The sequence below is a fragment of the Yoonia sp. genome, assembly GCF_036770585.1.
In the GTDB taxonomy this organism is placed as follows: Bacteria; Pseudomonadota; Alphaproteobacteria; order Rhodobacterales; family Rhodobacteraceae; genus Yoonia.
This window is the reverse complement of the sequence record NZ_DAIPIW010000007.1, coordinates 1-47,089: the sequence shown is the minus strand read 5'-3', so window position 1 is coordinate 47,089 and position 47,089 is coordinate 1. Positions and strand designations below refer to the sequence as shown.

The window sequence follows — 47,089 nt, the reverse complement described above, 5'->3', positions numbered from 1 at the left end:
TCCCTCGAGGCGACTCACGCCTGGTTCGATTCCAGGGTCGCCCACCATTTTTCCAAGTCGTTGGATTTTTTTTACCGTGCAGGCAGGCCAGGGGCTTGCGGCGACGGGCGGTCGGTTCGCTTTCGACACTCGCCCACCCTGCAATGTCACGCGCCGCCTTGCGCCCCGCGGCGGCCCAGCGACTTTCGCAGGCGGATGTCGGTGGGCAGCTTGACGCTGTCCGGCGGGGGGACGTCTTGTTGCAGCATCCCCAGCAGCATCGCCGCCGCGCGTCGGCCCATTTCGCGGTGCGGGACATGCACCGTGGTCAGGGAGGGCTCGGCCAGCATGGCAATCTCGATATCGTCGAAACCGGTGACCGAGACATCTTCGGGCACCCTCAGACCCATTTCGCGCGCCGCCCTCAAGGCGCCGATCGCCAGAACGTCATTCACGCACATCACAGCTGTCGTCTCCGGTGCGGTGGCCATGATCTGCCGAAAGGCGACCTCGCCGTTCTCGATGCCGTAGGGCGTTTCGATATAGGCCATGCCGTCTCCGTCCAGACCGGCATCGCGCAGGGTCCGGCGTATCCCGTCGACGCGGCGGCGCGCCCTGTCGTTATCGGCCGTCGGGGCCGAGATGCAGGCGATCCTGCGATGGCCATTGGCGATGACCAGCCGGGTCAGTTCCGCCATCGCCGCTGCATTGTCAAATCCGATCGCGACCTGATCCTTGCCCTCTTCATAGGACCACGCCACCAGCGTCGGGATCGCGCGCCGCGACAGGAACGCATAGAGAGCATCGCTTCGGTCATAGCCGATCAGCAGCAAGGCATCGGCACCGCGTGCCACCAAGGTGCGGACCTGCTCATCCTCGAGCCGGGGCTGATAGGCGGACGAGGCGACCAGCAGGGTCTTCCCATGCCGCCCCAATTCTTCCTGAAAGGCCTGGATCCCGCGTGCGAAAACCGCGTTTTCCATCGTCGGAATGATCGCACCGACCGTGTTCGTCTGCTTGGCCGCCAGCGCGCGCGCGCTGAAGTTCGGCGCATAGCCAAGGTCCGCCACAGCTTGCAGGACCCGTTCGCGCGTGATCCCCACAACCTGATCGGGTGAATTGAGACAGCGCGAGACGGTGGCCGTTGATACATGCGCATGGCGCGCAACATCGGCCAAGGTCGGCACACCGCCCGTGCCGCGCGATCTGGTCATGAGAACTTCTCGTCTTGTTTCATGCAGTTGACCAATTTCCCGATGCGGGCCCAGCCACGCAGTTGCGGCACAGGCGCGAGATGCCAAGGACCATACGCTGCGGGTGCAGCCGATGTAAACGCTTGCAAGAAAAAATGTAAGCGCTTACATTTAACACGAATCGTGCCGCCGTCATGCTTCTTGGGAGGGGAGATATGCCGTATCTGATCGCACTCGCACTGGTTTTGGCGTTCACCGCGAATGTGGTGATGGGTGCCATCGGAAGTGGCCGAATGTTCGGCAACGTCACTGAAATGCTGGTCCTTTTCGCTGCTGCGATCGCGTTTTCCGTGGGCATCCTGCGCAGCGAGGCGCGCGCCAAATCCAGAAAAACAGACGTCGAATAAACCGTCCAATGGGAGGAACATTTATGGACACTGACAGACAAGAACTTGCATCGGCCGAGCGCCGGAATTTCCTGAAACTTGCCACGACCGGCAGTTTCACGGCTGCGGTTGTCGCCGGTGCGGGGGGGATGCTCTGGTCGACCGAGGCCGCCGCACAAACCGCCGCCGAAGAGCGCGAGCGGGAAGCAGCCGCTGACCACGTGATGACGCTGGCGACAGCCTACGTGCTTGGTGCCTCACGCAGCTATCCGATCATGCAGCTGGACCTGAAGGAAAACATCCAGAACATGACCAACGGCAAGGTCTATGTCCGTCTTGCCCCTGGTGGCCAGCTGGGCGCTGGCGGCGCCCTTGTGCAGGCAGTTCAGGGCGGTACCATCCAGTGTGCACAGCATTCACTTGCGAACTTCGCACCCTTTGCCTCGGTGGTCGATCTGATCAACCTGCCCTACTTCTGCGGGTCCAACCAGCGCTTCACCAACCTGACCTCCTCTGACACCTGGAAGTCCGAGGTCGATCCCAAGATTGCGGCCAGCGGGTTCAAGGCGCTGTTCTACATCGTGATCGATCCGCGAGTCGTCGCGGTGCGTCAGGGGGGCAACGCCGTCATCACGCCGGGCGATATGGCGGGCATCAAGTTCCGCGTGCCCGGGTCGGCCATGCTGCAGCAGTATTACTCGATGGTCGGTGCCAACCCGACACCCGTGGCCTGGGGCGAAACGCCTTCGGCGATCCGTCAGGGCGTTGCCGATGCGCTGGACCCATCCGTGGGTGCGCTGCATGTCTTCGGCTTCGGCGAGATCCTGAGCCACGTGACCTTCACGCAGGCGGTGCCGGACAGTCAGGTCTATTCGATCAACCTCGAATGGTTCAACAGCCTGCCATCCGACGTGCAAGAGGGAATCGAGTTCGCAGGCGAGGTGACCCAGCACCAGAACCTGTCCAAGGTTCCTTCGGCACGGTCCTATGCGATGTCGCAGCTGATCGCCAACGGGGTCGAGTTCCACTCGCTCACCGACGACCAGCTGGCCGAATGGCAGGCAGCCGGTGGCTACCAGCGCAGCGAATGGGACCAGTTCAAGGTGGACCTCGCGGGCGACATGGACACTTTCGCGCGGCTTGAAGAGGCTGCCGGAACGCGCAGCCGCTACTACGTCCACGACGCATAAAGTCAGACCGGGCCGGCGCCCCGTTGCGCCGGCCCCCTATCCAACCACGACACGATCCAATCCAGGGAACGGATGCCGGCATGGGCAGGCTCCGTACAGGAGGGCTGCATGCGAAAAATCTATGATGCGATAGACCGCAATGGCGAACGCTGGCTGCTGCTGGCCTTCTACGTGATGCTGGTCGGCACCATGTTCATCGAGGTCGTCCGGCGCGAGATCTTCTCGTATTCGTCGATCTGGGGCGAAGAGATCGTCCGCTACTCGTTCATCTATCTGGCATGGATCGGGGCCGCGGCGGCTGTCAAGGAACGCGGGCATATCCGCATCGACGTCATCATGAACTATCTGGGGCGGCGCGCGAAGGCGCTGCTTTACATGTTCGGTGACATCGTGATGTTCATCGTTGCGCTGATCGCGATCTACTGGTCGTGGGAATCGGTGCATGTCTCGTGGAAGTTCGGATCGGTCACGCATGGATTGCGGATCGGCTTCTACTTCTTCCTCTTCGCGGTGCCTTTCGGCTTTACCCTGGTGGTCTTGCGATTGGTCCAGTCTTTCATCCGTGATCTCAACGACTTTCGGAACGGGCGTCCCGTTTACGAAGGCGACAAGCTGTTCGATTAAGGGGGGAACGGTCCGATGATGTGGCAACTCGCACAGGAAACCGACCTGATACTGGGTTGGGATTTCTACGCCCCCGTTATTCTCTTTGTCGTTCTTGTCGCGCTGGCCGTTCCGGTCTGGGCCGCGATCGGGGCTGCAACCATCCTCATGCTGGTCTGGTCGCAGGCGCTGCCTCTCAGCCTTCTGGGCGAGAAGCTGTTCACCGGGATCGACGCCTTCGCGCTGACCGCCGTGCCGCTTTTCATTCTGACCGGAGACGTGCTGGTCCGCACCGGCCTAAGTCGAAAATTCCTCGATGTGGCCGAGGCGCTGACCTGCTGGGCGCGGGGCGGTTTCGGGTCGGCCACGGTGCTGGTCTGCGGGATGTTCGCGGCGATCTCGGGTTCCGACGCGGCGGGTGCTGCTGCCGTCGGCCGCATGACCATCGACCGGCTTGTCGAAAGCGGCTACCCCCGCCCCTATGCCTGCGCGCTTGTGGCGGCGGGTGCCTGTACCGGTATCCTGATCCCGCCATCGATCGCCTATATCATCATCGGTCTGGTGCTGGGGATCGCCGTGTCGACCCTGTTTCTTGCAGCCATCATTCCCGGACTGCTGATCCTGATTTCGATCCTTGTCACCAATATCGTGATGAACCGCCTGAACAAGTGGGAAGGCGGCGGGATCATGACCCGCGCCGAGTGGCAGGCCAATCTCTGGCGCACTGTCAAATCCGGCTGGTATGCCTTCCTTGTGCCCGGCATCATCTTTTACGGCATCTTCTCGGGCCGTCTGACGCCGACCGAAGCGGGCGCTGTCGCCGTGGTCGTCACCATCGTCATCGGCTTCATCATCGGCACGCTGAGGTTCAGCGACTTTCCCGCGATGCTGGTCAGTTCGGCCAAGGTGAACGGTGTGATCCTGCCGATCATCGCCTTCTCGATCCCGCTGGCCGAGGCCCTCGCCATCATCGGCGTGCCACAGGGCTTTGTCGGTGCGCTGACATCGATCAGCGAAGAGCCTTGGGTCCTGATCCTGATGATGGTGCTGATCCTGATCGCGGCGGGCTGCGTGATGGAGACGACACCCAACATCGTGATCCTTGCGCCGATCCTGTTCCCGCTGGCCCAAGAGATCGAGATGAACGACATCCAGTTCTGCATCATGATGATCACCGCACTGGGTGTGGGGTTCATCACTCCGCCGCTGGGTCTGAACCTCTTTGTCGTGTCGGGGATCACGGGCGAATCGATCCTGAAGATCGCCTACCGGGCAATTCCGTTCGTGTTCTTCATGCTGATCGTGACGCTGATGATCGCATACATCCCCGCCTTCTCGACCTCGCTACTTCCAAATGTCTACCGATAGGACCGTTTGCCATGACACGTGAGTATCTCAAAAAAGCCGTTCTGACCTCCAAGTCGGATGCCTCTGAAACCCATGCGACGGTGCAGACCATCCTTGACGACATCGAAGCGGGGGGCGATGCCAAGGCATTGGAATATGCCGCGAAGTTCGACAAATACAGCGGCAACATCGCATTGACCGAGGCGGAAATCGCGGCGGCGGCGGCCAAGGTGCCGCAAAAGCTGAAGGACGACATCCTTTTCGCCCATGACAACGTGCGGCGCTTTGCGGAACTGCAAAAGAGCAGCCTGCATGACGTGCAGATGGACATCCGGCCGGGCTTTGTGGCGGGACAAAAGACGATCCCGGTCGATGCAGCGGGCTGTTATGTGCCCGCGGGCCGCTATCGCCACATCGCCAGCGCCATCATGACCGTGACCACCGCCAAGGTCGCCGGATGCCGCCATATCACCGTCGCCTCGCCGCCGCAGCCAGAGGGGCTCAATCCGGCCATCATCTATGCGGCCAATGCCTGTGGCGCGGACAAGATCATGGCGATCGGCGGGGTGCAGGGCGTGGCGTCCATGGCCTTTGGTCTGTTCGGCCTGCCGCCGGCCAATATCATCGTCGGCCCCGGCAACCAGTTCGTCGCCGAAGCCAAGCGCATCCTTTTCGGGCGCGTGGGCATCGACATGATCGCCGGTCCCACCGACAGCCTGATCCTTGCCGACAAGACCGCCGATCCTTTCATCGTGGCGACCGACCTCGTCAGTCAGGCCGAGCACGGCTACAACTCGCCCGTCTGGCTGGTCACCGATGACCGCGCCTTGGCCGAAGAGGTCATGGCCCTTGTGCCCAAGCTGATCGACGACCTGCCCGGTCTGAACCGCGAGAACGCCACAGCCGCCTGGCGCGACTATGCCGAGGTGATCGTCTGCGCCGACCGCGAGGAAATGGCCGCGACCTCCGACGACTATGCGCCCGAGCATCTGACCGTGATGGCGGAAGACCTCGACTGGTGGCTGGGCCGGCTGACCTGCTATGGCTCGCTGTTTCTGGGCGAGGAAACCACGGTCTCCTACGGCGACAAGGCCGCAGGCACCAACCACGTGCTGCCGACCTCGGGGGCGGCGCGCTATACCGGCGGTCTGAGCGTGCACAAGTTCATGAAGGTCGTCACATGGCAGCGGGCCACGCGCGAAGGCGCGCGGGCCGTGGCCGAGGCGACCGCCCGCATCTCGCGTCTGGAAGGGATGGAGGGCCATGCCCGCGCGGCTGATGCGCGGCTGGCCAAGTTCTTCCCCGGCGAGAACTTCGATCTGACAGCCGCAGACTGAGGTGTCAGGTGGCCGCATCCCCACATATCGACCTGTCGGGCCATGTGGCCTGCGTGACAGGGGCAAGCTCTGGTCTGGGACGCCGCGCGGCGCTGGTGCTGGCCCGTGCCGGTGCCTCGGTTGTTGCCGTCGCACGGCGGACCGAGGCATTGGAATCGCTGCAGGACGAGGCGGATGGGGCGGTGTCGCCCCTGCCCTTCGATCTGGCGGATCGTGACGGGCTGGGGCAGCTTGCGGCCCGCGCGGCAGCGCCCTTCGGCGCACCCGATATCCTTGTCCATGCCGCAGGGATCAACACGCGCGAGGCGGCGGATGACGTCACGCCAGACGGCTGGGACGTGACGATGACCCTGAACCTTGCCGCGCCGTTCTTTCTGTCGCAGCACCTTGTTCCGGCGATGAAGACCAAGGGCTGGGGCCGGATCGTGAATTTCGCCTCGCTGCAATCCTACCGCGCCTTTCCGGGGGGGATCAGCTATGGCGCGTCCAAGGGCGGTATCGCGCAGATGACCCGCGCCATGGCCGAGGCCTGGTCCGGTGACGGGATCAACGTGAACGCCATCGGTCCGGGCTTTTTCCGCACCGAACTGACCGCCGCCGTCTTCGCCGATCCCGAGCGCGCCGCGCGCAATGCCGCGCAGACCTGCATCGGTCGCAATGGCGAGCCCGAGGATATCGACGGGCCGCTGCTGTTCCTCAGCTCGGACCTGTCGGCCTATGTCACCGGACAGGTCCTGATGGTTGACGGGGGGTTCACCGCGAAATGAAGGCCCTGGTCTATACCGCACCCGAAACGCTTGACTACCGTGACGCCCCCGATCCCGATCCGCGCGACGATCACCACCTGATCCGCATCGACAGCGTGGGCATCTGCGGGTCCGACATGCATGCCTATCTGGGTCATGACGACAGACGCCCTGCCCCGCTGATCCTTGGGCACGAGGGGGCCGGAACGATTGTCAGCGGTCCGCTCGACGGTCGCCGCGTGACGATCAACCCGCTGGTGACCGATCCGCAAAGTGCCGCCAGCCTGTCGGGCCGCGAGAACCTCGATCCGGGGCGACAGATCATCTCGATGCCGCCGCGCGAAGGCGCCTTTGCGCAGTATGTGGCGATGCCCGAGCGCAATCTGGTCACGGTGCCCGAGGGGTTCTCGCTTGAAAAGGCGGCCCTTGCAGAACCGCTTGCGGTCAGTTGGCATGCGGCACGGTTGGGGCTTGAAAGACTGCACCCCGCCGACGAGCGCCGCGCCCATGTGATCGGCGGCGGCGCGATCGGTGTGGCGGCGGCACTGGCGCTGAAGGCGATGGGGGTCGGGGCGGTCACGCTGGCGGAACCCAATGCGACACGGGCGGCCTATCTGTCCGATGCCTGCGGCATCGCCATCGACAATGCGCCCGCAACAGGCATCCCGCTGATCATCGACGCGGTCGGCATCGCACCGACGCGCAAGGCCGCATCCGCGCTGGTCGCCCCGGGCGGTGTGATCGCCCATATCGGGCTGGGTGACGCGGACGGCGGTCTCGATATCCGGCGGATCACCCTGCAAGAGATCACATTCCTTGGCACCTATACCTATACCGCGCAGGATTTCCGCGACACCTGCGCGGCCATGTTCGACGGTCGCCTCGGCCCGCTTGACTGGGCCGAGACCCGTTCCCTCGCCGAAGGCGCGCGCGCTTTCGACGACATCCGCAAGGGCCGTGTTCGCGCGCCCAAGATCATTCTCAAACCCTAAGTGACACCGGAGATAGTCATGTCAAATCCCGCACCCAACGAGATCCCGCACCTGCTGGTCCATGAAGAGGCCGACAATGTCGGCGTCGTCGTGGTCGAAGGCCTGACCGCCGGCACGGATATGCTGTGCTGCATCACCCACGACAACTCAACCTTCCGCCTGACCGCCGAAGCCGATGTGCCGATCGGGCACAAGATCGCGTTGAAGGACCTCAAGGCCGGCGATACCGCGATCAAATATGGCGAGGATATCGGCAAGATCATCGCGGATATCCCCAAAGGGCAGCACGTCCACACCCACAACTGCAAGACAAAGCGCTGGTAAGCCGCACCTCAGGAAACATCGCGGACGCGGATCGGAACGCCGCCCGCTCAACATAAGGATTTCGGACATGTCGAAATATTCCAACATCACCTTCAAGGGTTTCCGCCGCGAGAACGGCCGCGTCGGTGTGCGCAATCACGTGCTGATCCTGCCCGTGGATGACATCTCGAACGCGGCCTGCGAAGCGGTCGCCAACAACGTCAAGGGCACCCTTGCGATCCCCCACGCCTATGGCCGCCTGCAATTCGGCGAGGACCTCGAACTGCACTTCCGCACGATGATCGGCACGGGGTCCAACCCCAACGTGCACTCGGTTGTCGTGATCGGCATCGAGCCCGGCTGGACCAAGCGTATCGCCGACGGCATCCGCAAGACCGGCAAGGAAGTGGCCGAGTTCTCGATCGAGCAGAAGGGCGACTTCGAGACGATCCGCGCGGCGTCCTGGGCGGCCAAGGATTTCGTGCACAAGGCGACCGAAGTGCAGCGCGAGGAATGCGCGATCAGCGAGCTTTGGGTGTCGACCAAATGCGGCGAGTCCGACACGACCACCGGTCTTGGGTCCTGCCCGACCGTCGGCAACATGTATGACAAGCTGCTGCCCGAGGGCATCACCGGCTTCTTCGGCGAAACCTCCGAGATCACCGGCGCGGAACACATCTGCCAGAAGCGCGCGATCAACAAGGAAGTGGGCGAGCGCTGGTACAAGATGTGGAAGGCCTATCAGGACGACGTGATCTTCGCGCACCAGACCGACGATCTGTCCGACAGCCAGCCCACCAAGGGCAACATCGAAGGCGGACTGACCACGATCGAGGAAAAGGCGCTGGGCAACCTTGAAAAGATCGGCCGCACCTCGCAGTTCATCGACATTCTGGAACCGGCGGAAATGCCGGGTTCGGGCAATGGTCTCTATTTCATGGACTCGTCCTCGGCTGCTGCCGAATGCGTGACGCTGATGGCGGCGGGCGGTGCGGTGATCCACACCTTCCCCACCGGTCAGGGCAATGTCGTGGGCAACCCGATCGTGCCGGTCATCAAGATCACCGCGAACCCGCGCACCGTGCGCACCATGGGCGAGCATGTGGATGTTGATGTCTCGGGCATCCTGCGCCGCGAGCAGACCATCGACGAGGCGGGTGACGCCCTGATCGAGATGATCCGCCGCACCGCCAACGGACGCAACACTGCCGCCGAGGCACTGGGCCATCGTGAATTCTCGATGACCAAGCTCTACCGCAGCGCCTGATCCACGGGTAAGGGTGCCCTGATTGCAGAACGGGGCACCCCCATTTTCCCGAGGATGACGCGCATGGCCGATACGATTAACCTTTCCATTCCCGAGGCCACGTCGCTGTTGACGCAGGCCTTTTGCGCTGTCGGCGTGCCGGATGCCGCAGCGGCGAGCGTGGCGCGCGCCCTCGTCGCGGCCGAGGCCGAGGGTCAAGTCGGCCACGGCTTTTCGCGGCTGGCCGATTACGCGGCACAGGTGCAAAGCGGCAAGATCGCGGCGAAGGCCGATGTGACCGCCAGCAAGCGCGGGCCTGCGTCGCTTTTCGTGGATGCCGCCGAAGGCTTTGCCTATCCGGCGCTCGATCTGGCCTTCGAGGCCGGTGTCCCGCTGGCCCGTGAAATGGGCATCGCGTTGATTGCCATCGGCAATTCGCATCACTGCGGGGCGCTGTCGCTTCAGGTCGAACGCTATGCCAAGGCCGGACTTCTGGCCATCATGGTCGCCAATGCGCCCAAATCCATCGCCCCATGGGGCGCGCGCGAGCCGGTCTTCGGCACCAATCCCATCGCCTTTGCCACACCCGCCGAGGGTCGCGCGCCGCTGGTGATCGACCTGTCGCTCTCGAAGGTCGCGCGCGGCAAGGTCATGGCCGCAAAGAAGGCCGGACGCCCGATCCCGCCGAACTGGGCGCTGGACGTCGCAGGCAATCCGACCACCGATGCCGAAGCGGCGCTGAAAGGCACGATGATCCCCATCGGCGAGGCCAAGGGAACCGCACTTGCGCTGATGGTCGAGATCCTCTCGGCGGCGCTGACGGGCAGCGCCTTCAGCCGCGAGGCGGGATCCTTCTTCGATGCCGATGGCCCTGCCCCGCGCGTCGGCCAGACCCTGATCGTGATCGACCCCGGCGGCCAGTCGGACTATGGGCGTAAGGTGGCGGACCTGATGGCGGTGATCTCGGGGCTGGAGGGCGCCCGCCTGCCGGGCGACCGCAGGCGCGCGGCGATTGCCCGTTCCCATGCGGAAGGCATAGACGTGCCGGCGGTCTTTGTGGATCAGGCCCGCCGGTTGGCCAAGGTGCCATAGGTGGCGCGGGTCGGGGACATGGGTAGGGACAGGATGTGACAGGCAGCGTCAATTTCACGGGCTGGACCAACCGCACACGGGCCTTGCTGCCCGGGATGACGGTTGCCGTGGTGGTCGCACTGGCCAGCCAGTTCATCTCCGATCACTACGGCGCCCCGGCGATGCTGCTGGCGCTTCTCTTCGGGATCAGCCTGAATTTTCTGGCGGACCATCCTTACTGCGGCGCGGGTATCGCCTTCGGGGCCAAGACCCTGCTGCGCGTCGGCGTTGCCCTTTTGGGGTTGCGGATCAGCTTCGAGATGGTGGGCGCATTGGGCTGGCCGACCGTTGCCTTGGTCATCGCGATGGTGCCGGCCACCATCGCCTTCGGGCTGGCCGCCTCGCGGTTCTTCGGGTTTCGCTACCGCTTTGCCTTCCTGTCGGCAGGGGCCGTGGCGATCTGCGGCGCGTCGGCTGCCCTTGCGATTGCGGCGATCCTGCCGAAGGACGAGCGGTCCGAGGACCGGCTGGTCTTCACGGTAGTCGGCGTCACGATCCTGTCGACCCTCGCGATGATCGTCTATCCGGTCCTGAGCCGCGCGCTTGGGTTCGATGACGTGACCGCAGGCATCTATCTGGGCGCGACCATTCACGATGTCGCACAGGTCGTCGGGGCGGGGTTCTCGATCTCGCCCGAAGCGGGGGAAACCGCCACGCTGGTCAAGCTGCTGCGAGTCGCGATGCTGGCGCCGGTGGTGATCGTTGCGGTGATCGTGCTGCGGTCGACCGTCCGGGCCGAACCGGGGCAGGACAGGCCGCCGCTGATCCCTGTCTTCGTGCTGGGCTTCATCGCGCTGGCCACGCTCAATTCGACGGTCGCACTTCCCTTGGGCCTGCTCGCATTCGCGGCGGACACCTCGGGCTGGTTGCTGCTGACTGCCATCGCTGCGGTCGGTCTCAAGACGCGCCCGGCCGATATTCTGAAGGTCGGCGGCCCGGCTGCGGCGCTGCTTTTGGCCGAGACGCTCTTTCTGGCGGGGACCGTCGCCCTTGCCCTGACCTATCTGCCCATCGTGGCGCCCTGACCCCAAAAAGGAGATCGCAATGCCCAAGTCCATTCTCATCCCCGTCTCGCTGGATCACGAACCGCTTGTGCCCGCCAAGATCGCCATGGCGCGGCAACTACTGGAACCCGGGGGTGTCATCACGCTGTTGACCGTGCTGGAGGCGATCCCCGGCTATGCGGCCGAATTCGTGACCGTGAAATCGGAAAACCACCTGACGGCCAAGGTCACGGCCGGCCTTGAACAGCTTGCCGATGGTGCGCCCGATATCACCTGCAGGGTCACGACCGGACGCGCGGGTGTGCGCATTGTCGAAGTCGCCAGTGAAATCGGCGCGGACCTGATCATCGTCGGGGCGCATCATCCGAAAGCCGTCGATTACTTCATGGGCTCGACCGCCGCGCGGGTGGCAAGGCGTGCGGGCTGCTCGGTCCTGATCCAGCGGGTCTGACGCCGGGCGATGCGGCGAAAGGCAGGACACCCGGCGCAGGCCTTCACAAGCGCCGCGCAATTGCATGCGGATGCCGAAATCTCTAAGCGTGACGGCGTCCGGTCCCTGCAAGGCAAGTTCGATGTCGCACCGCCACCCCAATATCATGATCGTCGGTCAGGCGGGGCGGCTGGCCTATGAGGCCTTGCTCTTTGCGGTCTCGCTGCGGGCATCATCGCCGGATTACCAGGGGCGGCTGATCGTCGTGGAACCGCAACCCGGGCCGCTATGGGACCATGATCCGCGTCTGCCCGCGCCGGTGGCCGAGGCCCTGCTGGCGCAGGGTGCCGAAATCCTGCCGTTCGAGAGCGTGCATTTCGGCCAATCCTACCCGCATGGCAACAAGATCGAGGGCCTGAAGGTCATGCCGGCGGGCGAACCTTTCGTCTTTTTCGACAGCGATACGCTGATCACCGGCGATCTGGGCAAGGTGCGGTTCGACTTTGACCGGCCCGCCGCCTCGATGCGGCGCGGGCCGACCTGGCCCGTGGAAGAGCTTTACTGGCCCGGTTATACCGCGATCTGGGCTTCGCTTTACGCCCGTTTCGGGCTGGATTTCGAAAGCTCGCTCGACCTGTCACAGCCGGACGAATACTGGGAGAGGTATCTCTATTTCAATGCGGGCTGGTTTTTCGGGGCCGATCCTGCGGCTTTCGGCGCCCGTTTCACCGCATATGCGACGTCGATCCGCAACGATCCGCCGCCCGAACTGGTGATCCAGCCGCTTGATCCCTGGCTGGATCAGGTGGCCCTGCCCTTGGTCATCCACAGCTTCGGCGGCGGACGCCCCGGGCCTGCGCTGGCTGGGCTTGATGGCGATGTCTCGTTCCATTACCGCTATCTGCCGCTGCTCTATGTCCATGGCAGCGACGCCACGATCGCCTTTCTCGAGCAGGTCATCGCGCCCAACAAGATCAAGAAGTTGATGAAGCTGCACCCGCCGTTCAAACGCCTTGTCTATCAGGGACGCGGTGCCAAGGTGCGGGCGCTCTTCGATCTGAAAAACCTTCCCCGCAGGGAAGGTGCGATCCGCAACAGGATCAAGTCCGCCGGGCTTTGGGAGCGCTAGCAGAGGGGCGCTGCCCCTCGCGGCCTGCGGCCGCTCACCCCGGAGTGTCCTGGGAGAAAGAAGCAGAAGGGACGGCCTTTCCCGGTTTGGCCGAAATATCGGAACGCGCGCGGGCAAGCGGGCGGCGGGACCGGTGGCTTTGTTCTCTTTTCCAACCAGCCGTTGAGTGGCCCTGCGATTGCGCCTAAACCTTTGTGCGACAGGTTCGAAAAGGGAGATCCAAAATGACCGATGGTCCGAACTACGGCTTCGATACGTTGCAGATTCACGCCGGAGCGCGGCCTGATCCTGCGACCGGCGCACGGCAGGTGCCGATCTACCAGACCACAGCCTATGTGTTCCGCGATGCCGAGCACGCGGCGGCTTTGTTCAATCTGCAGGAAGTGGGCTATATCTATTCCCGCCTGACCAACCCCACGGTTGCAGCCTTGCAGGAACGGATCGCCACGCTTGAGGGCGGTGTCGGCGGGGTCTGCTGTTCTTCGGGCCATGCGGCACAGATCATGGCGCTGTTCCCGCTGATGCAGCCGGGGCGGAATATCGTCGCCTCGAACCGTCTTTATGGCGGCACGGTCACGCAGTTCAGCCAGACGATCAAACGCTTCGGCTGGTCGGCGACCTTCGTCGACATGGATGATCCCGCAGCCGTCAAGGCCGCCATCGATGATGACACCCGTGCCATCTTCTGCGAGGCCATCGCCAACCCCGGCGGGCATATCACCGATCTGCCGGTGATCGCCGCCATCGCCGATGACGCAGGGATTCCGCTGATCGTGGACAATACCTCGGCCACGCCTTATCTGGTCCGCCCGATCGCACACGGCGCGACGCTGGTGGTCCATTCGACCACGAAGTATCTGACCGGCAACGGCACCGTCACCGGCGGCTGCATCGTCGACAGCGGCAAGTTCGACTGGGCGGCGAGTGACAAATTCCCCAGCCTCAGCCAGCCGGAGCCTGCCTATCACGGGTTGAAATTCGCCGAGACCTTCGGCCCGCTGGCATTCACCTTCCACGGGATCGCCATCGGTCTGCGTGATCTTGGCATGACGATGAACCCGCAGGCGGCGCATTACACGCTGATGGGGATCGAGACCCTGTCGCTGCGCATGGAGCGCCATGTCGCGAACGCGATGAAGATCGCCAAGTGGCTGGAGAATGATCCGCGCGTCGATTACGTGACCTATGCGGGTCTCGACAGCTCGCCCTATGCGCATCTGGTGCCCAAGATCTGCCCGCGCGGTGCCGGGGCCCTGTTCACGGTGGCGGTGAAGGGTGGTTATGACGCCTGCGTCAAGCTGGTCGATAGTCTGGAAATCTTCAGCCATGTGGCCAACCTCGGCGACACGCGCAGCCTGATCATCCATTCCGCCTCGACCACCCACCGCCAGTTGACGGCGGACCAGCAAGTGGCAGCGGGGGCCGGGCCGGGTATCGTCCGCCTGTCCATCGGGATCGAGGATGCGGACGATCTGATCGCCGACCTTGATCAGGCCCTTGCAAAAGCGACAGCCTGACGAAAATGATACCCGCCGCGGCCTTGGCCTTGGCGGGTTTCTGCTTTAGCATACCAGATGTGGGGGCAAATGCGTTTTGCCCGAAAATCGAATGTGCTAGACGCATCCAATGGCAGCCGACTTCGCGCTTTCTCTTTCAATCGACGGGATCGACCTTTTGCACCAGTCCGCAAAGGGCTGGCGCAAGCTTGGCCATGTCGATATCGGCAGCGCCTCGCTCGATGCCGATCTGGCAGAGCTGCGCGCCAAAGCCGACGCGCTGGCGCCCGAGGCTTTTGCCACAAGGCTTGTGATCCCGCATGAGCAGATCAAGTTCCTGACGCTTGAGAAAGCCGATGCCACGGTGGCCGATGTCCATGCAGCGCTTGACGGGGCGACCCCATACAGCCTGTTCGATCTTGTGGTCGACCATGTGTCGGCGGGTGGCAAAACCCATATCGCCGCCGTCGCGCGCGAGACTTTGGACGAGGCCGAGAGTTTCGCCGATGGCCATGGCTTCCGGCCTGTGGCCTTCGTGGCTGTCCCGCAACCCGATACCTTTCTGCAAGAGGTCTGGTTCGGCCCGACGTCGGTCATGACGGACCTTTTGGGTGAGGGGGCCGAGGTGATCCGCGGGAGCATCCCGATTGTTCCGACGGGGACCCGGCTGAAGCTGCAGCCTCTGGCGGTCGCAACCGATCCGGAAGGTGCAGAGGACCGAGCGGCGGCAACTGCCGAGGCGGGCGTGGCCGAGGATGAGGCACCTTTCGTCGATGTGGCGGAACCCGAAGAGACCGCATCCGTCGCGCCGCACGACACGGGCGCGCGAACCGACGAAGGCGCTGATCCGGCGCCCGTCGCGACCGAAGCGCCCCGGATCGCCCCCGTCACCCCTGTCTACTACGATCCTGTCATCGCCGAGGTGCATGCCCGCCCTTCCCCGCGACAAAAGCCCGTCACTGCGGCGCCCGTAGCCACTGCGTCCCCTGCCAAGGTGGCGACTGCGCTGGGGGCGGCCCCGGCGCGGAGGCCATTGCCAGCCGAACGGCGCGGGCCCGGCCTACGGATTGCCGCGGGACTGGGTCTTCTTGCGCTGATCGGCGCTGGCATCTTTGCCGCGACCAGCCGCGAGGACAGCACCGCCCCCACACCGGCGCCCATCGTGGCCGAAGCCGCGCCGGAACCGCTTGAAGCCGGCCCCGTCATCGGCGCACCAGAGGTCGCGGGCTTCGCGCCCGTCGCCGTCGCAGATGACCCCGGACTGGACCTCGACATCGCGGACCGCCCGACCGGCACTGAAACGCCACCCGCTCTGGAACTGTCCGGGGCCGAATCCTTGCCGCGCCTGCCGCTGGCACCGCCACTGGCTGTCAGCGAAGACGCCAGCGGCGGCAGCGAAATCGCGAGGCGCCTTCCGACACCGGACGAGGCGCAGGACTTCTACGAGGCCACGGGCGTCTGGTTGCGCGCGCCGCGCTTTTTCGATGAACCCCGCGGGACGCCTGCGCCCGGTTTTGCGCCCCCCATGGCAGAGCCGGGCTATCAGCCGACCGCCCTTGCGCCTGAACTGACCCTGACTGCGGAACCGGAGATCGTCTTCGGCGCGCCGGTCAGTCCGCCACCCTCCGAGGCGGCCTTCGCCTTCGACGCACGCGGGTTCGTCGTTGCAACCCCTGAAGGGGCGGTCACGCCCGAAGGGGCCGTGGTCTTTGCCGGACTGCCCGATATTCCTTTCACGCCCCGACCCGAACTCAGCGCGGATGATCTTGCGCGCATGGCCCTTTTCGCCCCGGCCCCCGAAGGCGTCGTCATTGCGGAAGGGACACCCGCCGTCGCGCCGCAAGAGCGCCCTGCCGACCTTGTGCCAGAGGACCTCGCCGCAGCGGCCCCCGCCGCAAATGCCCCGACGCCCGGCAGCGTGGGACTGGCGGGGCTGGAGCTGGACAACAGCGGGTCTGTCTTTCTTGACCCGCTTGTGGTCGAGCAGGCCGGGGCCGATTCGATCCGCCCGCGCCTGCGCCCGCAGTTGATCACCCCCGAGACCGGCGCGGCTGATGACGATGCGCCACCGTCAGAGCTTTCAGAGATCCTCGAAGGTGTGGTTGCGGCTGATGCGACCTTGCGGTTCGACAGCAGCACCGCACTTGCGGTCGCCAATTCGGTCAGGCCCGCGACGCGGCCATCCGGTCTTGCCCAGGCCGCCGACGCGCTTTTGGCCGAGCGGGCGACGGCGCGGCTTGTCGCTGCCGCAACCGAGATCGAGGATGAAGCACCTGAAAGCGCGACACTTGCGATCCCGCAGAACAACCAGCCTGTCCCCGGCGGGGTGGCCCGCGCGGCCACGATGGAAGACGCCATCCGCCTGCGCGAGATCAACCTGATCGGTGTCTACGGACGCACGAGCGAGCCGCGCGCGCTGGTGCGTCTTAGCAACGGACGCTTTGTGCGCGTCGAGATCGGCAGCGAGCTGGACGGCGGGCAAGTCGTTGCGATCGGCGATGACATGCTGAACTATGTCAAGCGCGGCCGGACCTATGTGATCACCCTTCCCGAAAGCTAGGGCAGTCTGCGATTGCGCAGCGTAGGGGCCCTTTGCGCCCTTTCCATCCTTCGGGCGGTCGCTAGACTGCGCGCAGCCGGTCCTTTCGCAAAAAGTCGCTTTCTCTGATGGACACGTTTCTGTTTCAGGCCACGATCTATCTCGGCGCGGCGGTCATTGCCGTGCCGCTGGCCGCGCGGCTGGGGCTGGGGTCGGTTCTGGGTTATCTGCTGGCTGGTGTCATCATCGGACCTCTGACCGGTCTCGTCGGCAGCGAAACCCGGGACCTGCAACACTTCGCGGAATTCGGCGTCGTGATGATGCTGTTCCTGATCGGGCTGGAACTGGACCCGCGCGCCCTTTGGAACATGCGGCACCGTCTGGTGGGACTGGGCGGCCTGCAGATCATGGTCACGCTTGTCGTGATCAGCTTTGGTGCGCGCGTTCTGGGTTTCGGCTGGGGCACCTCGGTCGCCATCGGGATGGTCTTTGCCCTTTCGTCCACCGCCATCGTCCTGCAGACCCTTAGCGAAAAGGGGTTGATGCAGACCAGCGGCGGGCGGGCCACCTTCTCGGTCCTGCTGGCGCAGGATATCGCGGTGATCCCGATGCTGGCCGCCCTGCCGCTCTTGGCTGTTGCATCCGTGGTCACGCTCGCGCCCGACGGGTCGATGTCCGACGCCGCCGTGGCACATGGCGAGGACCATCTCGCGAGCCTGAGCCTTGTCGAGGGGCTGCCCGGTTGGGGTGTGACCCTTGTGACACTGGGTGCTGTGGCGGCGGTCATCCTTGCCGGCGTGTTTCTGACCCGGCCGGTGTTTCGCTACATCCATCAGGCGCACCTGCGCGAGATGTATACCGCGCTGGCCCTGTTGATGGTCGTCGCCATCGCGGTGCTGATGCAGATGGTGGGCTTGTCCCCGGCCCTTGGCACCTTTCTGGCCGGCGTGGTCCTTGCCAACTCGGAATTCCGGCACGAGCTGGAAAGCGACCTCGAACCCTTCAAGGGGCTTCTGCTGGGGCTATTCTTCATTACCGTCGGCGCGGGCATCAACTTTGACCTTCTGTGGACGGATCCGACCGGCATTCTGGCCCTGACGGTCACCATCATGGCGATCAAGGGCGTCATCCTATTCGCGCTGGCGACCCTGTTCAAACTGCACCGCAAGGACCGCTGGCTGTTTACGCTTGGTCTGGCGCAGGCGGGCGAGTTCGGCTTTGTGCTGATTTCATTCTCGCTGCAGCAAGGCGTGATGACCGATGCCTTGGGCGGGCGCCTGCTGCTGGTCATCGCCCTGTCGATGCTGATCACCCCGCTGCTTTTCATTGCCTACGAAATGATCCAGCGCCGCATGACAGAGGGCGAGCAGGCCGAACCCGATGAGGTCAACGAACAGGGCAAGGTGATCATCGCAGGCATCGGCCGCTTCGGGCAGATCGTGAACCGGCTGGTGCGCAGCGCGGGTTTCGAGACGGTCGTCGTCGACAATGATCTGGCCACGGTCCAGATGATGCGCAAATTCGGGTATCGCGGCTTTTTCGGTGACCCGACGCGACCGGACCTGCTGAAGGCGGCGGGGCTGGATGATGCCAAGGTGTTGGTCGTGGCCATCGACGACAAGGTGAATGCCGTGAAACTGGTGCGTTATGCCCGCAAGGCCCGCCCCGGTCTGCATATCATCGCCCGCGCGCGGGACCGTGTGCATGTGCATGAACTCTACGATGCCGGCGCCGATGACATCGTCCGCGAGATGTTCGACAGCTCGCTTCGCGCGGGGCGCTATGCGCTGGAGAACCTCGGGCTGACGGAATTCGAGGCCGCCGAGATCGAACAGGCCTTTTACCATCACGACCGTGCCGCCCTGCGCGAATTGGCCAAGCTGTGGAAGCCGGGGGTGCCGGTGACCGACCTGCCCGACTATGTCGCGCGGGCACGCGAGCTCAATTCATCGCTGGAAACCGAACTGCTGGCCCGCGCGCAAAAGGCCGAAGGCAAGCGCAAGACGGCCGAGGACTAGCCGCCGCTGACGCCCGCTTCGGCAAAGGTCGCCATGCCGGAATGGCAGGCAATCGCCCCTTTCAGCACATTGACTGCCAAGGCCGCGCCCGACCCTTCGCCAAGGCGCAGGCCAAGGTTCAGCAAGGGTTCTTTGCCCAATGCCGCCAGCAACCGCCCGTGCGCACCTTCGGCGCTGAGATGCCCTGCAAGCGCGTGATCAAGGGCACCGGCGACCGACCGTTCCAGCGTCGCCGCTGCGGCACAGCAGATGAAACCGTCAAGGATCACCGGAATCCGGTGATGTCGCGCCGCCGCAATCGCGCCCGCCATCGCGGCAAGCTCGCGCCCGCCAAGGCAGCGCAGCGCCGCGAGCGGATCATCTGTGGCGTGACGGGCAAGGCCGCGGGCCACGACCTCGGTCTTGCGGGCAAGCCCCGCGTCATCGACACCCGTCCCGCGCCCCGTCCAATCTTCGGCCCTGCCGCCCAGCACAGCCGCGGCGACTGCGGCCGCCGAGGTGGTATTGCCGATCCCCATCTCGCCGGTCACCAGCAGGTCGGCCTCTGGATCGACCGCGGCCCAGCCGGTTTGCAGGGCGGCGACGCATTCCGTCTCGGTCATCGCGGGGGCGATGGTGAAATCCGCCGTCGGCGTGTCGAGGTCAAGCGCATAGACATCCATTTTCGCGCCGATGGCTTTCGACAGTTGGTTGATCGCCGCGCCGCCGTGCTGGAAGTTTGCGACCATCTGGACCGTGACCTCGGGCGGGAAGGCCGAGACCCCCTGCGCGCAGACCCCGTGGTTGCCGGCAAAGACGATCACCTGCGGGTTTTCAAGCACCGGGCGCGGATTGCCGCGCCAGCCTGCATACCAGATCGCAAGGTCTTCCAGACGCCCCAAAGCGCCCGGTGGTTTGGTCAGTTGCCCGTTGCGATCCCGCGCACCGGCAAGCGCTGCCGCATCCGGTGCGGGGGCCTCTGCCAGCAGGTCTCGGAACGTTGACAGGGTGGAAAATGGCGCTTGCATCGGAACCTCGCTGCGGTCAGTCTTTCTCTCTGTTTAACGTTTGATCCGACGGTGAAAAGGCCCAAAGGACCCCATGCCAGACAAAGACGACACCCGCCTGATCGCCCCCGTCGATCTTTACGCGGCCTTGGGGCTTTTGACCCGCGTTCCGGTCAGGGTCGACGCGGGCGCAGCCGTATCGCGGGGGGCGGGGTCGGCGTGGGCCTATCCGCTTGTGGGTGCGATGCTGGGCTTTGTGGGGGCGGTGCTGGTGTCGGTCCTTGTCAGCCTCGGCCTGACCGCAGGTGTCGTGGCGGGGCTGCTGCTGGCGTTCGGGATCATCGTCACGGGAGCCATGCACGAGGACGGACTGGCCGATAGCGCCGATGGCCTGTGGGGCGGATGGGAAAGATCCCGCCGGTTGGAGATCATGAAGGACAGCCATATCGGGGTTTACGGCGTCTGCGCGGTTGGCCTGTCGCTGGTGCTGCGGTGGGCCACGCTGGTGGTGGTGGTCGAGATGGGGGCCTATTGGGCGGTGCTGATCGCTGTCGGCGCGCTGAGCCGTGCGGCCATGGTGGTGGTGATGGCGTCACTGCCCAATGCGCGCGGCGATGGCCTCAGCCGGTCGGTGGGCAGACCCGCGGCACGGACCATGTGGCTTGGTGTGGCCATAGCGGTGGCCTTTGCACTGGTGTCGGGCCTGCCGGAAAGCATCGCGATTGCAGCTTTCGCGACCCTTGCCTGCGCGCTGATCGCGAAGGCCAAGATCGGCGGGCAGACGGGTGATATCCTGGGTGCCACGCAACAGGTGACCGAGATTGTTCTGCTGGCCGCGGTTGTCGCCAGCATCACCTAATTGACAACATCACAAGCCAGCGCGGCGGCAAAGCTGCTTCGGTCGCGATGCGGGCCGATGGCGCGCGTCTGAAGCTGGCCGTCCGACAGTCTGGTGGCCATCACTTGGGTCCAATCGGCATTCGCGGTGATCATCTCGGGCCCCTGCCCGCAATCGCGGATGCCGCCGCCGATGTCCGCCTCGCCGATGCGGTGGTTGGTCAGGCCGGGCAGGTCCGCGACAGGGGTCAGCCGACCCTTCGCGTAGCGCAAGACGCGCAAGGTCCTGGCCAGATGCGGGCGGTCGATATAGGCGATCTCGACCGCGCCGTCGCCGTCAAGATCGGCCGCACCGATCACGGCAAGCCAGCGGAACCTTGTGCCGATCGCCGGACTTTCCGCGACGAGCGCAATGGTGGTGCCGTCAGGTGCATCCGGCTGCGCGACCTCGCCCCAGATCCGTATCGCCGCACCTGTGTCAAAATACGAGATGACCGTGATCACCTCGGGCGCGCCGTCACCGTCAAGATCGACAAGTCGTGGTGCGGTATCTTCATAAACCCCGCCTATCGCGGCTGTCGCCAAAAGACGCCGGCCGTCGATCTCGAACTCAAGCCCGGCATATTCCCCGCCGGGCACCACCCCGTGACCGTAGACATCCGTCGGCAGAACATACCGCGCGGCCGTGATGTCGGCATTGGCGGGCGCTGCCAGAACAGAGGCCGCCAAGACCAGATATCGGATCAAATCTGCTTTTCCGGCATCTGCACGCGCAGACCATCCAGCGCATCCGAGACCTTGAGCTGGCAGGTCAGGCGGGATTTGACCGGATCAGGCTCAAACGCGAAGTCCAGCATATCTTCTTCCATCGGGTCCTTGGCGGGCAGCTTTTCGACCCATGCATCATCGACGTAGACATGGCACGTCGAACAGGCGCAGGCACCGCCGCAGTCGGCCTCGATGCCCGGGATACCGTTGTCACGGGCCCCCTCCATCACGGTCAGACCATTGGCGACCTCGACAACGTGCTCTTTGCCGCCGAATTCAACGTAAGTAATTTTGGCCATGTTTCGCTTTGTCCTTATACGAACCTTAAGTTTCGTCCCTAGTTAGTGCAGCGCGCCAAGCCCTGCCACCCCGAAATGAAACGGGCGGACCCTGCGGTCCGCCCATTGCGTTGTTCATGCCGTCAGTCGCGGCGACTATTCAAGCGACAGCGCGACGAAGCGCGGGTCGCCGCCGCGGCGGACCAGCATCAGGATCGACCTGCGGCCCGCTTCTGTCGCTGCGGTGATCTGAGCCTCGAGATCGGCCACGGTCGCGACCGCGCGCTGGCCGGCCTCGGTGATCACGTCACCCTCGATCAGCCCCTTCGACGCGGCGTCCGAGTCCGGTGCAATCGCGATGATGACCAAGCCTTCGTCGGATGTCAGCGAGAACTGGTCGGCAAGCTCGGGGGTGATTTCCGACAGCGTCAGGCCAAGCACGTCCGACTGTTCAGGCTCTTGCGGTTCGGTCGAGGCGGGGAAGGCCACGGCCTCTTCGGTTTCGCGGCGGCCCAGGATCACCGTCAGATCGGTCATGTCGCCGTTGCGCAGCACCTCGACCGGGACTTCCTTGCCGACGGGCGAATTGCCGACGATGCGGACCAGTTCGCGGGTATCCTCGATCTCGATCCCGTCGAAGGTCAGGATCACGTCACCGGCGACCATGCCCGCATTCTCGGCAGGGCCGGGCGGCACGTCGGTGACCAGTGCACCACGGGCCATCTCAAGTCCCTCGATCGCATCGACCATATCGGGGGTGACGTCCTGAATGCGGACACCCAGCCAGCCACGGCGGGTTTCACCGAATTCGATCAACTGGTCGACCACATTGGTCACCACCGCCGAGGACATGGCAAAGCCGATCCCGATGGACCCGCCGGTCGGCGACAGGATCGCGGTGTTCACGCCGATCACCTCGCCATCCATGTTGAAGAGCGGGCCGCCCGAGTTGCCACGGTTGATCGCGGCGTCGGTCTGGATGTAGTCGTCATAAGTCCCCGACAGGGCGCGGTTGCGGGCCGAGACGATACCGGCGGAAACAGAGAACCCCTGCCCCAGCGGGTTGCCCATGGCCATCACCCAGTCACCCACGCGCGAGCCGGGGCCGTTGCTGTCACCGAATTCGACAAACGGCAGACCCTCAAGATCGACCTTGAGCACGGCGATATCGGTATTGGGGTCTGTCCCGACCAGTTGGGCAGGCACCCCTGGTTCACCGCCGGGATAGAATTCGATCAGGATTTCGTCCGCGCCTTCGATGACGTGGTTGTTGGTGACGATAAAGCCGTCCTCGGAAATCACGAAGCCGGAGCCAAGGGCCGACGACCGGCGGCTGCCCTCACCCGGTCCTCGGTCAAGGTCGTCGAAGAAATCCTCGAACGGGGACCCTTCGGGCACCAGACCCCGGGGGCCGGTGCGACCCGCGATGGTAGTGCTGGTGGTGATGTTGACCACGGCCGGGCTGACCCTTTCGGCCAGATCGGCGAATGTGGATGGCCGCGCCTGCGCTGTTGCGGTTGCAACCTGCATGATCAAGAGCGCCAATGCCGTCAGCAGCGTCAGGAAAAGCCCGTAGGCCACCCGTTGCCTGCTGTGATTTTCTCGTTGAACTGCGATTGCCTGAGACTTCACTGTTCAATCTCCTTTGTCTGAGGTGGGGTGAAATACCCACCCCGGGTGTTGTCTGATCATTGATCTAGGGCGCGCCAAGTGCAACGCAAACTTGTTACATACACTCTCAAGAGGACGTGAATATCGGCAGGGCACCCCGAAAACGAAAAGAAGGGGCCGACGTTGCCGTCGGCCCCTGTCTCGTGGTTCTGTTCTTGGCCAGATTTACTGGCCTACGGATGCTGCCGCACCGGTATCGGACTTCAGGTAGTTGAAGAACGCGCTGTTCGGTGACAGCACCATCGTCGAATTGCCCGGCGTCAGCGACCGCTGGTAGGCGGTCATCGAGCGGTAGAATTCGAAGAACTCGCGATCGCGCCCAAAGGCCTGTGCAAAGATCTGGTTCCGCTCGGCGTCAGCCTCACCCTGGATGATCTGGCTTTCGCGTTCGGCCTCGGAGACCAGCTCGACAACGGTACGGTCGGCTTGCGCGCGGATCCGCTGGGCCGCCTCGTTACCACGGGCGATTTCGTCGGCGGCTTCGCGTTCGCGTTCCGCTTTCATCCGCTCGTAGGTGGCGTTCAGGTTGGTCTGCGGCAAGTCCGTCCGCTTGAGGCGCACGTCGATGACCTGCAAACCCAGCGCTTCGGCTTCGGCGATGGCATTGTTCCGGATGCGCAGCATCAGCGCGGCACGGTCGATCGACAGGATATCATTGGACGTCACCGAACCCAGCACCTGACGGGTCTGGGCCCGCAGGATGCTGTCCAGACGGCGGGCCGCATCTGCCTCGCCGCCGACACCGACAGCGCGGCGGAACTGCTCGACATCCGCGATCCGGTAGCGCGCAAAGGCATCGACGACCAGACGACGGTCGTCCGATGGCGTGACTTCGATCGGATCGAGGTCGCGGCTCAGGATGCGGTCGTCATAGCGCACAACCTCCTGGATGAACGGAATCTTGAAGCCGAGGCCCGGTTGTTCCTGCACCTTCACGATCTGGCCGAACTGAAGCACAAGTGCTTTCTGACGCTCGTCGACGATAAAGACCGACGACAAGGCGGTGAACACAACAACCGCGAGTGCGGGCAAAAGAAATGCTGACTTACGCATTAGTTGGTCCCTCCGGCCGGCGTGCGGCGCAGTTCATTGAGCGGCAGGTAAGGCACGACGCCTTGGCCGCCACCCTGCCCCTCGTCAAGCAGGATGATGTCGACGCCACCAAGGACGCCTTCCATCGTTTCAAGAAAGATCCGCTTGCGCGTCACTTCGGGGGCTTGCTGATATTCCTCGAGAACGGCAAGGAAACGGCTCGCCTCACCGGTCGCTTCGTTGACGACGCGGGCGCGGTAGGCTTCTGCCTGCTCAAGGATTTGCGCCGCTTCACCGCGGGCTTGTGCCACGACCTGATTGGCATAGGCATCAGCCACGTTCTGCACCCGGTCCCGCTCCTGCCGTGCATCCTGCACCGCGCGGAATGCGGCAATAACAGGTTGCGGTGGGTCGGCGCGGTCAAAGTTGACACGGATGATGTTGACGCCCGAGTTGTAACTGTCGAGCGTTGCCTGAATGGCCAACTGCAGCGAGTCGGCAATGACGCCCCGGTCACGGTTCAGGATGGGCGCCAACTGCGACTGCGATATGATCTCGCGCATGGCGGATTCCGCAACAGCAGCAATCGTCTGCGGCGGATCTGCCAGATTGAACAGATAGTCCTGCGGATCGATGATGTTCCAGACCACCTGGAATTCGATGTCGACGATATTCTCGTCGCCGGTCAGCATCAGGCCCGACTCTGCATCCGCGCGACCCCCAACACCGACGTCAATGGTTCTTTCGGTCGAGACGCCGAGGATTTCGCGGGAAATGACAGGCCATGGTGCAAAGTTCAGACCCGCATCCGTAGTTCTGTAATACTCGCCCAGAAAGAGTTCGACCGCGCGTTCTTCCGGACGCACCGTGTAGAAAGATGAAAAGAGCCAGAGCGCGATGGCTGCAAGCACGCCCAGACCGATCGTCCCGCGTGTCAGCTGGGGACCCTCGCCCCCGCCGCCAGTGCCGCCAGTCCGGCCCTGACCGCCGCCGCCGCCCATCAGGACGCGCAATTGCTCGCGCCCCTTGTTCACCAGATCGTCGATCTCGGGGATGTTTGGCCTATCGTCATTGGGTCTGCGACCGCCGCCGCCACGATTGTCGTCGTTGCCGCCGCCCGAGCCTCTGTTTCCGCCACCCCCCCAGGGGCCACCGTTGTTTCCTGCCATGTTCCTCTGAGCTTCCTTACTAATTCGTTCGGCCGTGTCCGACCGTCCCTACGCCATGTGTGCCTTGATGGTCCGAATTCAAGCTGTTCGCACCGGTTCCTTCATCGTCACCAATTCTTCCGCCATCGTGGGATGAACCGCAACCGTCCGGTCGAATTCTTCCTTGGTTGCGCCCATTTTCACCGCAATGCCCGCAAGCTGGATCATTTCGCCGGCGTGATCTGCGACGATATGACAGCCCAGCACCTTGCGGCTTTCCCTGCTGACGACGAGTTTCATCAAGACCCGGTCCTCGCGGCCTGCAAAGGCGTGGTTCATCGGTTTGAAAGAGGTGCAATAGACCTCGATCGGTTCGAGATCGCGGGCCTGTTCCTCGGTCAGGCCGATGGTGCCAAGTTCGGGCTGGGTGAAGACAGCCGAGGGGATCAGGTCGTGATCGACCGGCGTCGGATTGCCCTTGAAGACGGTTTCGACGAAGGCCATTGCTTCGCGGATGGCGACCGGGGTCAGTTGCACGCGGTTCGTCACATCACCGATCGCATAGACAGAAGGCACGTTGGTCTGGCTGTATTCGTCGACGATGATCTCGCCGCGGCGGCCCACCTTCACGCCCGCAGCGTCGAGCCCGAGATCTTCGGTATTGGGTGTGCGGCCCGTCGCAAAGAGGACTTGATCGTAGATCCTTGTCGTGCCGTTCGTGGCCTTGACCCAGATCCCGTCCGTTTGCGCACCTTTTGCGACGCCGACAGGCTGTCCCTCTTCGACGGGTGCTGCCATGTTCTCGCCGCGCAGGTCCGCGTCGGTCGCGGCGCGCATCTCGATGATATTGGTGCCCAGATGCAGGTCGACACCCTTGGCGCGCATCCCTTCGGCGACAAGGCCACGGGCCTCGTCATCGAAACCGCGCAGGATCTGCGCGCCGCGATAGAACTGCGTGACGTCGACGCCCAAGCCGTTGAGGATTCCGGCGAATTCAGACGCGATGTAGCCGCCGCCCACGATCAGGATCGATTTCGGCATCGCGTCCAGCAGAAAGATCTCGTTCGAGGTGATGCCAAGCTCGGCCCCGGGCATTTCGGGCACCACAGGCCGGCCGCCGGTTGCGACAAGGATGTGCTTTGCGGTCAGTTCCTCGCCCGTCGAAAGAACAACGGTATGCGGGTCCTTCAGCCGCGCGCGGGCATCGAAGATCTGCACATCCGAGCCTTCCAGCAAACGGCGATAGATCCCCTCCAGCCGGTCGAGTTCCTTGTGCAGTCGATCCCGGAAGCGCGGCCAGTGGAAATCACCTTCCTGCACGTCCCAGCCATAGGCGCGGGCATCGTCGAACATCTCGGCATAGCCCGAGGCGAAGACCATCAGCTTCTTGGGCACGCAGCCCCGGATGACGCAGGTGCCGCCCATGCGGTATTCCTCGGCCAGGGCGACCCTGGCCCCTGTCGCCGCCGCAACGCGCGCTGCGCGGACGCCGCCGGAGCCGCCCCCGATCACGAAGAGGTCGTAGTCAAAAGTCATGCAGATTGCTCCGATTTCGCGGACGCCGCTGGCGTCGGTTAGTCTTCGATATCCATGAAGATGTTGTCGTCGTCACGCACGTCGTAATGGTGGATCTCGGCGCTGTTGTTGGTGAAGTCGCGCACGGTCACTTTTCCGTCACCATGCCCGACGATGACCGTGTCGCAGATATCGATGAACAGCCCGTTTTCGATAACGCCGGGGATCTGGTTCAGCATGAAGCTGATCCGGCGCGGATCGCCGATGTGTTTGAGATGCAGATCGAGGATATAGTTGCCCTCGTCCGTCACGAAGGGGGTGTCACCCTCCATCCGCAAGACCGCCTCGCGGCCAAGGACGTCCATCCCGATCAGCATTTCCTGGATCAGCCCGCCCGTAATCGCCGCGCCGAAAGGCACCACCTCGACCGGCAGCGGGAAGGCCCCCAGTTGCGCCACGCGCTTGCTGGCATCGGCGATGACCATCATCCTGTCGCTGGCTGTCGCGACGATCTTTTCGCGCAAGAGCGCCCCGCCGCCGCCCTTGATCAGGGCCAGCGTCTCGTCGAACTCGTCCGTGCCGTCCACGGTCAGGTCAAGCCATCGCGCCTCTTCCAGTGAGACGACCTTCAGACCGACCTGTCGGGCAAGCGATGCCGTTTCGTCTGACGTCGCCACACAGGTCAGTTTCAGCCCGTCGTCGCGGACCATCTCGCCAAGGCAGGTCACGAACCATGCAGCGGTCGAGCCCGTCCCAAGCCCCAGCTTCATACCGTTTTCGACATATTCGGTGGCCTGTTTGGCCGCGACGAATTTCGCCTTGTCGATGGGGGTCAGTTCGCTGCCCATGCTACGCTCCGCACTAATCGTGGTGACTATAAACGCGATGGCCCGAAGGTGCGAGGCCAGAATCAGCGGACCACGGGCCATTTCGCTTTCGGCCCCTGTGATGGTCGGTTTTGAGCTTTGGCATCCCTGCCGGTTGGGATAGGTGTCAGGGGACGTCGCCCCATGGTGCGCCCCCAAGGCGCGCCCATCCAAAGGAAGTCTGGCCCGGTGTTCCTGTCCGTTTTCGATATGTTCAAGGTCGGCGTCGGCCCGTCTTCATCCCATACGATCGGGCCGATGGTCGCCGCGGCGCGGTTTCTCGATCATCTGCGCGCACAGCCCTTCGGCGTGGCGGGTCTGAAGGCCTCGCTGCACGGCAGCCTTGCCTTCACCGGCGTCGGCCATGCGACGGACCGCGCGGTGATCCTTGGGCTGGCGGGGTTTCGGGCCGATGACTATGACGCGGACAAGGCCGAGGCGGAACTGGCGCGGATCAAGGCAGAACATCATGTCGCGCCCGACGGTCTGGGACAGTTGCGCTTCAATCCGTCCGAGGACCTGCTCTTCGACTATGGCCCCGCCCTGCCCGGCCATGCCAACGGGCTGATCCTGCGCGGCACCGATGCCCAGGGCGATGTGATCACGCAGGTCACCTACTATTCCATCGGAGGCGGCTTTGTGCTGACCGCCGAGGAACTGGCCGACGGAAAGAACAGCGACACCGGCCCCGCCGTCCCCTATCCCTTCAAGACCGCCGACGAGATGCTGGCGATGGCCGCAAACGCGGCCAAGTCGATTGCCGCGATGAAGCGCGCCAACGAGCTTTCACGGATGCCGGGCACGGACCTCGACCGTGGCCTCGCCCGTATCTGGGAGGTGATGAACGGCTGTATCGACCGCGGGTTGACGACCGAAGGGATCCTGCCCGGCGGGCTGAATGTCCGTCGCCGCGCCAAGGGGATCCATGACGCGCTGCAGGCCGAGCGCGGAATGAACCTGACAGCACCCCATACGATCAACGATTACATGTCCACCTATGCGATGGCCGTGAACGAGGAAAACGCCGCAGGCGGTCAGGTCGTCACCGCACCGACCAATGGCGCGGCAGGCGTGATCCCCGCAACGATCCGCTACTGGCTGGACCATGTGCCCGGTGCGACATCTTCGCGGGTGCCGGAATTCCTGCTGACCGCCGCCGCGATCGGCGGGCTGATCAAGTTCAACGCCTCGATTTCAGGCGCGGAATGCGGCTGTCAGGCCGAGGTGGGCAGCGCGGCGGCCATGGCGGCGGCGGGCCTTGCCGCCGTGCTGGGTGGCACGCCCGAGCAGATCGAAAACGCGGCCGAGATCGCGCTGGAACATCACCTCGGCATGACCTGCGACCCGGTCAAGGGGCTGGTGCAGGTCCCTTGCATCGAACGCAACGGGCTGGGCGCGATCAAGGCGGTCTCGGCGGCCTCGCTTGCCTTGCGTGGCGACGGCAAGCACCTTGTGTCACTGGATGTGGCGATCGAGACGATGCGCCAGACCGGCGCGGACATGAGCGAGAAATACAAGGAAACGGCCCTTGGCGGTCTGGCCGTGAATGTGCCCAACTGCTGAGACGGATCATCCGGCACCGGCGGCCATGTCACGAGACCTGTTGAGTATGGCTAGCCATGGCCCTAGGCTTGCCCGGATGACGACGGACCGACCCTTCCTCGGCGTGATGCTGATGCTTGCCTTTTGCGTGCTGGCGCCCATCGGGGACAGTATCGCAAAGCTGCTTGGCGGAGTGGTGGCCATCGCGGTTCTGGTGGCGTTTCGTTTCGGTATTCAGGCGATCCTCCTGATCCCTCTGGTCTTGCTGGGCGGCAAGGATCTGCGCCTGCCCAAGGGTGTGCTGGGCTGGACCCTGCTGCGCACCGTGCTGCATATCGCGGGGATCGGGCTGATGTTCTCGGCGCTGCGATACCTGCCGCTGGCCGATGCCATTGCGATTGTCTTCGTGATGCCTTTCATCATGCTGATCTTGGGGCATTTCGCCATGGGCGAAGAGGTGGGCTGGCACCGGCTGGTCGCCTGTATCGTGGGGTTTGCAGGCACGCTTCTGGTGATCCAGCCGAACTTTGCCGAGGTCGGCTATCCGGCGCTCTTGCCTTTGGGCGTTGCCGTTGTCTTTGCCCTTTTCATGATGGTGACGCGCAAGGTCGCGCGGGCGCTGGACCCGGTCAAGCTGCAGGCGATCAGCGGCATTCAGGCCATCGTCATGCTTGGCGCGGCCCTTTTGCTGATGCCGCAGTTGCAAGGCGAGGCGGGTCTCGATCTGGATGCAGCGACCTGGCTGCTGATCGGCGCGATGGGCGTCGTCGGCACGCTGGCGCATCTGTTCATGACCTGGAGCCTGCGGTTCGCCCCGGCCTCGACCCTCGCACCGATGCAGTATCTGGAGATACCCTTCGCCACCGCCTTCGGCTGGCTGATCTTCCGCGATCTGCCCAACGGGCTGGCCGCCGTCGGGATCTGCATCACCGTTGCAGCGGGACTTTACATCATCCTGCGCGAGAGACGGCTTTCACGGCGTCCGCCAGTTGTGCCCGGGGCAGCGTGACGAGGACCGGATCGGTTGTGGTCAGGGTCACGCGCCCTCCGAGGGCCGCATTGGACGGGCTGGTGAAGGTATCCAGCGACATCGCCTGATCCGCAAAGGACCAGACCACCCCCGACAGCGACACCGCGCGGCATTGCGTGACCGGCATCACCGAAATCCGCGTTTCTCGGGCAAGGTCCAGCACGGTCTCGCCGGGCTGGGCGACGAAGCTTGCATCGTCCTGATCGACCAGCAGCACCGGCGGCACCGGCTGCCGGACCATCGTGCCCAGCACCGCAAGCAGATGGTCCAGACGTCCGCCCGTGAACCCCAAGGCAATCACGCAAGGTGCCGCAACCCGCGACAGCGCCTTTTCGAAGTCGGTCGTGGATTGTTCCGAAATGTGGTAAAGCCGGTCACCAAAGCGGTGGCGTGCGGCGTCCGAGAGGCTGTCAAAATCCCCGACCACCGCCATGGGCAGAAGGTCGCGGGCCAAAAGGAAGTCAGCCCCCGAATCTACGGCGACAAAAACATCCGCAAAGAGTTTTGCCGCAGAAAACGCCGATTCTAAAATTCGCGATCCGCCAACAAGGCAAATTGCCCTATCGTGAGAAACAATTAGGTTAGAATTCAAAAATTGGACCTCGATTCACAAACATTCCTCAAAAGGGTCACAAAATGATCCTGAATGTAACCCGTTGTTGGGATCGTCTGAATTGACGGCAAGTTGGGCCTACGCATGGCCGTAGACAGCAGAGAAAGCGTTATCTCATGGGCGAGCAAAATAAAATCCTCGATGTCGCATACGGCAAGTTCTCCTGCCGGCTCGAAGGGTTCGACGACGCAGTCGAGACGATGAAGACGGTCGTGACCTATTTTCACGAGCTTGCCGGAAACGAGAATTTCTTCGAGGTCTCACGCGGCATTCCGGACCTGAATACGCTTGCCCGGCTTGCCGAGGCACAATCGGGCGGGTCCGTGATCGCTGAACCCACCGACCTTGGCGTCAGCCTGACCCGCCAGCCTGAAGAGGCCGCGGAACCGGCAGCGCCGCAGTTCGATGATGCCGAGGAAGAAGAGGACCTGACCGCATGGTCCGCCGAAGCGGCCGATGAGGTCGATGAGGTCGATGAGGTCGATGAGGTCGATGAGGTCGATGAGGTCGATGAGGATGTCGGCGATGACCTGCCCTCGGAAGAGGAAATCCTCGCACAGCAGACCGATGCCGAGGCGGAACCGCGCGAGGACGACACAGCCGCCGATATCCGCAGTTCGAATATGCGCACCCGTATCCTGCGCGATTCATGGAGCGAAGAAGACCAGGCGTTTCTGGCCAGCGCAGGGTTTGCGCCCGTGTCCAAGCCCTTGGGTGAAGCCCAGCCCGACACCACGGGCGAAGATGCCGATCTGGGGCGCAAGCTAAGCCGTATCCGTGATGCGGTCAGCCGCAACCTGACACCCTCCGCGCCCAAGGCCGAGCAAGAGACTTCCGTGACCCCCTTGCGCCCCGGAAATCCCTTGGCACAGCGGCTTGCCGAGCTTGCCAAGCGCAACTCGGAACTGATGCAGGCCGATGACCGCGCGGTCTCGCCGCTTGAGGCAGAGGAATACACCGCCGAGGACGAGACCCCCGAGACAGAGCACGCGCCGACCGCGGATCTTGACAGCGCGACCGGGGATGAAGGTTACGACGACGAGGTGGATGACGCCTTGGCTTTCGATGACGACCTCGCAGAAGCGGAATCATGGGACGACGACGACAAGTCTATCATGGACGCCGATACCGATGATCTTGCGGCGGACGATCTCGATCCTGTCGCAAAAGCCGATGAGGATGAACCCGAGGTTGCCGATATCGCGGCGGAATTGACAGATGACGCAGCGGACGATTTCGTTTTCGGCGAACCGATCGAGGACTTGGAGACAGCCGAAGACGCAGACCATGCCGGGTCCGAGGCCGATACCGAGGACCTTACGCCAGAAACCCATGTCGCCGAGACTGATCCAAAAGATGCCATCGCAGCAGCGATGGAGCAGGATGACGACGACACGGCAGACTTCGCGGAAACACGCGACAACGACGATGATAATGACGACGATGACAACGACGACGATGTCGCGGATGTGGACCTCGACGATGACGAGGACGAGGACGAGGACGACGAGGCTGCATCCGGCCCGGAACGTCCACTTTTGCTGACCACGCCGCCGACACGTCAACACAGCGAAGATGTCAGCGAAGATGACGACGACGATTTCGATCTTTCCGCGGAACTGGCCGAGATCGAAAGGGAAATCGCCAACCGCCCCCGCAACGAGATGTCGCGCCATGGTCTGCCGACCCGTGTCGAGGACGCGATGAGCCGCATCTTCAGCGAGACGAACCACCAGCTTGAAGAGCCCGAAGGCCGCCGCCAGCGCGATGCGCTTGCCCAGCTCAAGGCAGCGGTCGCGGCGACCGAAGCGGCCCGTCAACTTGGCGACAATGCGCGGTCCCGCGATGCGGGCGAGGCCTTCCGCGAAGACTTCGGCGCCCTCAGCCCCGAGGGGCAGCCACGGTCCGAGGGTCTGCCGCCGCTAAAGCTGGTCAAAACCGTCGAGGACGAAAAGGCGAAGGGCGCCGAGGCGATCACGTCTCAGGCTCGGGTCACTTCCAAGCCCCTTGATGCCGCTGCCGAACGCCTGCGCGAAATCGCGGCGAAGAAGGACGCAAGCCCGAAATCCAAGACCGAGGACTTTGTTGTCTTCCTTGACCGCCACGGTGTCACGGACCTTGGCGACCGGCTGGAAGCGGCTGCGGCCTATATCACCTTTGTCGAAGGCGAGGCGGATTTCACCCGGCCACAGCTGATGCGTCTTGTGCAGTCCGCATCGCGTGAGGAAATCTCGCGCGAGGATGGCCTGCGCTGCTTTGGGCGCCTGTTGCGTCAGGCGCGGTTTACCAAGTTGAACAATGGCCGCTTCAAGGTGGATGAGAACACGCCTTTCAGACCAAGGTCATCGCGTGTGGCGCAGGGCTAGGATCAGGACAAGCGCAACAAAGGCGGGCCGCGTGCCCGCCTTTTTCAGTCCTGCCGCGGTGCATCAGGGTCGGGTTGTCCGATCCCCTTGAACACCCACTTCAGCGGCAGCGCCCAACCGACGCCCAAGACGATATAGGCCAGAAACTCCACGACCATGGGCAAACGGATCTGGTTGTTCATCATGCCGCTCATGATGGTCGCGGCGAAGATCATGTAGATGGGCAGCCCCACCACAAGAATAAAAATGGCCAGTCGTTTGCGTGCTTTGTAGGTCATCTTTCCTCAATCGGCGAAGGGGTCGGTCACCAGAATGGTGTCGTCTCTTTCCGGCGAGGTGGAAACTAGGGCGACGGGGCAGTCGATCAACTCTTCGATGCGGCGCACGTATTTGATCGCCTGCGCGGGCAGGTCCGCCCATGACCGCGCGCCTTCGGTCGAGTCCGCCCAGCCTTCGATCTCTTCGTAGACGGGTGTGCAGCGTGCCTGCTGATCGGCAGCCGTTGGAAGGTAGTCAAGCTGCTTGCCGTCGAGTTCATAGCCGACACAAATCTTGAGCGTCTCGAAACCGTCGAGGACATCCAGTTTGGTCAGCGCGATGCCCGAGACACCCGAGGTCGCGCAGGTCTGGCGGACGAGACAGGCATCGAACCAACCGCAGCGCCGCTTGCGCCCCGTTGTCGTTCCGAATTCGTGCCCGCGCTGGCCCAGCCGTTCACCGTCATCATCGAAAAGCTCGGTCGGGAAAGGCCCCTCACCCACGCGGGTGGTATAGGCCTTGACGATCCCCAGCACGAAATCGATGGCACCCGGACCCATGCCGACACCGGTGGCGGCCTGACCGGCAATGACGTTCGACGAGGTCACGAAAGGGTAAGTGCCGAAGTCGATGTCCAAAAGCGCGCCCTGCGCCCCCTCGAAAAGGATGCGCTTGCCCGCCTTGCGCTTTTCGTTCAGCACCTTCCAGACGGGGGCGGCATATTCAAGGATCGCAGGCGCGACATCGCGCAGTTGCGCCAAAAGGGCACCCCGGTCGATCGGATCAAGGCCAAGACCGCGCCGCAGCGCGTCGTGGTGCACCAAGGCACGGTCCACGCGCAACTCCAGCGTGGCATCGTCGGCAAGGTCTGCCACACGGATCACGCGGCGGCCGACCTTGTCCTCGTAGGCTGGTCCGATCCCGCGACCGGTGGTGCCGATCTTGGCGACGGAGTTCTGGTTTTCGCGGGCGCGGTCAAGCTCGCCATGGAACGGCAGGATCAGCGGCGTGTTTTCGGCGATCATCAGGCTTTCGGGGGTGATTTCGACCCCCTGCCCGCGCAGGGTCTCGATCTCGCCTAGCAGGTGCCAAGGGTCGAGCACCACGCCATTGCCGATCACCGAAAGCTTGCCGCCGCGCACGACGCCTGAAGGCAGGGCGTGCAGCTTGTAGACCTTGCCGTCGATGACCAGCGTGTGGCCGGCGTTATGCCCGCCCTGAAACCGTGCGATCACATCGGCCCGTTCCGACAGCCAATCCACGATCTTGCCCTTGCCCTCGTCACCCCATTGGGCGCCCACGACCACCACGTTTGCCATCAGACTCCGTTCCTTTGGATAAATGCGTGCCTCCTATATCTTTCCGGCATCAGCGGGGAAACCGCTAATTTGGCCCAGAGGGCGCTGGACAGCCGCCGGGTGCGGCGGCATGCTCGGCCCGAGACAAGACGGAGACGCCGGATGGGGTTTGTCATTCGCTGGGTATGCGCGCTGATCCTTCTGGCGGCGACCTACAATCCGACGGACTGGAACTATGTGGCCTGGGCAAGGTCCACCTACGAGACCAACCTGTCGATGGTCGTGATGATCGGTCTTGTTCTGCTGGTCGGTTACATCGTCTATCTGCGCGCGACATTCCGGTCGATCGGACTGTTCGGCATGATCCTGATCCTGGCTGTGGTCGCGACCTTCCTGTGGGTGCTGTTCGATCAGGGGCTGATCAGTCTCGACGACCCGACGGTCAATACCTGGATCGCGATTTTCGCCCTGTCCGTCGTGCTTGCGGTCGGATTGTCCTGGTCGATCGTCCGCCGCCGCCTGACCGGACAGGCCGATGTGGATGACGTGGACGAATAGCCCGTTTTCAGGGGTTGCGGGATCGTGCGGCAGCTTTTAGATACCGCGTGTTCGCGAACGCCCCCGAAAGGCCCATGAATGGAAAATGTCGTTCTCATCATCCACCTGATCCTTGCGCTCAGCCTGATCGGTACCGTGCTTTTGCAGCGTTCCGAAGGCGGCGGGCTTGGCATGGGTGGCGGTGGCGGTGCGACCGGGTCTCGCCCTGCGGCAACCGCGATGAGCAAATTCACATGGGCGCTGGCCGTTGCGTTCATCTGCACATCCATCGCCCTGACGCTGATCGCGCAAAGCAATGCCTCGGGCGCATCGGTGGCTGATCGTCTGAACGCGTTGCCTGCGGAAGATGGTGTCACTGTGCCTTCGCTGGGCGACAGCCTGCTGCCACCCTCGGCCGATGACGCGCCTTTGTTGCCATCGGGGAACTGACCACAACCTGTTGCTACGGGGTATCGGCCCCCAACATGATCTTGGGGCAGTGGTTGTCAAAGCGGTCCGAATCCGCTATGCGTCAAACCCCGTGACGATGCGAGTTTTACCATTCGCTTTTCCACAGTTTTGGACCTTTCTCGCGGGAGACCCCAGCCCATGGCGCGCTTTGTTTTCATCACCGGTGGTGTGGTTTCCTCGCTTGGCAAAGGCCTTGCCTCTGCGGCGCTTGGTGCCCTGCTTCAGGCGCGCGGCTATTCGGTCCGCCTGCGCAAGCTGGACCCCTACCTGAACGTCGATCCCGGCACGATGTCACCTTTCGAGCATGGCGAGGTCTTCGTCACCGATGATGGCGCGGAAACCGATCTCGACCTCGGGCATTATGAACGGTTCACCGGTGTGCCGGCCCGCAAGACGGATTCCGTGTCTTCGGGACGCATCTATTCCGATGTCCTCGAGAAAGAGCGCCGCGGCGACTACCTTGGCAAGACCATTCAGGTCGTCCCGCATGTGACCAACCAGATCAAGGACTTCATCAGCATCGGTGAAGACGAGGTCGATTTCATGCTCTGCGAGATCGGCGGCACGGTCGGTGACATCGAAGGCCTGCCTTTCTTCGAAGCCATCCGCCAGTTCGCCCATGACAAGCCGCGCGGCCAGTGCATCTTCATGCATCTGACCCTGCTGCCCTATCTCGCGGCCAGTGGCGAGTTGAAGACCAAGCCGACCCAACACTCGGTCAAGGAATTGCAATCCATCGGGATCGCGCCCGATATCCTTGTCTGCCGGTCCGAACAGCCGATCCCCGAAAAAGAGCGCGAGAAGATCGCCCTTTTCTGCAACGTCCGCAAACAAAGCGTGGTGGCGGCCTATGACCTGCGATCGATCTACGAGGCGCCGTTGGCCTATCACCGTGAGGGTCTGGATCAGGCGGTGCTGGATGCCTTCGGGATATCGCCGGCCCCGGCCCCGAAACTGGAGGTCTGGCATGACGTCTACGACCGCATCCACAATCCCGAAGGCGAGGTGAAGGTCGCCATTGTCGGCAAATACACGCAGCTGGAAGATGCCTACAAATCGATTGCCGAGGCGCTGACCCATGGCGGCATGGCCAATCGTGTGAAGGTCAGGGTGGAATGGGTCGATGCGGAACTCTTCGACCATGAAGACGCGACACCCCACCTCGAAGGGTTCCACGCGATCCTTGTGCCCGGCGGTTTCGGCGAGCGCGGCACCGAGGGCAAGATCAAGGCGGCCCAGTTCGCCCGCGAGAAAAAGATCCCCTACCTTGGCATCTGCCTTGGCATGCAGATGGCCGTGATCGAAGCGGCGCGGAATGTCGCGGGTCTGACAAAGGCGGGGTCGGAAGAATTCGACCACGAAGCCGGCCAAAAGCGGTTCGAGCCTGTCGTCTACCACCTGAAGGAATGGGTGCAGGGCAACCACACCGTCGCCCGCAAGGCCGACGACGACAAGGGCGGGACCATGCGTCTGGGCGCCTATAACGCATCCCTGAAGGAAGGGTCGAAGGTCGCCGCCGTCTATGGCACCACAACCATCGAGGAACGCCACCGTCACCGCTACGAGGTGGATATCAAGTATCGGGACGTGCTGGAACAGGCGGGGTTGAAGTTCTCGGGCATGTCACCGGATGGCAAGCTGCCCGAGATCGTCGAATGGGACAACCACCCGTGGTTCATCGGGGTGCAATTCCACCCCGAGCTGAAATCCAAGCCCTTCGCGCCGCATCCGCTTTTCGCCGATTTCGTGCGTGCGGCGGTCGAAACCTCGCGGCTGGTCTAGAAGCCGAAGGTGAAGCGGCGGCTGACGGTGATCGACGTGCTGATCTGGTCATCCGAGACCGTGATCGGACTGTCGGCGGCGTCGCCCAGCAGCCGGTCATAGGTGATCGTGCCGACCACCGCCCAATTGTCGCTGATCGCATAGCGCGCTTCGACATTCAGACCGGCAGAGACAAAGCCCGCGTCGGCATCGAAAGCGTCAAAGGCACTGACACCCGCCTCTTCGGGACTGACGCCGAAATATGTCCGTGCATAGCGGTCATCCCCCCACAGCGCGCGCGGGCCGGCAGTGATGGTGACACGCGGGCTGATGTCGACCGCATAGTCCGTACCAAGTTCGGCCACGACGGCCTCATGTCCGAGGACACCATATCGCAGCGCGAGATAGCTTTTCAGCGCACCCGTCCGGTATCCGATGCTGCCGCCAAGCTCCAGGCTGGGGTCGATATCCGCCAGCCCTGCCAGTTCGTCGAAATCATCGGCAGAGCGCCCGTCGATGTAGCGGATCGATCCGCGCAGGCTGACCCCGTCGCGCGGCTCTCCGCCCGTGGTGATGGTGCCGAATTGGAAGCGTTCCACCGAAAACGCGGCAGCGGTGCCCAGAACCGGTTCGTCCGCGCCGAAATAGCCCGGGCCATATTGCGGGCCGATCCCCAACCAGAAACTGATGCCATTGGTCCCGTCCTGGGCTGTTGCCAGCACGGGCGCGCAAACGAGGCAAATGAACAGACTACTCTTGAACATGGGGCAAATCCTTTCTTCGCATGACCCAAGACCTAGCACGCCGAACGCCAATCGCGAGCGGATCACGTAGACTTCATCAGGCCACTCGGTTAGGCCAAGGAAAAAGGGAACGCGTCCATGCTGTCTTACCAGCATATCTACCATGCGGGCAATCTTGCCGATGTGCACAAGCACGGCCTTCTGGCTTGGGTGCTGGATTACATGACGGCCAAGGACAAACCGCTGACCTATATCGAAACGCATGCGGGGCGCGGGCTTTACGATCTGACGGATAGCGCAGCGCAGAAGACCGGTGAAGCCGCGAAGGGGATCGGGGTTGCCGCCGAATGGTTCGCGGCGGATCATCCTTTCGCCCGCGTGTTGGACCGTATCCGCGCGCGGCATGGTGACGCCGCCTACCCCGGTTCTCCGGTCATCGCGGCTGAATGCCTGCGCCCGATCGACAGCATCCACCTTGCCGAATTGCACCCGCAAGAGGCCGAGGCCCTGCGCGCTGCCATGAAACCCTATGGTGCCGTCATCCGCCAGCAGGACGGCTTTGCCGCCACACTGTCGCTCTGCCCGCCCGAGCCGCGGCGGGGCGTCTTGCTGATCGACCCGTCATTCGAGGTCAAGGCGGACTATCAGACGATCCCGAAATTCATCGCGCAGGTGCATCGCAAATGGAACGTCGGCGTGATCATCTTGTGGTATCCCATCCTGACCGACAATCGCCACAAGCCCATGCTGCGCGCACTGTCGGATGCGATCCCCGCGGGGATGATCCATGAGGTCCGCTTTCCGCCCGCCCGCGCGGGGCACGGGATGGTCGGGTCGGGGCTTTTCGTCGTGAATGCGCCTTTCGGGTTCACGGATGCGGCAACGCGGCTTGGCGCGCTCTTTGCAGCCCTGCCAAAGCCGACTATGTAAAGCCGATGTTCAGTGATCTTCTTCGGCGTTTGACCGCCCCCGAACCGCAACGCCTGCCCGATACCGACGCCCGCCTTGCCCTTGGCGCGCTTCTGGTCCGGCTGGCCCGCAGCGATGGCGACTATGCCGCGACCGAAATCGCCCAGATCGATCATGTGCTGATGCGGCGCTATGGCCTCGATCAGGCGGGCGCGCAGGACCTGCGCGCCCAATGCGAGACGCTGGAGGCCGAGGCCCCCGATACCGTGCGCTTTACCCGCGCGATCAAGGATGCGGTCAGCCATGAAGACCGCCTCGCCGTGATCGAGGCGATGTGGGCCGTGGTCCTTTCGGATGGCGTGCGTGACGAGGCGGAAGACAGTCTGATGCGGATGGTCGCCCCTCTCCTGGGGATCACCGATCAGGAAAGCCACCGCGCAAGGCTGCGCGTCAGCGCAGGATGATCGCCAGCCTGCCGATGTATCTGACGCCGCTGACCGTGGCGGGATATGCGCGGTTCTGGGCTGCGATCCGCGACCATCTTCGGCAGGCAGGCATCAATGCGCCCGACAGGCTGGCGACGGAAATTCCCGATCTGCTGACCCATTGGCGTGATCCTGACCTGCTGATGTCGCAGACCTGCGGCCTGCCTTACCGCGCGGTATTGAAGGCCCATGTGACCCTTGTCGGCACGCCGGACTATGGCTTGCCGGGCTGTCCGCCGGGCCATTACAACAGTGTCGTGATCACCCGCGATGATCTTGCCATCGAAAGTCTTGCCGACCTGACGGGTCGCCCCTTTGCCTATAACGAGCCGCAGTCGCAATCCGGCTGGGCCGCGCTGGCGCTGACGCGGCCCGAGGTGCTGACCGGCCACAAGCGCCACACCGGCAGCCATCGCGCCTCGGTGCGGGCGGTCAGGGGCGGCGAGGCCGATTTCGCCACCATCGACGCCCAGACGTGGCGGCAACTTGCGGGTTTGGGCGAAACCGAAGGCCTGCGGGTGGTCGACCGGACAGCGCCCGTCGCGGGGCTGCCGCTGATCACCGGCCAGCCGGACCTTGCACCGCACCTGCAAGAGGCCGTCCGTGCGGCCATCGCAGCACTTTCCGACACAGACCGCAGCACCCTTGGCATCCGCGACCTCATCGTCCTGCCGCCCGGCGCCTATGATCTGCCCATACCGCCCACGCCAGAGGCAATCGGGGCCTGACGCAGGGTCAAGGATCAGAGTCCCGTTGCAAAAGGTTCACAAATGCGCACAAATGACGGGTGGAACAAGTAAAGGCCTTTCGTGACCACCTCTGCACCTGTCATCGAGATCCGCAATCTGCACAAAGCCTATGGGAGCCTCGAGGTTCTCAAGGGTGTCGACATCACCGCACCGGCCGGACATGTGGTGTCGCTGATCGGATCTTCGGGGTCGGGCAAATCCACGCTTTTGCGCTGTGCCAACCTGCTTGAGGACAGCCAACAGGGCGATGTCATCTTCTGCGGCGAGCCCGTCATCTGGAAAGGCGCAGGCGCGCAGCGTCACCCCGGCGACCATGCGCAGATGATCCGCATCCGCACGAACCTGTCGATGGTGTTCCAGCAATTCAACCTCTGGGCCCATATGACCATCCTGCAAAACGTCATGGAAGCGCCTGTCACCGTCTTGAAACGCGAAAAGGCCGAGGTCGAGGCCGCCGCGCGCAAATACCTAAACAAGGTCGGGATCGGTGACAAATGCGATGCCTATCCCGCCCAGCTATCCGGCGGCCAGCAGCAACGGGCGGCCATTGCCCGTGCGCTGTGCATGGAACCGAAGGCCCTTTTGTTCGACGAGCCGACAAGCGCGCTCGACCCGGAACTGGAACAGGAAGTTGTCAGGGTGATCAAGGATCTGGCCGCCGAAGGGCGCACCATGCTGATCGTGACCCATGACATGCGCATGGCCAATGATGTCAGCGACCATGTCGTCTTCCTGCACCAAGGCAAGATCGAAGAGCAAGGCCCGCCGGCCGAACTTTTCGGCAATCCAAAGACCGAACGTTTGCAGGGGTTTCTCTCTGCGACGGTCACATAACCTCATCAACTCGGGAGAATTCTGATGAAAAAACTGCTACTGACGACCGCGGCATTCGCGCTGGCCGGATCGATGACTTTGGCACAGGACGTGGTCCGCATGGGCACGGAAGGGGCCTACCCTCCATACAACTTCATCAACGATGCCGGTGACGTCGACGGCTTCGAGCGCGAGCTGGGCGACGAGCTTTGCCTGCGCGCCGGTCTGACCTGCGAGTGGGTCACGAACGACTGGGACAGCATCATTCCGAACCTCGTCTCAGGCAACTACGACACCATCATCGCGGGCATGTCGATCACCGACGAACGTGACGAGGTCATCGACTTTACGCAGGACTACTATCCGCCGACCGCCTCGGCCTATGTGGCGCTGTCGGACGGTGTTGACGTGACCGGTGGCGTGATCGCGGCCCAGACCTCTACCATTCAGGCGGGCCATGTCGTCGATACCGGTGCAAGCCTGCTGGAATTCCCGACGCCCGAGGAAACCATCGCCGCCGTGCGTGCGGGCGAAGCGGATGCGGTTCTGGCCGACCGTGACTACCTTGCGCCGATCGTCGAGGCTTCGGGTGGCGAGCTGGTGTTCGTCGGTGACCCCGTGCCGCTGGGCGGTGGCGTCGGCATGGGTATCCGCGAAAGCGATACCGCGCTGAAAGACGCCATGGATGCCGCCATCACCTCGATGAAAGAAGATGGCACGCTGAACGAGTTGCTGATCAAGTGGTTCGGCGAAGACACCCAGACCTACTGAAGACAGCGCGCGCTCCGGCCTGATGGCCGGGGCGCATGCCCGCGCCGAAAGATCACGCCATTTTCAGTTTCTGCACCGATCCCGCCTCTCTGGAGGGTTTTCAATGGATGAGCTGCTACCTGACCACAGGCAAGCACATGAACATCTATTGGTCGGTGGGAACGGTTCTTCTGCTCTTGGCGATCACTGCCCCGCTTGCGCTTGCCTTCGGGTTCGGCGGCGCGGCGGCGGCCCGCAGTCAGGCGCTTCCGCTGCGCTGGTTCGGCAAGGGCTATATCGCGATCGTGCGCGGCGTGCCGGACATCGCCTTTTTTCTGTTTTTCGTCATCGCGCTGGATCAGGCCTTTGAATACATCCGGCACAAGATCATATGCCCTGATTGGGATGCGCCGATCCGGCAAGGCAATGATTTTGTCGTTTGCGCTGCGGCGAAACTGCCGCTGGGAAGCGCGCCGCAATGGATACACGAGGTCTATGGCTTCGCCCTTGCGGTCCTGACCTTTGCCATTGTCTTCGGTGCCTTTGCCGCCAACGTCCTTTTCGGCGCAATGCGCGCCGTCCCCAAGGGCCAGCTTGAAACCGCCGAGGCCTTCGGGATGAGCCGCCGCCAGACCTTCTGGCGGGTCCTTGTGCCGCAGATGTGGGTCTACGCGCTGCCGGGGCTGTCGAACCTCTGGATGGTGCTGATCAAGTCCACACCGCTGCTGTTCCTTCTGGGGGTCGAGGATATCGTCTATTGGGCGCGCGAGCTTGGCGGCACCAAGACCCCGCAATTCACCGATTATCCCCATGGCGACTGGCGGATGTGGTATTTCCTTGCGCTGCTGATTTTCTATCTGGCCTTCACCAAAGTGTCCGAGGTCGTGCTGGACCGGATCATGGCGCGGCTGACCCTCGGGCAGGCGACAGCCGCAGGCGAGCGTCAGCGCAAGGCGGCGGCCGCATGAGCTGCTGGGAAACCTTTCTCGATTACGCCTTGCGCAGTCAGGGCATCGGCGAGCGGCTTTTGCCGCGCTCTGACTTCACGCTCTGCCAGCAGTTCGTGCTGATCGGCTCGGGCATGATCTGGAACATCTATTTCGGCACGGTCGCGCTGGTGACGGGGTTCTTTCTGGCAACGGCGGTGGCCGTGGGGAAGGCTGCACGAAACCCGCTGATCCGGAAGCCCGCCAGTTGGTTCATCTTCATCTTCCGGGGCTCGCCGCTTTTTATCCAGTTCTTCTTTGCCTACTTCCTGTTCCTGACCCTGCGCGGCGTCAGTTCGTTCTTCGATCCTTTCACCTCGGCTTGGCTCGGGGCGCTGGTGGTCCTGTTTCTCAACACTGCCGCCTACTCGGGCGAGATTTTCTACGGCGCGCTGCAATCGATCCCCAAGGGCGATACCGAGGCGGCTGACGCCTACGGGCTGTCCGGCTGGTCGCGTTTCAGACGGGTGGTCTGGCCCACGATGCTGCGGCTGGCATGGCCCGCCTATACGAACGAGGCGATCTTTCTCTTCCATGCCACGACGCTGGTTTTCTTCTCGGGGTTTCCGGCCGCACAGCAGCGCGGTGATGCGCTCTATTATGCCAGCTACTTCGCGGACAAGACATTCAACCCTTTCGTGCCCTATCCGATCCTAGCCTTCTATTTCATCTTGCTGACGCTCGTGATCATCGGCATTTTCGGGCTGATCAACAGCCGTCTCAACCGGCATCTGCCACAGGAGCGGCGCAAACGCATGACCTTCAAACCACAGATCATCAGATGAGCTGGCTCGACGACCATCCGGAAATCCGCAGCGTGCGTTGCGGTGTTGCAGACCTGAACGGTCAGGCGCGCGGCAAGCGCGTGCCGCGCCGCTTTGCCGCGCGTCTTGAACATGACGGCACACGGATGCCGCTTTCGACCGTGAATGTGGACATCTGGGGCGAGGATATCATCGACAGCCCTCTGGTCTTCGAAATGGGCGACGCGGACGGCGTGATGCTGCCGACCGAGCGCGGCTATGTCCCGATGCCATGGCTGCCGGCGCCTTCGGCGCTTTTGCCGCTCTGGACCTATCACGAGGACGGACGCCCCTTCGCCGGTGATCCGCGCCATGCGCTGGCCGAGGTCATCAAGCGCTACAAGGCACGCGGTCTGACGCCCGTCGTCGCGACCGAGATGGAATTCTACCTGATCGATGACAGCGGCAAGGAAATCCGGCAACCCAAGTCCCCACGGTCCGGCAAGCGGCGGGATGCGGCGGAAATCCTGTCGCTGCGGGCGCTGGATGCCTTCGATACGTTCTTCAACGACCTTTACGATGCCTGCGACGCGATGGGCATTCCCGCCGAAGCCGCGATGTCGGAAAGCGGGTTGGGCCAGTTCGAGATCAACCTGCAGCATGTGCCCGACGCGCTGAAGGCGGCGGACGATGCCTGGCTTTTCAAGATGCTGGTGCGGGGTCTGGCGCGCAATCACGGCATGGCGGCCAGTTTCATGGCAAAGCCCTATGAAGAATATTCCGGCAACGGGATGCATGTGCATTTTTCGATCATCGACGAGGACGGCAAGAACGTCTTCGCCAACCAGAGTTTCGAAGGCACCGAAACGCTGCGGAATGCCATTGCGGGCTGCCTTGCGGGCATGTCGGAACTGGCGCTGATCTTTGCGCCGCATGGCAACAGCTATGAACGGCTGGTTCCCGAAAGCCATGCGCCGACAGCCATCTGCTGGGCCTATGAAAACCGGACTGCGTCGGTGCGGGTGCCCGGCGGCAGCCTTGCCGCGCGCCGGATCGAGCACCGCGTGGCGGGGGGTGACGTGAACCCCTACCTGTTTCTTGCCGCTGTCCTCGGCTCGGCGCTGATCGGGATCGAAGACGCGATGACACCGCCGCCACCGATCAGCGGGAATGCTTATGATCAAAAGTTGCCGCAACTTCCAACGGAATGGGAAACGGCCATCAAGGTCTTTGATCAAAGTGAATTCGCACGGCGCATCTTCGGAAATGAACTGGTCGACAACTTCTTGCGGACCAAACGGCAAGAGTGGCGCGATTTCCAGGAATTGACACCTGACGAGCAACTCGCGCTCTATCTGGATACCGTTTGATCAAATTCTGACAGACCCCCTAGCGCCGTGCACCGCGACAGATTAGCTTGGAGACATCAAGCACACGGTGAATCATGAAAATCGGTATTTTGCAGACTGGCCACGCGCCAGACGAACTGCGGGAGACGCGGGGCGACTACGACGCGCATTTTGCAAGGCTTCTGGCCGGTCGGGGATTTGACTTTCAGACCTATAATGTCGTGGACATGGACTTTCCCGACAGCGTCGATGCTTGCGACGGCTGGCTGATCACCGGCTCCAAGCATGGGGCCTACGAGGACCACCCTTTCATTCCACCACTGGAACAGTTGATCCGCGACATCTACGCCGCAGGGATCCCTCTGGTCGGTGTCTGTTTCGGCCACCAGATCATCGCGCAGGCGCTTGGCGGCCATGTGGAGAAATTCAAGGGCGGCTGGGCCGTGGGCCGGACCGAATACGACTGGAACGGCCAGACACTCGCCCTGAACGCATGGCATCAGGATCAGGTGATCACCGCGCCCGAAACGGCAAAAGTTGTCGCCGGCAACGATTTTTGCGCAAACGCCGCTTTGGTCTACGGCGACCGCGCCTTCACCGTGCAGGCCCACCCCGAGTTCGACGCGGTCTTTGTCGAAGGCCTTGCGATCCACCGCGCGCCGGGCGTTGTGCCGGACGCGCTGGTGCAAGAGGCGACGGCGAACCTCAACAAACCCGTCGATAATGACCTGCTTGCAGGCAAGATCGCGCAGTTTTTCCGCGAAAGGAACGTCGCATGAGCTGGATGGACCACATCCCCGAGGCCGCCCGCATCTACCTTGAGAAAAATCGCCTCGACGAGGTGGAATGCGTGATCGCGGACCTGCCCGGCATCGCCCGCGGCAAGGCGGTTCCGGCGGCCAAATGGGAAAAGCAGCAGATGTTCCATCTGCCCAACTCGATCTTCTTTCAGACCATCACCGGCGACTGGGGCGAGGCGGCAGGGCCCGAGGGCTTTCTTGAACCTGACATGGTGCTGCGCCCGGACCTGAGCACCGCAACGGCCGCGCCTTGGGCAAACGACGGCACATTGCAGGTGATCCACGATGCCTTCGATCAAAAGGGCCGTCCGGTCGCGTTCTCACCGCGCAATGTCCTGAAACGGGTTGTCGCACTCTATGAAAAGCAGGGCTGGAAGCCCGTGATTGCGCCCGAGATGGAATTCTATCTGGTCGGGCGCAATATCGATCCCGCCAAACCGATCACCCCGATGATGGGGCGCACCGGGCGGCCCGCCGCCGGACGGCAGGCCTATTCGATGACGGCGGTGGATGACTACGGCCCCGTGATCGACGACATCTACGAATTTGCCGAAATTCAGGGGTTCGAGATCGACGGCATCGCGCAGGAAGGCGGCGCGGGGCAGCTCGAGATCAATCTGCGCCACGGCGACCCCGTAAAGCTGGCCGACGAGGTCTTCTTTTTCAAGCGCCTGATCCGCGAGGCCGCGCTGAAACACGATTGTTTCGCCACCTTC

At 63.3% G+C, this 47,089-nt stretch carries 45 protein-coding genes and 1 pseudogene; 33 read left to right on the top strand and 13 right to left on the bottom strand.

The window, feature by feature from the left end; all coding sequences use genetic code 11:
• Positions 1–146: 146 nt before the first annotated feature.
• Positions 147–1,193, bottom strand: a complete 1,047-nt coding sequence (locus tag V7N12_RS02775) for a LacI family DNA-binding transcriptional regulator (protein WP_333712539.1) — start codon at positions 1,191–1,193, stop codon at positions 147–149.
• Between the two features lie 194 nt (positions 1,194–1,387).
• Between V7N12_RS02775 and V7N12_RS02770 the strand changes: the two genes are divergently transcribed.
• The 16 genes from V7N12_RS02770 (at position 1,388) to V7N12_RS02695 (ending at position 19,069) form a co-directional block, all read left to right on the top strand.
• On the top strand, positions 1,388–1,579 hold the full coding sequence (locus V7N12_RS02770) for a hypothetical protein (RefSeq protein ID WP_333712538.1): 192 nt from the start codon (positions 1,388–1,390) through the stop codon (positions 1,577–1,579).
• A 23-nt stretch (positions 1,580–1,602) separates the two neighbouring features.
• Positions 1,603–2,748: a TRAP transporter substrate-binding protein gene (locus V7N12_RS02765; RefSeq protein WP_333712537.1), complete on the top strand. Its 1,146-nt coding sequence runs from the start codon at positions 1,603–1,605 to the stop codon at positions 2,746–2,748.
• A 108-nt stretch (positions 2,749–2,856) separates the two neighbouring features.
• The gene (locus V7N12_RS02760) at positions 2,857–3,372 is read left to right on the top strand and encodes a TRAP transporter small permease (RefSeq protein WP_333712536.1); all 516 of its coding nucleotides are present in this window, start codon (positions 2,857–2,859) and stop codon (positions 3,370–3,372) included.
• A gap of 18 nt (positions 3,373–3,390) precedes the next feature.
• A complete protein-coding gene (locus tag V7N12_RS02755) occupies positions 3,391–4,719 on the top strand; it encodes a TRAP transporter large permease (RefSeq protein WP_443089930.1) in 1,329 nt (442 codons plus the stop codon).
• 11 nt (positions 4,720–4,730) lie between these two features.
• Positions 4,731–6,035 (top strand): histidinol dehydrogenase, encoded by a 1,305-nt coding sequence (gene hisD / locus V7N12_RS02750; RefSeq protein WP_333712534.1) that lies wholly within the window; start codon positions 4,731–4,733, stop codon positions 6,033–6,035.
• An 8-nt stretch (positions 6,036–6,043) separates the two neighbouring features.
• Complete coding sequence (locus tag V7N12_RS02745) at positions 6,044–6,802, top strand: SDR family NAD(P)-dependent oxidoreductase (protein WP_333712533.1); 759 nt, start codon at positions 6,044–6,046, stop codon at positions 6,800–6,802.
• Entirely contained in the window at positions 6,799–7,773 is a 975-nt protein-coding gene (locus tag V7N12_RS02740; protein WP_333712532.1) for an alcohol dehydrogenase catalytic domain-containing protein, read from the top strand. Before V7N12_RS02745 ends, V7N12_RS02740 begins: the two co-directional genes overlap by 4 nt.
• Before the next feature lie 18 nt (positions 7,774–7,791).
• Complete coding sequence (locus V7N12_RS02735; RefSeq protein ID WP_333712530.1) at positions 7,792–8,097, top strand: UxaA family hydrolase; 306 nt, start codon at positions 7,792–7,794, stop codon at positions 8,095–8,097.
• A 67-nt stretch (positions 8,098–8,164) separates the two neighbouring features.
• Positions 8,165–9,343: a UxaA family hydrolase gene (locus V7N12_RS02730; RefSeq protein ID WP_333712528.1), complete on the top strand. Its 1,179-nt coding sequence runs from the start codon at positions 8,165–8,167 to the stop codon at positions 9,341–9,343.
• A 63-nt stretch (positions 9,344–9,406) separates the two neighbouring features.
• Complete coding sequence (locus V7N12_RS02725) at positions 9,407–10,414, top strand: Ldh family oxidoreductase (RefSeq protein WP_333712526.1); 1,008 nt, start codon at positions 9,407–9,409, stop codon at positions 10,412–10,414.
• A 35-nt stretch (positions 10,415–10,449) separates the two neighbouring features.
• Entirely contained in the window at positions 10,450–11,478 is a 1,029-nt protein-coding gene (locus tag V7N12_RS02720) for a YeiH family protein (RefSeq protein WP_333712524.1), read from the top strand.
• A gap of 19 nt (positions 11,479–11,497) precedes the next feature.
• Positions 11,498–11,908: a universal stress protein gene (locus V7N12_RS02715; protein ID WP_333712523.1), complete on the top strand. Its 411-nt coding sequence runs from the start codon at positions 11,498–11,500 to the stop codon at positions 11,906–11,908.
• Between the two features lie 121 nt (positions 11,909–12,029).
• Entirely contained in the window at positions 12,030–13,016 is a 987-nt protein-coding gene (locus V7N12_RS02710) for a hypothetical protein (RefSeq protein ID WP_333712522.1), read from the top strand.
• Between the two features lie 224 nt (positions 13,017–13,240).
• Entirely contained in the window at positions 13,241–14,533 is a 1,293-nt protein-coding gene (locus V7N12_RS02705) for an O-acetylhomoserine aminocarboxypropyltransferase/cysteine synthase family protein (protein WP_333712520.1), read from the top strand.
• A gap of 109 nt (positions 14,534–14,642) precedes the next feature.
• Complete coding sequence (locus V7N12_RS02700) at positions 14,643–17,072, top strand: hypothetical protein (protein WP_333712517.1); 2,430 nt, start codon at positions 14,643–14,645, stop codon at positions 17,070–17,072.
• A 107-nt stretch (positions 17,073–17,179) separates the two neighbouring features.
• Positions 17,180–19,069 carry a cation:proton antiporter domain-containing protein gene (locus V7N12_RS02695; protein WP_333712516.1) on the top strand — a complete coding sequence of 630 codons (1,890 nt, stop codon included), beginning with the start codon at positions 17,180–17,182 and terminating at the stop codon, positions 19,067–19,069.
• On the opposite strand, the gene cobT is transcribed toward V7N12_RS02695, so the two are convergent.
• Complete coding sequence (gene cobT / locus V7N12_RS02690) at positions 19,066–20,076, bottom strand: nicotinate-nucleotide--dimethylbenzimidazole phosphoribosyltransferase (RefSeq protein ID WP_333712515.1); 1,011 nt, start codon at positions 20,074–20,076, stop codon at positions 19,066–19,068. The two genes, V7N12_RS02695 and cobT, sit on opposite strands and share 4 nt — an antisense overlap.
• A gap of 73 nt (positions 20,077–20,149) precedes the next feature.
• Here cobT and V7N12_RS02685 point away from each other — a divergent pair, with 73 nt between their 5' ends.
• Entirely contained in the window at positions 20,150–20,914 is a 765-nt protein-coding gene (locus V7N12_RS02685; protein WP_333712514.1) for an adenosylcobinamide-GDP ribazoletransferase, read from the top strand.
• On the opposite strand, the gene V7N12_RS02680 is transcribed toward V7N12_RS02685, so the two are convergent.
• The 7 genes from V7N12_RS02680 to rpiA all read right to left on the bottom strand — a co-directional run bounded on the left by V7N12_RS02680 (position 20,911) and on the right by rpiA (position 28,152).
• Positions 20,911–21,639 (bottom strand): VCBS repeat-containing protein, encoded by a 729-nt coding sequence (locus V7N12_RS02680; RefSeq protein ID WP_333712513.1) that lies wholly within the window; start codon positions 21,637–21,639, stop codon positions 20,911–20,913. The two genes, V7N12_RS02685 and V7N12_RS02680, sit on opposite strands and share 4 nt — an antisense overlap.
• The gene (locus V7N12_RS02675; protein WP_333712511.1) at positions 21,636–21,959 is read right to left on the bottom strand and encodes a 2Fe-2S iron-sulfur cluster-binding protein; all 324 of its coding nucleotides are present in this window, start codon (positions 21,957–21,959) and stop codon (positions 21,636–21,638) included. The genes V7N12_RS02680 and V7N12_RS02675 overlap by 4 nt, the downstream gene beginning before the upstream one ends.
• 135 nt (positions 21,960–22,094) lie before the next feature.
• The gene (locus V7N12_RS02670) at positions 22,095–23,468 is read right to left on the bottom strand and encodes a Do family serine endopeptidase (RefSeq protein WP_333712565.1); all 1,374 of its coding nucleotides are present in this window, start codon (positions 23,466–23,468) and stop codon (positions 22,095–22,097) included.
• A gap of 306 nt (positions 23,469–23,774) precedes the next feature.
• Complete coding sequence (hflC, locus tag V7N12_RS02665; protein ID WP_333712510.1) at positions 23,775–24,662, bottom strand: protease modulator HflC; 888 nt, start codon at positions 24,660–24,662, stop codon at positions 23,775–23,777.
• Positions 24,662–25,810 (bottom strand): FtsH protease activity modulator HflK, encoded by a 1,149-nt coding sequence (gene hflK / locus V7N12_RS02660; RefSeq protein ID WP_333712508.1) that lies wholly within the window; start codon positions 25,808–25,810, stop codon positions 24,662–24,664. Before hflK ends, hflC begins: the two co-directional genes overlap by 1 nt.
• A 78-nt stretch (positions 25,811–25,888) precedes the next feature.
• Entirely contained in the window at positions 25,889–27,325 is a 1,437-nt protein-coding gene (locus tag V7N12_RS02655; protein WP_333712507.1) for an FAD-dependent oxidoreductase, read from the bottom strand.
• Between the two features lie 38 nt (positions 27,326–27,363).
• Positions 27,364–28,152, bottom strand: coding sequence for a ribose-5-phosphate isomerase RpiA (gene rpiA, locus V7N12_RS02650; RefSeq protein ID WP_333712506.1), 789 nt, complete (start codon positions 28,150–28,152; stop codon positions 27,364–27,366).
• Positions 28,153–28,359: 207 nt separating this feature from the next.
• Between rpiA and V7N12_RS02645 the strand changes: the two genes are divergently transcribed.
• On the top strand, positions 28,360–29,733 hold the full coding sequence (locus V7N12_RS02645; RefSeq protein WP_333712504.1) for an L-serine ammonia-lyase: 1,374 nt from the start codon (positions 28,360–28,362) through the stop codon (positions 29,731–29,733).
• Positions 29,734–29,809: 76 nt separating this feature from the next.
• Positions 29,810–30,721 carry a DMT family transporter gene (locus tag V7N12_RS02640; RefSeq protein WP_333712503.1) on the top strand — a complete coding sequence of 304 codons (912 nt, stop codon included), beginning with the start codon at positions 29,810–29,812 and terminating at the stop codon, positions 30,719–30,721.
• Here V7N12_RS02640 and V7N12_RS02635 read toward each other — a convergent pair.
• Entirely contained in the window at positions 30,663–31,334 is a 672-nt protein-coding gene (locus V7N12_RS02635) for a thiamine diphosphokinase (RefSeq protein WP_333712501.1), read from the bottom strand. The two genes, V7N12_RS02640 and V7N12_RS02635, sit on opposite strands and share 59 nt — an antisense overlap.
• A gap of 137 nt (positions 31,335–31,471) precedes the next feature.
• Between V7N12_RS02635 and V7N12_RS02630 the strand changes: the two genes are divergently transcribed.
• On the top strand, positions 31,472–33,721 hold the full coding sequence (locus V7N12_RS02630) for a hypothetical protein (protein WP_333712499.1): 2,250 nt from the start codon (positions 31,472–31,474) through the stop codon (positions 33,719–33,721).
• A 44-nt stretch (positions 33,722–33,765) separates the two neighbouring features.
• On the opposite strand, the gene V7N12_RS02625 is transcribed toward V7N12_RS02630, so the two are convergent.
• Positions 33,766–33,999 (bottom strand): DUF2842 domain-containing protein, encoded by a 234-nt coding sequence (locus V7N12_RS02625; protein ID WP_333712498.1) that lies wholly within the window; start codon positions 33,997–33,999, stop codon positions 33,766–33,768.
• Positions 34,000–34,005: 6 nt separating this feature from the next.
• Positions 34,006–35,298 (bottom strand): adenylosuccinate synthase, encoded by a 1,293-nt coding sequence (locus tag V7N12_RS02620; protein ID WP_333712497.1) that lies wholly within the window; start codon positions 35,296–35,298, stop codon positions 34,006–34,008.
• 141 nt (positions 35,299–35,439) lie between these two features.
• On the opposite strand from V7N12_RS02620, the gene V7N12_RS02615 reads away from it, so the two are divergent.
• From V7N12_RS02615 to V7N12_RS02605, 3 genes are all read left to right on the top strand, one after another.
• The gene (locus V7N12_RS02615; protein WP_333712495.1) at positions 35,440–35,835 is read left to right on the top strand and encodes a DUF6524 family protein; all 396 of its coding nucleotides are present in this window, start codon (positions 35,440–35,442) and stop codon (positions 35,833–35,835) included.
• 78 nt (positions 35,836–35,913) lie between these two features.
• The gene (secG, locus tag V7N12_RS02610) at positions 35,914–36,264 is read left to right on the top strand and encodes a preprotein translocase subunit SecG (protein ID WP_333712493.1); all 351 of its coding nucleotides are present in this window, start codon (positions 35,914–35,916) and stop codon (positions 36,262–36,264) included.
• A gap of 159 nt (positions 36,265–36,423) precedes the next feature.
• Positions 36,424–38,067, top strand: coding sequence for a CTP synthase (locus tag V7N12_RS02605; RefSeq protein WP_333712491.1), 1,644 nt, complete (start codon positions 36,424–36,426; stop codon positions 38,065–38,067).
• Here V7N12_RS02605 and V7N12_RS02600 read toward each other — a convergent pair.
• Positions 38,064–38,810 (bottom strand): MipA/OmpV family protein, encoded by a 747-nt coding sequence (locus V7N12_RS02600; RefSeq protein WP_333712489.1) that lies wholly within the window; start codon positions 38,808–38,810, stop codon positions 38,064–38,066. The two genes, V7N12_RS02605 and V7N12_RS02600, sit on opposite strands and share 4 nt — an antisense overlap.
• Before the next feature lie 117 nt (positions 38,811–38,927).
• Between V7N12_RS02600 and V7N12_RS02595 the strand changes: the two genes are divergently transcribed.
• The 10 genes and pseudogenes from V7N12_RS02595 to V7N12_RS02550 all read left to right on the top strand — a co-directional run.
• On the top strand, positions 38,928–39,719 hold the full coding sequence (locus V7N12_RS02595; RefSeq protein ID WP_333712487.1) for a 23S rRNA (adenine(2030)-N(6))-methyltransferase RlmJ: 792 nt from the start codon (positions 38,928–38,930) through the stop codon (positions 39,717–39,719).
• 5 nt (positions 39,720–39,724) lie between these two features.
• A complete protein-coding gene (locus V7N12_RS02590; protein ID WP_333712485.1) occupies positions 39,725–40,162 on the top strand; it encodes a tellurite resistance TerB family protein in 438 nt (145 codons plus the stop codon).
• Positions 40,159–40,911 carry a phosphate/phosphite/phosphonate ABC transporter substrate-binding protein gene (locus V7N12_RS02585; RefSeq protein WP_333712483.1) on the top strand — a complete coding sequence of 251 codons (753 nt, stop codon included), beginning with the start codon at positions 40,159–40,161 and terminating at the stop codon, positions 40,909–40,911. The genes V7N12_RS02590 and V7N12_RS02585 overlap by 4 nt, the downstream gene beginning before the upstream one ends.
• Positions 40,912–40,992: 81 nt before the next feature.
• On the top strand, positions 40,993–41,766 hold the full coding sequence (locus tag V7N12_RS02580) for an ABC transporter ATP-binding protein (RefSeq protein WP_333712481.1): 774 nt from the start codon (positions 40,993–40,995) through the stop codon (positions 41,764–41,766).
• Positions 41,767–41,790: 24 nt separating this feature from the next.
• Complete coding sequence (locus tag V7N12_RS02575; protein ID WP_333712479.1) at positions 41,791–42,516, top strand: transporter substrate-binding domain-containing protein; 726 nt, start codon at positions 41,791–41,793, stop codon at positions 42,514–42,516.
• 59 nt (positions 42,517–42,575) lie between these two features.
• Positions 42,576–43,463 (top strand): ABC transporter permease, encoded by an 888-nt coding sequence (locus V7N12_RS02570; RefSeq protein WP_333712564.1) that lies wholly within the window; start codon positions 42,576–42,578, stop codon positions 43,461–43,463.
• Positions 43,460–44,266, top strand: coding sequence for an ABC transporter permease (locus V7N12_RS02565; RefSeq protein ID WP_333712477.1), 807 nt, complete (start codon positions 43,460–43,462; stop codon positions 44,264–44,266). Before V7N12_RS02570 ends, V7N12_RS02565 begins: the two co-directional genes overlap by 4 nt.
• Positions 44,263–45,594 (top strand): glutamine synthetase family protein, encoded by a 1,332-nt coding sequence (locus V7N12_RS02560; RefSeq protein ID WP_333712476.1) that lies wholly within the window; start codon positions 44,263–44,265, stop codon positions 45,592–45,594. Before V7N12_RS02565 ends, V7N12_RS02560 begins: the two co-directional genes overlap by 4 nt.
• A 74-nt stretch (positions 45,595–45,668) precedes the next feature.
• Positions 45,669–46,352 carry a type 1 glutamine amidotransferase gene (locus V7N12_RS02555; protein ID WP_333712475.1) on the top strand — a complete coding sequence of 228 codons (684 nt, stop codon included), beginning with the start codon at positions 45,669–45,671 and terminating at the stop codon, positions 46,350–46,352.
• A pseudogene (locus V7N12_RS02550) lies at positions 46,349–47,089 on the top strand (glutamine synthetase); the annotation flags it as partial. The gene V7N12_RS02555 and the pseudogene V7N12_RS02550, both read left to right, overlap by 4 nt.

Coding starts and splice junctions, on each gene's coding strand:
- V7N12_RS02605 (WP_333712491.1), top strand. CDS start 36,424: ATGGCGCGCTTTGTTTTCATCACCGGTGGTGTGGTTTCCTCGCTTGGC.
- V7N12_RS02595 (WP_333712487.1), top strand. CDS start 38,928: ATGCTGTCTTACCAGCATATCTACCATGCGGGCAATCTTGCCGATGTG.
- V7N12_RS02760 (WP_333712536.1), top strand. CDS start 2,857: ATGCGAAAAATCTATGATGCGATAGACCGCAATGGCGAACGCTGGCTG.
- V7N12_RS02775 (WP_333712539.1), bottom strand. CDS start 1,193: ATGACCAGATCGCGCGGCACGGGCGGTGTGCCGACCTTGGCCGATGTT.
- V7N12_RS02625 (WP_333712498.1), bottom strand. CDS start 33,999: ATGACCTACAAAGCACGCAAACGACTGGCCATTTTTATTCTTGTGGTG.
- V7N12_RS02685 (WP_333712514.1), top strand. CDS start 20,150: ATGCCAGACAAAGACGACACCCGCCTGATCGCCCCCGTCGATCTTTAC.
- V7N12_RS02725 (WP_333712526.1), top strand. CDS start 9,407: ATGGCCGATACGATTAACCTTTCCATTCCCGAGGCCACGTCGCTGTTG.
- V7N12_RS02585 (WP_333712483.1), top strand. CDS start 40,159: ATGATCGCCAGCCTGCCGATGTATCTGACGCCGCTGACCGTGGCGGGA.
- V7N12_RS02755 (WP_443089930.1), top strand. CDS start 3,391: ATGTGGCAACTCGCACAGGAAACCGACCTGATACTGGGTTGGGATTTC.
- V7N12_RS02695 (WP_333712516.1), top strand. CDS start 17,180: ATGGACACGTTTCTGTTTCAGGCCACGATCTATCTCGGCGCGGCGGTC.
- V7N12_RS02675 (WP_333712511.1), bottom strand. CDS start 21,959: ATGGCCAAAATTACTTACGTTGAATTCGGCGGCAAAGAGCACGTTGTC.
- V7N12_RS02740 (WP_333712532.1), top strand. CDS start 6,799: ATGAAGGCCCTGGTCTATACCGCACCCGAAACGCTTGACTACCGTGAC.
- V7N12_RS02560 (WP_333712476.1), top strand. CDS start 44,263: ATGAGCTGGCTCGACGACCATCCGGAAATCCGCAGCGTGCGTTGCGGT.
- V7N12_RS02640 (WP_333712503.1), top strand. CDS start 29,810: ATGACGACGGACCGACCCTTCCTCGGCGTGATGCTGATGCTTGCCTTT.
- V7N12_RS02555 (WP_333712475.1), top strand. CDS start 45,669: ATGAAAATCGGTATTTTGCAGACTGGCCACGCGCCAGACGAACTGCGG.
- V7N12_RS02600 (WP_333712489.1), bottom strand. CDS start 38,810: ATGTTCAAGAGTAGTCTGTTCATTTGCCTCGTTTGCGCGCCCGTGCTG.
- V7N12_RS02715 (WP_333712523.1), top strand. CDS start 11,498: ATGCCCAAGTCCATTCTCATCCCCGTCTCGCTGGATCACGAACCGCTT.
- cobT (WP_333712515.1), bottom strand. CDS start 20,076: ATGCAAGCGCCATTTTCCACCCTGTCAACGTTCCGAGACCTGCTGGCA.
- V7N12_RS02565 (WP_333712477.1), top strand. CDS start 43,460: ATGAGCTGCTGGGAAACCTTTCTCGATTACGCCTTGCGCAGTCAGGGC.
- V7N12_RS02575 (WP_333712479.1), top strand. CDS start 41,791: ATGAAAAAACTGCTACTGACGACCGCGGCATTCGCGCTGGCCGGATCG.
- rpiA (WP_333712506.1), bottom strand. CDS start 28,152: ATGGGCAGCGAACTGACCCCCATCGACAAGGCGAAATTCGTCGCGGCC.
- V7N12_RS02615 (WP_333712495.1), top strand. CDS start 35,440: ATGGGGTTTGTCATTCGCTGGGTATGCGCGCTGATCCTTCTGGCGGCG.
- V7N12_RS02765 (WP_333712537.1), top strand. CDS start 1,603: ATGGACACTGACAGACAAGAACTTGCATCGGCCGAGCGCCGGAATTTC.
- V7N12_RS02700 (WP_333712517.1), top strand. CDS start 14,643: ATGGCAGCCGACTTCGCGCTTTCTCTTTCAATCGACGGGATCGACCTT.
- V7N12_RS02730 (WP_333712528.1), top strand. CDS start 8,165: ATGTCGAAATATTCCAACATCACCTTCAAGGGTTTCCGCCGCGAGAAC.
- hflK (WP_333712508.1), bottom strand. CDS start 25,810: ATGGCAGGAAACAACGGTGGCCCCTGGGGGGGTGGCGGAAACAGAGGC.
- V7N12_RS02735 (WP_333712530.1), top strand. CDS start 7,792: ATGTCAAATCCCGCACCCAACGAGATCCCGCACCTGCTGGTCCATGAA.
- V7N12_RS02705 (WP_333712520.1), top strand. CDS start 13,241: ATGACCGATGGTCCGAACTACGGCTTCGATACGTTGCAGATTCACGCC.
- V7N12_RS02620 (WP_333712497.1), bottom strand. CDS start 35,298: ATGGCAAACGTGGTGGTCGTGGGCGCCCAATGGGGTGACGAGGGCAAG.
- secG (WP_333712493.1), top strand. CDS start 35,914: ATGGAAAATGTCGTTCTCATCATCCACCTGATCCTTGCGCTCAGCCTG.
- hisD (WP_333712534.1), top strand. CDS start 4,731: ATGACACGTGAGTATCTCAAAAAAGCCGTTCTGACCTCCAAGTCGGAT.
- V7N12_RS02770 (WP_333712538.1), top strand. CDS start 1,388: ATGCCGTATCTGATCGCACTCGCACTGGTTTTGGCGTTCACCGCGAAT.
- V7N12_RS02630 (WP_333712499.1), top strand. CDS start 31,472: ATGGGCGAGCAAAATAAAATCCTCGATGTCGCATACGGCAAGTTCTCC.
- V7N12_RS02670 (WP_333712565.1), bottom strand. CDS start 23,468: ATGCAGGTTGCAACCGCAACAGCGCAGGCGCGGCCATCCACATTCGCC.
- hflC (WP_333712510.1), bottom strand. CDS start 24,662: ATGCGTAAGTCAGCATTTCTTTTGCCCGCACTCGCGGTTGTTGTGTTC.
- V7N12_RS02710 (WP_333712522.1), top strand. CDS start 12,030: ATGTCGCACCGCCACCCCAATATCATGATCGTCGGTCAGGCGGGGCGG.
- V7N12_RS02655 (WP_333712507.1), bottom strand. CDS start 27,325: ATGACTTTTGACTACGACCTCTTCGTGATCGGGGGCGGCTCCGGCGGC.
- V7N12_RS02590 (WP_333712485.1), top strand. CDS start 39,725: ATGTTCAGTGATCTTCTTCGGCGTTTGACCGCCCCCGAACCGCAACGC.